Here is a 46,231-nt window from a genome sequence, read left to right as displayed (position 1 = left end):
TACATGATGTGCAACGATTTATATAGCGACCGACGTAATGAATAATAAAAAACTCATCTATACAATTAAGTATAAATGAGTAAATTAGAATAAATATTAATGAGTCCAAACTTTTGGGTTCACTTCATTGTGGCAATTCTCTTTTTTTGTGAAAGACACCATTAAAGCTTACAAAATGTAAGAGTTCTCTAATTCAATGTAATGCAAGAGTTTTATCCATGACCTTTATCGTAAAGTTTTTGAATCTCTTTTGGAAGATGATCAGGGAGCATAGCATTAATTTTATCTTCATTACCATCCGCTATTGCGGTTTCATAATACCAGCATTTAAATTCCAGCATGGCAAGAGTTTTTTCAAGCTGTTTGATTTCTTCTTTGACAGCAGCTTTTCGATGCTCAAATAATTCTTTTCGTTTTATATAGCTGGAGGATCCTTCTGTAACCCATTTAAAAAATTGTTTTATATCCTTAATTTCAAGACCGGATTGTTTTAAACACTCGATGATACGAATGGCTTCAAGTTCATTATCACTAAAATATCGAATATTTCCTTTACGTTCAAGATCAGGGAAAAGGCCTTCTTTATCATAATATCTCAAAGTAGAAACAGGAAGATGAAACATTTCAGATACTTCACCAATAGTGTACATAAAATACCTTCTTTCAAAATAAAAAAACACTTGACCTAAAGTCAGGTTTAGGTTCTATGATTCTATCATAAAGCAAAAAGGCTTTTATTTCAATAAACTAATTTATATGGAGGTATTTGATAGAATGAAAACAGAAGAACTTAAGTTGGTTACCGTGTGGGATAAAACTTTTCCTAAGAGTGAAATGGTAGATCACAAAAAGATTACATTTAGAAATCGATATGGAATCACCCTTGCAGCGGATATGTATATTCCTAAAAATGCAGAAGGTAAACTTCCAGCCATTGCGGTAAGTGGCCCATTCGGTGCCGTAAAGGAGCAGTGTTCTGGATTATATGCACAGACTATGGCAGAAAGAGGATTCCTGACGATTGCATTTGATCCTTCTTACACAGGAGAAAGTGGAGGCTTTCCTAGATATATGGCATCACCGGATATAAATACAGAGGATTTTATGGCTGCAGTTGACTTCCTTTCTGTACAGGATAATGTAGATGCCGATAAGATTGGTATTATAGGTATCTGTGGCTGGGGAGGCATGGCAATCAATGCGGCAGCTCTTGATACAAGAATTAAAGCAACGGTTGCCTCCACTATGTATGATATGACAAGAGTAAATGCGAATGGTTATTTTGATTCAGAAGACAGTGAAGAAGCACGTTTTGTAAAAAAGAAAGCTATGAATGCTCTTAGAACAGAAGAATATAGAAAAGGGGAGTATTCAAGGGCAGGTGGATGTGTATCGCTACCGGTTCCTGATGATGCACCATTCTTTGTAAAGGATTACAGCGAGTATTACAAGGGAAGATGTTATCATGAAAGAAGTCTGAATTCTAATGAAGGATGGAATAGTATAGGATGTCAGTCGTTTATGAATCAGCCTATTCTAAAATACAGCAATGAAATCAGAAGTGCGGTTCTTATCGTTCATGGAGAAAAAGCACATAGCTATTATTTTGGAAAAGATGCATATGAAGCTATGATCAAGAATAGTAAGTATGCTGCAAATAAGGAGCTTTATACGATATCGAATGCCGTTCATACCGATCTTTATGATAATCTGGATGTCATTCCTTTTGATAAGATACAGAATTTTTTTGAACAAAACGGAGTGTGTTGATAATGTCAAAAAAAGTGTTGATTGTTTCAACCAGTTTACGTGCTGGAAGCAATTCAGATATTATGGCAAGGGAATGTGCAAAAGGGGCTAAGGAAGCTGGACATGAAGTAGAATACATTTCCTTAAAGGGAAAAAAGATTGAATACTGTATTGGATGTTTAACTTGCCAGATGAAAGGAAGTTGTGTTCTTAAAGATGATATGGCAGAAATTATGGCAAAAGTAAAGGATGCCCAAGTGATTGTTTATGCCACTCCAATTTACTATTATGAGATGTCTGGACAGATGAAGACTTTACTTGACCGATTGAACCCGCTTTTTACTTCTAATTATTCATTTCGTGATATTTATATGATTGCAACTGCAGCAGAGAATGAGGAAAGTGCATTTGAAAAAGCGTACAGTGGTTTAAAAGGATGGGTAGACTGTTTTGAAAAGGCAAGATTGAAAGGCATTGTTTTCGGTGGTGGAATCGCTGATGCGGATGATGCAGGCAATCATGAAGATATTATGAGAAAAGCCTATAAGCTTGGATTGTCTTTATAACAGGTACATAAAATGGATTAATATATAGAAACATTAAATATGAATAAGAAAAGAGGTCTATATTATGGATAAAATAGTGCAGACAGCAGGTAAGAATCAGTTGGGTGAATTTGCACCAGAGTTTGCTCATTATAATGACGATATTCTCTTTGGTGAAAACTGGAATAATCAGGATATTGATACCAAGACAAGAAGCATTATTACAGTAGTTGCACTCATGTCTTCAGGCATCCTGGATTCCTCTATTAAGTATCATCTTCAAAACGCAAAGGATCATGGTGTTACACGAAGAGAAATAGCTGCCATTATTACACATGTTGCCTTTTATGCCGGCTGGCCAAAGGGATGGGCGGTATTTAATCTGGCAAAAGAAGTCTGGAATGTAAAGGAAGAAGATCTTTTATATGAAGATGAAGCAATGAGAGCACATGCTAAGGAAATGATATTTCCGATTGGTGAACCAAATGATGGATTTGCACAGTACTTTAGTGGAAAAAGTTATCTTGCACCTATATCAAAGTCTCAGGTTGGAATATTTAATGTAACCTTTGAACCAGGTTGTAGAAACAACTGGCATATTCATCATGCATCAAAAGGTGGTGGACAGATTTTAATTTGCGTTGCAGGAAAAGGCTATTATCAGGAATGGGGTAAAAAGGCAATAGAGATGAAACCGGGAGATTGTATCAATATTCCTGTGGGAGTTAAACACTGGCATGGGGCTGCACCGGATTGCTGGTTCAGTCATCTTGCTATAGAGGTACCAGGTGAAAATAGTTCAAATGAATGGCTGGAACCAGTAAAGGATGAACAATAGGATCAATTTAAATAAAGAAGACAACGTTTAGTTTATAGCACAGGATGTAAATCAATTATGATTTACATCCTTTTTTCACAGCTTTTTTACACGTTCTGGAAAATATCACAGGTTTTTTATATTCATTTAAATAATCCACAGAATTCTTATAGATATCTTACAGTGTTACTACAAGAAAAAATATATACTTCAAATACAAAAGAAAGAAGGAAATGGAATGAAAAATCTGGAAGAGGAATGCAAAAAACTGATTGCATGTCATGAATATAGAAAATGTGAAAATAAAATTAAAGAAGCCATGTTTCAAGATCCTCATTCTGCAATTCCTCATAATTTGATGGGAATTTTAATGGAAAAAGAAAAGAATCATGTGCAGGCAATGAAACATTTTCGTGCCTCTTATGCCTTAGATCCCACTTATATTCCAGCTCGCTACAACATGGAACAATATGGATCTATGAATTTTGTAGTTGAATGTGCCTATTCGGAAAAGGATTGTCAGATTCAAAAAGATTCACAGTTTAAAGAAGTGTATGATGCGCATAATGTAAGACATCTTATAAGAAAATAGGAGGAATGACTATGGAAGAAAATGGTTGTGTTGTGATTGTGGGTTGTGGACGATTGGGAGCCAGTATAGCAGGGAAGCTATCGGAAAAGAAAAAAGACGTTGTGATTCTGGATTGCGATAAAAGTGCTTTTCGTAAACTTCCTTATTCATATGGGGGTCTGACATTAACAGCAAGTGCAACGGATATTGAAAAATTTAAAACGATGGAACTAGACAAGGCAACGGTATTTATTGCGGTAACCAATCACGATTGTGTGAATATTTGTGCTGCGCAAATCGCAAAGAAGCTGTTTCATATTCCAAAAGTGGTCGCAAGAATTTATGATGAACAGAAATTGGATCTTGTAGAAAAAATGAATATTGATGCGATTTGCCCAAGTGAACTATCGGAAAAAGAAATCAACAATTATATAGAAATTGGAAGTGAAGCCCATGTGGAATAAAAGAAGAGAACATAAAAATATATTGATCGTAGGAGGGTTTCATAAAGCAAGATCTCTTGCGAATTCATTATTAGATAAAGGGTATCATGTAACGGTTATTAATAAAGATTATGAAGCTTGTGAAAAATTAGCTGAAGTGAATCGATTGAATGTGATTTATGGAGATGGAAGCAAAAAATATATTTTAGAAGATGCTTCAGCCAATCAGTGTCAGGTTGCCATAGCTTTAACCGATGTGGATGAAGACAATCTTGTGATTTGTGAAATGTGTAAACAGTTTTTTCATGTAAAGAAAACGGTAGCTTTATTAAAAGATCCATCAAAAACTGATTTTTTTTATCAGATGGGAATTGATCGTGTCGTATGTGCATTGAATATGATTACCAATATTATGGAAGAACAGGCTCTAATGGATGAAATGACAAAAATGAATCCATTTGATCAAGGAAGAATACAAATATTTGAACTGCCTATTTCTAAACATTCAAAAGCAGCTGGAAAAAAATTATGGGAATTAAATTTTCCAAAAGAAATTATTATTGGCTGCATTCTTAGAGGGGAACAAAGTCTGATTCCTAGAGGAGATACTCGTCTTATGGAGGGAGATATTCTTTTAATTATAACTTCAGATAAGACTAAAATGAATCAGGTTAAGGAGATGACAGAATATGAAGTATCTTAAAGGAATCTCGATTATGGGAAAGATGATGGTATTGGAAGGTTGTATCTTGTTGATTCCATTGCTGGTTATCCCGTTTTATCCAAAAGAAATTGTCTATAGTTTTAAATTTCTGATTCCATCTTTAAGTTCTATTTTACTTGGATTATTGGTTTTTCAGAAAAAGAAAGGAGAATTGAACAGTTATCGACTGGTTGTCTTTGCCTGGGGGTATGGTTTTTTACTGGCATCGATTCCATTCTATTGTCTGGGAAATATGAGTTTTATACAGTCCCTTTTTGAATCCGTCAGCGGATTTACCACAACCGGTTTATCTGTACTGGATGTAGAAAGCCTTCCTCATATCTATTTGTTCTATCGAGGATTTCTTCAGTATGTAGGAGGCTTAGGGTTTGTAATGATGATGCTTCTGTTTATACAGGAAAAAGAATCGGTTACTTTGTACCAGGCAGAAGGTCATCCGGATAAATTAATGCCTACGATTGGAAAAACGGTAAAAGTCATTGTGATGATGTATGGTTTTTTCCTTCTTGTGGGAACAATATTATATACCGTCTTTGGAATGCCTGTATTTGATAGTCTGGTTCACAGTATGTGTGCCTTATCTACTGGAGGTTTTTCAAATCGATTGGAAAGCATTGGATATTATCATTCACTACCTATTGAATGGATTACTGTTTTTCTTATGTTGATTGGAACGACCAACTTTTCTTTATTACTGCTTTTATTTCGTAAACGATTTAAAGATTTTTTTAGATCCAGTGAAATTCGCTTTTTAATTGGAGTGATTTTAATTTCCATTCCATTGATGACTATATTTCTTGCAGGAAATGGAGAATCCTTGTCAAATAGCAGTGAATTGGCTTTCTTTAATGCGTTTTCCGCTTTATCCACGACAGGATATTCGACATGCAGCTATAGCCAATGGCCTGAAACGGCATTAACAATTATGATCCTTCTTATGATTGTAGGTGGAGGTATAGGATCTACAGCTGGGGGAATTAAATTAGGCAGAGTCTGCATACTGATAAAGAATATGGTATGGAATATTAAAAAGAAAATGATACCGGATCGTAGAGTGACTCTAACTTATTACTGTAAAGGAAGTGAAAAAGAATTGCTGGAGTTTTCACAGGTAGAAGAAGCTTTAACATATGCACAGACGTATCTTTTAATCTTTATGGCTGGAACGATTGCTTTAACTTTTTTTTCAGGATGTACCGTATTAGAAGGAGCGTTTGAATTTGCATCTTCACTGGGAACAGTCGGACTTTCCATTGGAGTAACTAGTGCAAGTACTACTTCTATTTGTCTTTTAATTGAAATTATTGGAATGATTTTAGGAAGACTGGAAATTTTTGTGCTGATTCAGGCTTTATTTAAAAAATAAATCTTTTTATCTTCTTAATACCTTAATGAATCCTCTTTATACATATTTAAGAAAGAGAATGATAGTATCACTTTAGATTCTATAAGGAGGAAAAATCATGATTAATTCGAATATATTAGTAGTAGAAGATGATACAGCAATCCGTAATCTGATCACAACCGCTCTTGAAACGGAAAATTATAAGTATCGTATCGCAAAAAATGGGAATCAGACGATTATTGAAGCAACAACCCAGACGCCTAAACTCATTTTATTGGATTTAGGGCTTCCAGATATGGACGGAATCGAAGTAATCAGAAAAATACGTTCCTGGTCAATGGTTCCTATTACTGTCATCAGTGCTCGAAGCGAAGATAAAGATAAAATTGATGCTTTGGATGCAGGTGCTGATGATTATATCACCAAACCTTTTTCAACCGCTGAACTTCTGGCGCGAATTCGAGGGAATTTTAGAAGGATACAGTATATCCAAAACAATCAGAATGATGGAACTCCGTATTTTCACAATGGAAGTTTGACCATAGATTATCAGATGCAAACGGTACTGGTTAAAAATCAGGAAATTCATGTAACACCCCTAGAATATAAAATTATATGTCTATTGGCAAAAAATTTAGGTCGTGTTTTAACGCATACATTTATCACAAAAGAAATATGGGGAAGTTCTTTAGAAGGGAATGTCGCAAGTCTTCGTGTACATGTCGCAACACTTAGAAAAAAGATTGAAAAAAAAGATAATTCAAATATGTTCATTCAAACTCATGTAGGAATTGGATATTGTATGATAAAACAATGAAATATAAATTAGTTTACCCATACTCATAGGTATGGGTATTTTTTGTATTTGGATAAAGAATAGATTATAATCTTAAAAAGAAGATTTGAGTGGAGATAAAATGAATAAAAAGAATGAATGGTTACTTGATGTACTAAAATTAATAGGAATTGTATTCTTAATTACGGTATTAGGACAAATTTTTAAACAATATGAATTTCCAGAAACCAATATTGTTGTGATCTATCTATTGGCTGTTTTATTGGTTGCTCGTTTTACAAATGGATATACATATGGAATATTGTCTGCCATTTTATCTATCGTTTGTTTCAACTATTTTTTTACAGCGCCTTATCATACATTATTTGTGAACGATCCGTCTTATTTGATTACTTTTTTTATTATGCTGATCACTTCTATCTTAACAAGCGCGTTAACCACAAAAGAAAAGTTAATGACAAAAGAAGCAAATGATAAAGGAGAAGAAACACAGATTCTATACAATCTATCCAGTAAATTATCCGATGCAGCGGATTTAGAAGCGGTTTTGAAAGTTACTGTTGAAAGCATAAGTCAGCTTTTACAGACCAGTGTAGGTTGTATCTATGTTGGAGAACAGAAAAATCCTGTATATGTTCAACAAATTGAAGACAGACAAATTCATAGAACGGTGACGAATGTGGATGAAATTGTGAAAACATATACAAATCTTAGAGAAGAGTATTTAGAAGATTTGGATAGTTTTGGTTTTCCGGTATATGGGAAAGAACATTTACTGGCAATTATAAAAATTGATTTAAAAGTAGAAATAGACTGTCTGAAACAAAAGAAAAAATTGCTTCATTCGATAATTGAAAATGTATCCATGGCGATGGATCGTATTGAAATTACCATTGAAAGAGTAAAGGACAAAGAAAAAATGGAAAGAGAAAGTCAGCGTGCCAATCTATTGCGTTCGATCTCTCATGATTTGCGTACACCTTTATCTGGAATCATGGGAACTTCTGAAATGCTGATGGATATGATGGATAAAAAGGATCCATCTCAAAGCTTGCTTCAGGGTATTTATCAGGATGCGGACTGGTTAAAATCTTTAGTTGAAAATATTTTGAGTCTGACCAGGATCCAGGATGGAAAGGTTGTGATCCGAAAAGAAATGGAAGCAATCGAAGAAGTCATTGGAAGTGCGGTTTCTCATATTGAAAGAGTGCATCCATATAGAGAAATTCAAGTTGAGATTCCTGATGAATTTTGTCTGGTGCCGATGGATGCTCGTTTAATTGAACAAGTTATCATTAATCTTTTGGATAATGCGATCAAACATACAAAGCCAGAAGAAAACATTACTATAAGTACATATTATACAGAAAAAGAAGTGGTGGTACGTGTATTTGATGAGGGAGAAGGAATTGCAGAAGAAGATTTATCGAACTTGTTTAAAATCTTTTATACATCAAATACCCATCTTTCGGATGCGAAAAAGGGAATTGGATTGGGACTTACAATTTGTGAAACGGTCATAAAAGCACATGGTGGTACCATTACGGGAAAGAATCGTACAGATTCAAAAGGAGCTGAATTCACTTTTACATTGCCACTTAAAGAAGGAGCGAATCATGTTTAAGGAAAAAATACTTGTGATAGAAGATGATGTTCAAATTCAGAATTTTATGGTCTATACTTTAGAAAATGAAGGTTTTGAAGTAAAAGGAACTTTAAATGGAAAAGATGGAATTTCCTGTATGATCAAAGAAAATGCAGATTTAATTTTGTTGGATTTAGGTCTTCCTGATATGGATGGAATGCAGGTTCTTCATAAAATACGTGAATGGTCGGATGTGCCAATCATTGTTGTATCCGCAAGAGATTTAGATAAAGAAAAAGCCAATGCATTGGATGATGGAGCGGATGATTATTTAACAAAACCATTTTCCGCTACCGAATTAATGGCGAGAATCCGTGTTGCCTTACGCCATTATTATCGTATGAAACCATCAGAAACAGGCAAAGAAGATACGACTGTCTATGTAAATGGAAGTCTTAAATTGGATAATGGAGCTCATTTAGCTTATAAAGATGGACAGAAAATACATCTTACTCCACTTGAATATAAATTATTGTTGCTGTTTATGAAAAATCCTGGAAAACTGTTAACTTATCATACGATATTGAAGAAAATATGGGGAGATGGATATGGACAGGATACACAGGTACTTCGTTCTACAATGGCTTCCACACGTCGAAAAATTGAAAAGAATCCGGCTAAACCGGAGTATATAGAAACAGAAATCGGTGTCGGATATCGTATGAAAGAATATGAATCAAAGGATTTTGATTAAGAAAAAACAGAATATGTGTTGCCTATTTAAAAGGTAGGTAATATAATAAATGTCATGAAAAAAGAAATTCTAAAAACTGCTTTTATTAAATCCATTCCTATTTTATGCAGCTATATTTTTGTTGGGATGGCTTATGGTTTGATGATGAATGAAGCTGGTTTTTACTGGTGGCATACCTTATTGATCAGTCTTGTGATCTATACAGGAGCTTTTCAATTTTTACTGATTTCTTTTCTTCAGACAGGGACACCTTTACTTACAATCTGTTTAAGTGCCTTGTTGATCAACAGTCGACAATTGTTTTACAGTTTAACATTTATCGATGATTTTAATCGTATGGGAAAAAAGAAATGGTATATGATCCATACATTGACGGATGAAACCTATGCGGTAAATTGCACTTTACCTTCTCAAAATAAGAAGGATATTATGCCCTGGATTGCCTTTTTTTCCAGATGTTACTGGATGATAGGTGGACTACTTGGAAGTTTTATTGGAAATCTGGTTCCATGGAATTTAGAAGGTATTGATTTTTGTATGACCGCTTTATTTATTATTATCCTTATGGATCAGTGTAAAAAGATTGAAAATCAAAAAATCGCATGTATTGGATTTATTGTTGGTATTCTCTGTCTCCTTCTTTTTGGAACCCGTCAATTTATGTTACCAAGTTTAATTCTGACTTCCTTTTTTCTGTTATATAGAAGCTGGAGGGAAATATGATGTATATTACGATACTGGTTTGTGCAGGGATTACTTTTTCTTTGCGTGCCTTTCCCTTTCTTTGTTTTCGAAAAAGAGAGATGCCAGCCTGGCTTCATCAATTGGGACAACAGCTTCCATCCGCTATTATGGCAATACTGGTAGTGTACTGTTTAAAAGACATTGTGAATTTCTCTTCTTCTGGAAAAGCACAAGTACTGGCGAGTATTGTTGTGATCATTACATATAAATGGAAACACAATACATTTTTTAGTATTCTTTCTGGAACAATTTGTAATATGATATTCCTTCATTTGCTATAATAGAGATGGAGGATTTTTTTATGTTTTATGACCAGATTTTAGAAGCAGTAACGTATATACAATCAAAAATAAATCGAAAACCATCTTATGCCATTGTTTTAGGATCAGGTTTAGATGCTTTTGTAGACAATTTATTGGATAAAGAAGTAATTTCTTATTCATCTATCCCTTATTTTCCCTCTTCAAATGTAAAAGGACATAAAGATCAACTGGTATTTGGAAAGATTAAAGACAAAGAAATCGTTTGTATGCAGGGACGTTTTCATTATTATGAAGGATTTACTATGTCTCAGGTTACCTTTCCTATTTATGTACTGCATCAGTTAGGAGTAAAAAATTTAATTGTAACCAATGCCTGTGGAGGAATTAATGAATCATTTCATCCCGGTGATTTAATGATTATTGAAGACTATATTAATTTTTTAGGAGTTAATCCATTAATTGGAGAAAACGATGAACGCTTGGGACCTCGATTTCCCGATATGAGCGAACCTTATAATTTAAAGTGGATCCAATTCGCAAAAGATTGTGCCAGCCAATGTCAGATTCCATATAAAACAGGAGTGTATGCTTTATTTAATGGACCATGTTTTGAAACGGCTGCAGAAATCAGAGCTTTTAAAGTGTTAGGAGCCGATGCAGTAGGTATGTCAACGGTTCCAGAAACCATTGTGGCTAACTATCTGAAAATGAGAGTACTGGGAATTTCCTGTATCACAAATATGGCTACTGGAATTTCACAGACAAAACATTCTCATGAAGAGGTATTAAAAGTGGCCAATCGCGCCAGTGATGATTTATGCAGATGGTTACAGCATATGTTGTCACAGGAAGAATAAAATGAAAATATTTCTTATACTGATGACGGAATTGACACCTGCTTTGATTTTAGGAATCGGGTATTTGTTTAAAAAACATTATCCAAAGGATATAAATGGTCTAATTGGTTACAGGACCAGAAGATCCATGATGAATATGGATACCTGGTCATTTGCGAATCGATGTATGGCTTTTTTATGTATACGCTGGGGATGGTTATTACTTTTTTTAACATTGGCTCTGGATTTAATCTTTTATAAACAAATGGAAACTGTAAGTACAATCATTGTTTTACTGCAGCTGATTCCATTGTTTATCTGTATATTTCAGGTCGAAAAGAAATTGAAAGAAACATTTGATGAAAATGGAAAACGAAAAGGAGGGTATTATGAATCCAAAACTTGAAAATCAGATTATTTATTCTATTTATGTCAGAAATCATACGAAAGAAGGAACGTTTCAGTCCATTGAGAAAGATTTGGATCGAATTCGTTCTTTAGGTGTTGATATTTTATGGTTTTTACCAATTCATCTGATTGGAAACAAAGGAAAAAAGGGAAGTTTAGGATGTCCTTATTCCATTCAGGATTATCGTAAAGTGAATCCGGATTATGGAACATTGGAAGATTTTAAACATCTGGTGAATGAAATTCATAAGCGTAACATGAAATGCATTATTGATGTTGTCTATAATCATACATCTAGAGATTCAAAACTATTGAAAGAACATCCAGATTATTTTTATAAAAATGAAAAGAATGAGTTTGGGAATAAAATAGATGACTGGAGCGATGTCTATGATTTAGATTATAACAATCGTTCTTTATGGGATTATCAGATTGAGACACTGAAACAATGGGCTGGTATTGTGGATGGATTCCGTTGTGATGTAGCCTCTTTTGTTCCTTTGGCTTTCTGGAAAGAAGCGGTTAAACAGGTAAAAACAATCAATCCAGATTGTATATGGTTAGCTGAAAGCGTTCATGCAGGATTTGGACAGGAAGCTAGAAAAAAGGGTATCTATTCTGAATACGATGTGAATTTATTTGAAGCATTTGATATAGAATACGAATATGATATTCGTGAAACATTTGAAATGGTTTTAGAAGGAAAATGGGATTGTACAAATTATGCAAATGCTTTAAATTTCCAGGAAAATTTTTATCCTTATCCTTATAATAAAATGAGATTTTTAGAAAATCATGACACAAAACGAATCATTGAATATGTAAAAGAAGAAGGACCATTGATCAATCATACGGCGTTACTGTATTTTTTAAAAGGAAGTACATTATTGAATGCGGGTCAGGAATTTGTAGCGGATCATACACCAAGTTTATTTGAAAAAGATGTTATAGAAAGAAATACGAATAAAGATATCAGTGGATTACTGGCTAGATTGAGTGAAATAAAACATAATGTTTTATCTTATGATGATTTCTTTGAAGCAAAAGTATATGATTCTGATATTATGGTATGTACACGAGAAAATAAGCAGGCTAAGAAAGTAGGAATTTTTAGTTTAAAAGGAAATGCCAAAGATGTTTTTGTAGATCTGGAAAATGGTGTTTATATCAATGAAATTGATCAGCAGCCAGTATTTGTGGTTTCAAATACTCTTCATTGTGATGGTTGGCCAATGATTCTTTCTAAAAGAAAGGAATAAAAGAATGGAGTTGACAAAAATTGTATGTCCAAAGTGTCAGCATAAAAATACAAATAAAATATTTAAACAGGTGACAGTGGATCATTTAGAAAAGATATTGAATCAGTCATTGTTCAAATTTAAATGCAGACAATGTGGATATGAGGCATTACTGGATTATTCTTTACAGTACCAGGATGATGATAAAAAGATTGTGATTTATTATGTAACCAATCCAGAAGAATTAAATGAAGTTATGGATCTGTTAGAAGATGAAACTGTAATCTGTGAAACAAAAGGGTATATTTGCCGTGTTGTATGTTCACAGGAAGATCTGATTGAAAAGATAAATATTTTTAATTCAGGAAGAGATGATCGAATTATTGAAATTATTAAAGTATTCTTTTATAAACAGATTCAGAATGAATTTCAGGTAGATGCGATACGATATAAAGACAATGAAATTCAATTTTATTATCAGGGTTTTAAACAGGGAAGCATTCCTTTTGAGGATTCTTTATATGAACAGGTTTCTAAACAGTATCCAAATCTGAAACAGGATGTACGCATAGATTTTGATTGGGCCGTGGAAGCTATATTATGATTTATTTATTTCTGGCGATCGTATCCAGTGCCTTGATTTCTATCTTTATGAGATTGTCAAAGACTTATACAGAAAATGAAATGGCATTACTGGCTGTAAATTATTTTATTTGTATTCTGTGTTCCTTATTTTATATTCAGGACTTTACGATTTATACATCCGATTATTTAGGAATCGCCAATGGTTTTTTCTACTGGATCAGTTTTGTATTGTTTCAGAAGAATATTCAGAAAAATGGATTGATATTGAGTTCAACTTTTCAGAAGTTAGGAATTCTTATACCCACTTTATTCACAATATTTATATTGAAAGAATATACTTCTTATATACAATTGACTGGAGTGATGCTTTCTATCTTCTGTATTGGCTTATTGCAGAAATCCAATGAGAAACAGGAAATACAATCTCTTTTATTACTATGTTTTCTATTGATTTTTAATGGAAGTGCAGATGCCATGGCTAAGATCTTTGAAAGAGTGGGACAGAATGAAGATGTATATTTATGTATTACATTTGTGATTGCCTTTATTCTTTGTTCAGGTTCAATGATCATCCAGAAGACAAAAATCACAAAAAAAGAGATTGTTTTTGGAATTCTGATTGGAATTCCCAATTATTTCTCTGCTCGTTTCCTTTTGAAATCTTTATATTCATTACCTGCATTGATCGTATATCCATCCTATAGTGTTTTTACCATTCTGGTTGTTTCTTTCTTTGGAATCTTTCTTTTTAAAGAGAAGATTTCAAAAAAACACATATGGATATGGATCGGATTTTTACTTTCTCTGGTTTTATTAAATGTCAAGTAAAAAAGCTTGACACTTTATTTTTGCCATGGTATTCTATCAAAGCGAAAAGAAATGGAAGGTTATTTATATGGTTAAATTACGTTTAAAAAGAATGGGAAAAAAACACGCTCCTTACTATCGTATTGTAGCTGCAGATTCTCGTAGTCCTCGTGATGGACGTATTATTGAAGAAATTGGAACATACAATCCAATTAAAGAAGAAGGAAATGTAACTGTTAATAAAGAATTGGCTTTAAAATGGTTAAAGAATGGTGCAAAGCCAACAGATACAGTTCGTAACATTTTATCTAAAGAAGGAATCATGAAAGAATTTCATGAATCTAAGTAATCATGACAGGATTAGAAAAAACATTATTTGATTTATGCGAGCCATTAGTTGAAGATAAAGCATCTTTATCCGTTAAAACGATGACTTCAACAAATGAAAATGAAGTTCTGCTTTATGTTTATGCGAATAGTGATGATGTAGCTCGTTTAATTGGTCGTAAAGGAACAATGGCCAGCAGTATACGTCAGATGATGACGATTGCTTCAAAGGAAGCACATAAAAAAATTTCAGTTAAATTTGAAGCGTATTAGGATGTGAAATACATCCTTTTTTTGGAGTAAAAGATGATAAAAGTTGGAAAGATTATAAATACACATGCTTTAAAAGGAGAATGTAAAATTTATCTGGTTACAGATGAAGCCTTTGAAAGATTTGAAAAAGGAAAGAAATTGTATTTAAAAGATGGATCCAGTTTAACGGTAAAACAATTTAGAATTCAGAAAGGATTTGGATATTGTTTTTTTGAAGGCATTGATTCGATTGAAAAAGCAGAAAAACTGAAAAATGAAGATTTGTGGATTCATAAAAAAGACTTACCTGAATTGGATGAAGATACATTTTATTATCATGAATTAATGAATTGTATGGTTTTTAATCAGAAGAATGAAGAATTGGGTACAGTGGTGGATATATTAGAAACAGGTGCCAATCTTGTTTTACGTGTGAAAAAAGAGAATCATTCTTTTTTAGTTCCTTTTGTATCGGCTTTTATAGAAAATGTTGATATAGAAAATAAAAAAATTCAGATTATAGAAATGGAAGGATTAAGATGAAAATAAGTGTTTTATCTTTATTTCCTGAATATTTCGATCCATTACTAAATACAAGTATTATAAAAAGAGCAAAAGAAAAAAATCTGTTTGAATTTGAGGTGATTGATTTTCGTATGTTCACAAAAGAAAAACATGGACATGTGGATGATACCCCTTATGGAGGAGGCGCGGGAATGGTTTTGATGTGTCAGCCACTTCTGGATGCCTTAGCCTCTATTAAAACAGAAAACAGTACAGTCATCCTGCTTACCCCTCAAGGAAAGACATTCAATCAGAAAATCGCAATGGATCTGTCTTTAAAAGAGCACTTAATATTCATTTGTGGACATTATGAAGGATTTGATGAAAGAATTCGAGAGTATGTAGATATACAGATGTCTTTGGGTGATTTTGTACTAACGGGTGGAGAAAGTGCCTGTATGGTGATGTGTGACTGTATTTTGCGACTTCTTCCGGGTGTGATCAAACAGGATTCCAGTCAGGATGATTCCTTTTCCAATGGGTTACTGGAATATCCTCAATACACAAGACCTGAAATCTATGATGGAAAAAAAGTGCCGGATGTTTTATTGAGCGGGCATCATGCCAATATTAAAAAATGGCGTCATCAGAAATCATTGGAAAATACGTTTTATCATCGTCCAGATCTATTGGAAACTCTGGATTTATCAAAGGAAGATAAAATTTATTTAGATCGTTTAAAAAAGAATTGCGATTTAAAAGATTAAATGATAGAATATGTAAGCATTTATGCACGATTGTTCCGCTGGCATATTGTGAATGAACAATTTGTATAGAATAGATAGAGGAGGAAACAGAATGAATTTAAATTTAGTAAATGAAGTAACAAAATCACAATTAAAAACAGACATTCCTGAATTCCGTTCAGGAAGTACAGTACGAGTACATGTTAGAATCAAAGAAGGTGACAAAAGCCGTATTCAGGTATTTGAAGGTGTTGTCATTGAACGTGTAGGTGGAGGAATTTCTGAAACATTCACTGTACGTAAAATGTCAAGTGGTGTAGGAGTTGAACGTAAATTCCCATTGCATTCACCAATCATTGATAAAATTGAAGTCGTTCGTAACGGTAAAGTACGTCGTAATAAACTTCACTATTTACGTGGACGTTCTGGTAAAGCAGCTCGTTTAAAAGAAGTACGTTAATTCAATAAAGGCGAAGTTTTCGCCTTTTTGTTTTTATGGAAGGTAAGATTATGAAAAAAGATGAATTAAAATACAATGAAGAAGATGAAAGAAGTATATTTGAAGACATTCTTGATTTTATTAAGGTTTTTGCGATTACCGCTTTGGTTTTCTTGTTGTTTGTGAATTTTATTGCTCATCCAGTCAGCGTTAAAGGAAGAAGTATGCATCCGACTTTGAAAGATGGAGAATTTGGGTTTACGAATATTATTTCAACATATGCTGGTTCGATTCAAAGAGGTGATATAGTTGTCATTAAAATGCAGGAAGAAGGTTCTGAAAAAGAAACACACTGGGTAAAACGTGTGATTGGTTTGCCTGGTGAAACAGTTTCCTGTTCGAATGATGAAGTCTATATCAATGGGGAAAAACTGGATGAATCCACCTATATTGATGAAGAATATAAACAGGAAATGATCAATGAATTTGGCTATTTCAATCAGGTTATGAGGGATCATGTGAATGAAGATGGAATTACAGTTGTAGAATCTATGGATTTTGAAAGTGTTACTTTAGAGGAAGATGAATATTTTCTTATGGGAGACAATCGTCCATATTCAAAAGACAGTCGAGATCTGTCAGTAGGTCCGATTCATAAAAGTCAGATTTTTGGAAAAGGAGTTCTGGTATTGTTTCCGTTTAATGAGATTGGAATAAATTAATATGGAACAGAAAAAAATTATTCAATGGTATCCAGGTCATATGGCAAAAGCCAGACGCCAAATGGAAGAAAATTTAAAAAAAGTGGATTTTGTCATAGAAATTAGAGATGCTCGCATTCCACAAGCCAGTAAAAATCCTATGTTGTCCGAATTGATTGGACAAAAACCACGTCTGATCCTATTGTCTAAAAAAGATAAGGCAGATCCAGTTTATACAAAGAAATGGATTTCTTATTTAGAATCACAGGGAAATAAAGTGCTGGCTTTAGATTTAATTAAAGACAATTATAAAAATCAGCTAATCCAGGCCAGCAAAGAAATCTGTTCTTCATTTATTGAAAAACAGAAGCGCAGAGGAATCAAGCCTAGAGCTTTACGAGCTATGGTCTGTGGAATTCCTAATGTCGGGAAAAGTACGTTCATCAATTCTCTTGCCAAACGAAAAGCAGCACAGACTGCGGATCGACCAGGGGTGACAAAAAGTCTTCAATGGATCAAATTGGCTTCGGATCTGGAATTGCTGGATACTCCAGGGGTATTATGGCCAAAATTTGAAGATACAGATACAGGATATAAGCTGGCTTTGCTGGGGTCTATTAAAGATGAAATTGTGACGATGGATGAATTGGCTTTATATGCCTGTCAATGGCTGATGGAACATAAAAAAGAAGCCATTGAAAATACATATGGAATTTCAATTTTATCGACACCTTATGAGACTTTATGTGAGATTGCGAATAAAAGAGGATATATATCAAAAGGAACAATTGATGAAAATCGATTGATGCACAGCTTTGTTCGAGAGATCCGTGACAATAAACTGGGGGCTATTACATGGGAAATCATATAGAACATCCTTTGGAATGGGATTATGATGGTTTGTGTGTAGGCTTAGATGAAGCAGGAAGAGGACCGATTGCTGGACCGGTTGTGATTGCAGGTGTGATTTTCGAAAAAGGCTTTGATCATATGGAAATCTATGATTCAAAAAAACTAACGGAAAAGAAAAGAGAAAAACTATATACTGAAATCATAGAAAAAGCTTTATGGTACAAAATTGTATTTGTGGATGAAAAAACAATTGATCAGAAAAACATTTACAGAGCCTGTCAGGATGCAATGTTTCAAATTGCCAGTGAAGCACCTTGTCAATATGCGTTAAGTGATGCGATGCCATTGCCAAATCTGAATAAAGAAATCCATGCGATTGTAAAAGGGGATCAGAAATCCATCTGTATTGCAGCGGCTTCCATTCTGGCAAAAGTATCCAGAGATCGTTATATGTATAAACTGGATGAATTATATCCTGAATATGGATTTAAATCTCATAAGGGATATCCTACCAGAAAACATCTGGAAGCATTGGAAAGATATGGAGTTCTGGATTGTCATCGTAAAAGCTATGGTCCAGTGCTAAAACAGTTGCAGATTCATTTATTTTAAAAGACATTTTTTGTCTTTTTTTTATTTTATACGAATATATATAATATGAACCATTTAAGAGAAGCTATTTTATATTATTCCATTCAATCTATGGGAGACTGGTCTAAAATCGCAAAAGCCATTCATAATAAAGAAACTTTTAAAACAATTGAGTATCCATTTCCCTATATCACCATTATAGATAAAGAATATCCTGAAGCATTCAAAAAATTAAGATATCCACCCTGGATTTTATTTTATCAGGGAAATCTGTCTTTACTCAATCAGGAAAGCATAGGCATTGTAGGCTCCAGACAATGTTCAAATCAGGCTTTGATCAATACAAAAAGAGTTGTGAATCATATTAAATCAAATTACTGTGTTGTTTCCGGTCTGGCAAAAGGTGTAGATGCGATGGCACATCAGTGTGCATTAGATTGTTATACGATTGGAATTATTGGATGTGGTATTGATCGTATTTATCCAAAATGTAATGAAAGTTTATTTGCTCAGATGAAAGAAAAACAGCTGATCGTAAGTGAATATCCAATGGGAGTTCCTCCTTATGCTAAAAACTTTCCATGGCGCAATCGATTGATTGCTGCCTGTTCAAAAGCTTTAGTTGTCATTGAGGCAAAAGAAAAAAGTGGAACGATGCTTACTGTAAATGAATGTCTGGAACTTTCTATACCGGTATATTGTTTGCCTACGGCATTTGAAAATCGTGAATATTTAGGATGTAATTCTTTAATTTATAATGGAGCTTATATTCTATTTGATGAAAAAATGTTAGATGACATTTGACAAATGGAAATTTTTATTGTTTTATAAAGAAACATGGGGGAATAACATGAAAAAGAATTTGATTATTGTGGAGTCTCCTTCTAAATCGAAAACAATTGAGAAATATTTGGGATCGGATTATAAAGTTGTTTCAAGTAAAGGACATGTGTGTGATCTTGCGACAACCGGGAAGGAAAGACTTGGTATAGATGTAGAAAATGATTTTAAGCCAACTTATAAAATAAGCAAAGATAAAAAAGAAACGGTAGAAGAATTACAGGCTTTGGTTAAAAAGTCTGGATCGGTGTATCTGGCAAGTGACCCGGATCGTGAAGGGGAGGCCATTGCCTGGCATTTGGCTCGTGTACTGGATCTGGATATGGAAAATACACAGCGTATTGTGTTTCACGAAGTCACAAAACCAGCCGTTTTAGATGCTTTAGAACATCCTCGTAAAATTGATATGAGACTGGTTAAGTCACAGGAAACACGACGCTTTTTAGATCGTATTATCGGATTTAAACTTAGTAAATTATTACAGAACAAGATTCATTCCAAATCTGCAGGAAGAGTGCAGTCGGTTGCTTTACATCTGATTGTATTGCGTGAAAAAGAGATTCAGAAGTTTGTTTCGGAAGAATACTGGGATATAAATGCGACAATAAAAGAAGGTAGAAAGTCTTTTGATGTGGCATTGACTAAAATTGATGGTAAAAAACCACAATTAAAGAATCAGGAAGAAGCAAATGAAATCGTAGAACGATGCAAAAATGATTTTGTATTAGTGGATGTTACCAAGAAGGCTAAGAAAAAACAGCCTAAGTTACCTTATATCACATCTACTTTACAGCAGGATGCCAGTACAAAGTTAGGATTTGGGGCAAAAAAGACAATGAGCATTGCGCAAAAATTGTACGAAGGAGTTAAACTGGAAGATCATATGGAAGGTTTAATTACCTATATGCGTTCGGATTCTACCAGATTGTCAGATTTGTTTGTGAAAGATGCGAAAGATTATATTGAACAGACGTATGGAAAAAAATATATTGGAAAAGTACATGAAAAAAACAATAAAAATGCACAGGATGCACATGAAGCCATTCGTCCAACCAATATCCTTCATACGCCAGAATCGGTAAAACCATATTTGACAAATGATGAAAATCGATTATATGAAATGATTTATTATCGTACCTTGGCTTCTTTGATGGCGCCCAGTCATTTTGATGTAACGACTTTAACATTTGATTGTGATCATATGGAATTTAAAGCCAGTGGTCAGGTAATGACTTTTGATGGATATCATAAAGTATTTGGAAAATATGAAAAGACATCCGAAGAATTGTTGCCAGAACTGGAAGCTGGAAAAGTATATTCCAATGTGCCAGTGAAAGCCAGTCAGCATTTTACGGAACCACCGGCTCGCTATACGGAAGCCAGACTGATCAAAGAGCTGGAAGAAAGAAGCATTGGACGACCAAGCACGTATGCTTTGATTATTGATACATTACAGAAACGTGGATATGTCACGATGGAAAAGAGTTCACAGTCTTCGAAAAATAAAGTCTTTGTGCCAAGTGATCAGGGATTTTTGACCGATGAAAAACTGCAGGAATATTTCTCTTCTATTATTAATGTGAAATATACAGCAGATATGGAAAAGTCTCTGGACCTGATTGCGGATGGGGAAATTGATAATATTCAGTATTTACATAATTTCTATGATGGTTTTGTGCCTCTGGTGCAGAAAGCCTATGGCAGTATGCAGGAAGTAGAACTGGAAAAAGTAGGAAGAAAATGTCCGCAGTGCCAGGGAGAACTTGTATATCGAAATGGGCGTTTTGGGAAATTTGTATCGTGTGAAAATTTTCCTAAATGTAAATACACAGAATCTAAAGAACAGGAAGAAATCAAAGTGGATGCCAATGGGCAGGAGAAAGTCTGTCCAGTGTGCGGGTCTTATATGGTAATCAAAAAAGGACGATATGGACCTTTCTGGGCATGTTCGAAATATCCGGAATGTAAGACCATTGTATCTTTAAAAGAAAAGGCAAAACCAGAACCAACTGGAGAATTCTGTCCAGAGTGTGGCAAAGAACTTGTGAAAAGAAAATCACGTTTTGGTACAACTTTTATTGGATGTTCGAATTACCCAAAATGTAAATATATAAAAAAAGAACCAAAAAAGGAAAAACAGAAATGAAACAGGTAACAATCATAGGGGCAGGACTTGCTGGTTGTGAGGCAGCATGGCAATGCGCAAAAAGAGGAATTAAGGTACATCTGATTGAAATGCGTCCTAAAAAATATCCACCTGCTTTTCATACAGATTTATTTGGAGAACTGGTGTGCTCGAATTCTTTACGATCTAACAGTTTGAACAATGCGGTGGGGATATTAAAAGAAGAATTACGAATAATGGATTCTCTGATTATAAAAGCAGCAGATTTAAATGCTGTTCCTGCCGGAAGTGCACTGGCTGTGGACAGGATGGGATTTTCAAAGATGATTACGGATACGATAAAGAATCATCCAAATATTGAAATTGAATACAAAGAAGTAAAAGAAATACCAGAAGGACCTTGTATTATTGCCACAGGACCTTTGACAAGTGATGACTTTGCGAAAAATATTGTTTCTTTTTTAGAACAGGAAACGTTTCATTTTTATGATGCTGCAGCACCAATCATTGAAAAAGATTCCATAGATTTTTCCAGAGCGTATTATAAATCGCGCTATGATAAAGGAGAGGCCAGCTATATCAATTGTCCAATGAGCAAGGAAGAATTTGAAGCTTTCTATCAGGAACTGATTCATGCACAATGTGCTATTATGCATGAAGGAGTAGAAGATATAAATGTATTTGAAGGCTGTATGCCTATTGAAGAAATGGCAAAACGAGGACCGAAAACGATGTTGTTTGGACCTTTAAAACCAGTAGGACTGGAATTAGAAGGTCAGCATCCTTATGCGGTCGTACAGTTAAGACAGGATAATGTTGCAGCTTCTCTATATAATATAGTAGGATTTCAGACGCATCTGACATGGCCAGAACAGAAACGTGTTTTTTCAATGATTCCAGGACTGGAAAATTGTAAGATCGTACGTTATGGTGTCATGCATCGAAATTCTTACATTTCTTCTCCTGTGGTATTAAAAGAAACCTATCAGTCAAGAAAAAGAGAAGATCTGTTTTTTGCCGGTCAGTTAACAGGTGTGGAAGGATATGTAGAATCCTGTGCCAGCGGGCTGATTGCTGGAATCAATATGGCTTTGTATCTGCAGGGAAAAGAACCTGTCTGTTTTGGAAATACCTGTGTGATGGGTTCACAGGCTTATTACATTACACATTGTGATCCAAAACATTTTCAGCCAATGAATGCGAATTTTGGAATTATGCATTTAAAAGAAAAGTGCAAAAAGAAAGAACGTAAAGAAAAAATGGCTGTGCAGGCTTTAAATCGTATTCGTGAAATTGAGGAAATGTATGGATGAATATATTGAGCGATTTTTAAATTATATTTATCGCAAGAATTCACAATCCGAAAAAACAATAGAAGCTTATAGAAGAGATTTATATCAGTTCAAAGATTATCTTCAAAGTCAGTCCATCGATTCTTTTGAACAGGTGGACAGGCTTCTTATGCTGAACTATGTGGTTTCCATTCGCATATTAAAAGATGGTACACAGGCAAAGGATTCCACCATTGCTCGTAAATTGTCTTCCATTCGTTCTTTTTTTCGTTATCTTAACGAATATGTTGGAATGAATGTATCTCCTTTACAGACCCTTCCTTCTATGAATAAAAAGAAAAATATTCCGGAATTTCTGTTTGTCTCAGAAATTAAAGAATTTTTAAATACATATGATGTACAGGATTTAACCCAGTTAAGAGATAAAACGATGTTTACTCTATTATATGCCTGCGGACTTCGTGTAAGTGAACTTACTCAGCTGACATGGAAGAATATTTCTTTGAATCAAAGATATATAAGAGTCATCGGAAAAGGAAATAAAGAAAGAATCGTTCCTTTTTTTAAAGGGTTTGAAAAACAGTTAAAACAGTATAAAGAAAGTTACTGGCAAAAAAAATCAAAATGTGATTCGGTTTTTATTTCAAATCATGGAAATACGCTTACCAGTCGTGGTGTCCAATATTTAATGCAGAAACATGCGGATGATATCGGTATGAATATGAAAATTCATCCTCATATGTTTCGTCATAGCTTTGCGACACATTTACTGGATAATGGAGCAGATATTCGAGTTGTGCAGGAATTATTAGGGCATTCGTCTTTGTCGACCACACAAATCTATACTCATGTTTCAATGAATCGATTAAAAGAAGCTTATTCACAGGCTCATCCGCTTGAACAGATACGAAAATCAGATTGATTTTCGTTTTTTAAAAGGAAAAAATTATGGAAAAAGTATTACTGGCTGGAGTTCATTTGCCTGAACAAATGGATTTTGAAGAAGAATTAGAAGAAATGAAACAACTGATTTATGCATGTGAAATGGAAGTGGAAGAAGTATGGATCCAAAACTTGCGTTCCATCAATAAAAAAACGTGTATAAACAGTGGAAAAATTGAAGAAATCCGTCAAAGACTGATCATTAAAGATCTTTCGACGGTTGTGTTTAACTGTGATTTATCTCCCTCAATGCAGCAGACACTGGAATCGATATGGAATTGTGAAGTTCTGGATCGTACCTATCTGATTTTACAGATTTTTCAAAAACGAGCAAAGACAAAAGAAGCCTTCTTACAGGTTGAAGTGGCAACTTTACAGTATTTCTTACCTCGTTTGAAAGGAAGCTATACGCATATGGATCGTCAGAAAGGTGGAAATCGCAATAAGGGACTAGGAGAGAAAAAAATTGAAATTGATTCCAGAACGATTTCAAAACAGATTCAAAGAGCAAAAAAAGAACTGAAAAATCTGGAGGGACAAAGAAGTCTTCAAAGAAGGAAGAGAAATAAAAATGAAATAAAGAAAGTATGTCTGGTTGGATATACAAATACGGGAAAGTCATCCATTTTAAATGCGATGTCACAAAAACAGGTGTTTGAAAAAGATATGCTGTTTGCGACCTTAAATACAAGTACTCGAAAAATTGAATACAATCGTCATGAATTTTTATGTTCGGATACGGTAGGATTTGTATCCAGTTTACCACATACTTTAATTGAAGCGTTTCATTCCACTCTGGAAGAAGTAAAAGAAGCCGATTTGCTGGTACATGTGATGGACATGAGCTCCAATTCTTTAGAGAATCAGAAGAAGGTAACTTTGGAAACCTTACAACAGATACATGCTGATTCGATTCCAGTATTAAATGTATATAATAAATGCGATAAAACTGATCATCCATATCCACTTTTAAATTCGAATCAGGTTTATATCAGTGCCAAAGAAGACATTTCTTTATTATTAAAAACAATCGATGAATTATTATTTTCCAATCAGATTTTAAAAATAAAGATACCTTATGGAAATCTAGTAAATGAAATCAATCAGAAATGTAAAGTATTAAAGCAGGAATATAAAGAAGATGGAATCTGTATGGAAGTGGAAATGAACGAAAAAATGATTTCAAAATATATAAAATATCTTGAATGATGATATTTGACTTGGTATAATACATAGGCGCGAGTGCGCTTATTACACACATCATGGATTCGATTGCCCGTGCACAAAGTGTTGCTTTCGTTTGAAATGATGGAGGAGAAACGGAAAGGTAGGACTATTATGTCAATTGTATCAATGAAAAAACTTTTAGAGAATGGTGTACATTTTGGACATCAGACTCGTCGCTGGAACCCTAAGATGAAACCATACATCTATACCAGCCGTAATGGAGTCTATATTGTAGACTTAGCACAAACACAACAGCAGATTGAAGATGCATATTTAGAATTAAAAGCAATCTCAGAACGTGGTGGAAAAGTATTATTTGTAGGAACAAAGAAACAGGCTGCTGATGTTGTAGAAGAACAGGCTTTACGTTCAGGTTCATTCTATGTAAACAAACGCTGGTTAGGTGGTTTATTAACAAACTTCCGTACAATTCAGAAACGTATTAAACGTTTAATTGAAATTGAAGAAATGGAAGCCAGTGGAAAAATTGAAGTTTATACAAAGAAAGAACAGGCAAGCTTACGTAAAGAAAAAGAAAAACTGGAAACTTCATTAGGTGGAATCAAAGAAATGAAGAAACTTCCAGATGCGATCGTTATTATCGATCCAAAAGAAGAACACAATGCTGTTGCAGAAGCTAAAAAATTAGGAATCCCTGTATTTGCGATGTTAGATACAAACTGTGATCCTGATGATGCAGATTATCCAATCGCTTCTAATGACGATGCAAATCGTTCTGTTCGTTTAGTATTAACAATTTTAGCAGATGCAATCGTAGATGCTAAAGGTGGATTGTTAGAAATTGCTTATTTAGATGAAACAGAAGACGATGTAACAATGGAAGATGTTATCAAAAATGTAGAGGCTCAAATTGCTGAAAATGAAAGACGTCGTCGTCAGCGTAATGAAGAACGTAGAAAACGTAACTTTGAACGTAAAAATAACACAAATCGTCGTTTCAACAGAGCTCCTAAAGCGGAAGAAGAAAAACCAGCTGAAAAAGTAGAAGAAAAAGCAGAATAAACAGGAGGAAACAAGTATGGCAATCACTGCAAAACAAGTAAAAGAATTACGTGAAAAAACAGGTGCCGGAATGATGGATTGCAAAAAAGCGTTAACTGCCAATGATGGAGATATCGCTAAAGCCATTGACTGGTTACGTGAAAAAGGAATTGCAAAAGCAGCTAAAAAAGAAGGTCGTATTGCTGCAGAAGGTTTGACTCGTGTTGCTGTTTCTGGAAATACAGCTGTATTATTTGAAGTAAACTCAGAAACAGACTTTGTCAGCAAAAATGAACAATTCTTATCTTTATTAGATAAAATTCAGGCAGCGGTTCTGGCAAACAAACCAGCTGATGAAAAAGCAGCTTTAGAATTATCAACAGAAGAAGGAACAATTTCTGATCTGATCACAAATGCTACAGCTACAATCGGAGAAAAAATTTCTTTACGTCGTGTACAGGTTGTAACTAAAGAAGACAATCAGTTCTTTGGAAGCTATATGCATATGGGTGGAAAAATTTCTGCATTGGTTGTATTAAGTGGAAAAGAAGATGCTACAGTTGCGAAAAACTTAGCTATGCAGGTGGCTTCTATGTCTCCATCTTATGTGTCTCAAAAAGATATTCCAGCTGAAATTGTTGAACATGAACGTCAGCTTCAATTATCTATGATGCAGCAAGATCCTAAAATGGCAAATAAACCTGAAAAAGTATTAGAAGGAATCTTAAAAGGAAAAGTTGACAAACACTTTAAAGATCAGTGCTTAGTTGAACAGGAATACATTTTTGGAGAAAAACAAAAAGTATCTCAATTCCTGAAAGAAAGCCAGGCAGACGTTGTTTCATTTGTACGTTATGCAGCCGGTGAAGGAATCGAAAAACGCGAAGAAAACTTTGCTGAAGAAGTAATGGCACAAATTAAAGGGTAATTAAAGAGAATGAAATCCAATGGATTTCATTCTTTTTCTATCTGCGATTATAGTGTATAATTGTCATGGAATAAAAAGGAGAGCAAAAGATTTATGTATAAGCGTGTATTATTGAAGTTAAGTGGAGAAGCTCTATCTGGTGAAGGAAAATTATTAAATCAGGATGTATTGGCCCGGTTAGCCAAAGAATTAAAACAGATTCAGGAACAGGGAGTTCAGCTGGCAATTGTTGTTGGTGGAGGAAATATCATCCGTGGAAAAGAAATGGCAGAACTGGGTGTAAAAAGAACACAGGGAGACTATATGGGAATGCTGGGGACAGTTATTAACGCATTGGCTGTTCAAAATGCATTGGAACAGATTGGTGTTCAGACAAGAGTTCAAACAGCTGTAGAAATGCAGAAAGTGGCGGAGCCTTTTATTTTAAGAAGAGCTGTACGTCATTTGGAAAAAGGCAGAATTGTTATTTTTGGAGCTGGTACAGGATCTCCTTATTTTTCAACTGATACAACAGCCGCTCTTCGTGCTTCTGAAATTGATGCGGATGTAATTTTAATGGCAAAAAATGGGGTAGATGGAGTATATGACAGTGATCCGAAAAAGAATCCAGATGCGAAAAAATACGATAAATTAAATTACATGGATGTATTGAATGAAGGATTACAGGTTATGGATTCTACCGCAATTTCAATGTGTATGGATAATGATATTGATCTGGTCGTATTTAATATGAATGAACCAGGAAATATTGTCAAAGCGGTTAATCAGCAGGTAAATGGTACATTAATTACTAAGAAAGGATAATAATTATGGCAGAATATTTAGAAATCGCAGAAGAAAAAATGATGGATACAGTGGATAATTTAGAAAGCAACTTGCGTGTACTTCGAACAGGACGTGCAAGTGCTTCTTTGTTAGAAAGAGTTCAGGTAGAATATTATGGATCTATGATGCCAATCAATCAGCTGGCAAGAATTCAGGTTTTAGAAGGAACACAACTGGTTGTTAAACCATACGATCGTTCCATTACAAAGGCCATTGGACATGCGATTGCTGCTGCTAATTTAGGATTGAATCCTTTAACAGAAGCAGATTTGGTTCGTATTAACGTTCCACAATTAACACAGGAACGTCGTGAACAATTGGCCAAAGAAGCACAAAAATATGGAGAAGAAGCCAAAGTGGCAATCCGTAATATTCGTCGTAACTGTAATGAATCCATCAAAAAAGATAAAACAATTACAGAAGACGATCGTGATGGTTTACTGGAAGATTCACAGGAATTAACAGATTCTTATATTAAAACGGTTGAAGATACCGTAAATAAGAAAAAGAAAGAAATCTTAAATGTATAAGCCCTAAGTGGGCTTTTATTTTTATATGTGATATAATTTCTTATATTTTAGAAAGGTCTATATTATGAAAATACCTGAAACAGTTGCGATTATTATGGATGGAAATGGTCGATGGGCCAAAAAAAGAGGATTGCCTAGAAGTGCCGGTCATAAAAAGGGAGCGGATATGATTCGTGAAATTGGATTGGCTGCCAATGAACTGGGAATAAAAAAATGTATACTTTATGCTTTTTCAACAGAAAACTGGAAGCGTCCAGAAGATGAAGTGGGATATTTATGTAAATTACCTGGTATGTTCTTTGATCGTTATATGAAAGAATTAATGGCTAATAATATACGTGTGACTTTTATTGGAGAACTGGAAAGATTTCCTTCAGATACCCAGAAAGTAATTCAGAAAGCGGTTCAATTAAGCCAGAACAATACGGGATTGAATTTGTGTTTGGCTATTAATTATGGTGCTCGAAGAGAAATGGTACTGGGAATACAGAAATATGCCCAACAGGTTAAAGAACAGAAAAGAGAAAACGATCTGACGATTGAAGAATTTTCGGATTATCTTTTTGTGAAAGAAGAAGTGGATCTGATGATACGAACAAGTGGAGAAGTACGTCTGTCAAATTTCTTATTGTGGCAGGTGGCTTATTCGGAATTTATTTTTACACCTGTTCCATGGCCTGAATTTGATCGGCAGTGTCTGATTGACTGTATCAAAGAATTTAATGAAAGAGATCGTAGATATGGAGGATTGAATTCGTGAAACAAAGAATCATTACAGCAGTTGTCATAATAGCAATTGTCTTTATACCTGTTTATTTTGGAGGAATTCCTTTAGAGATTCTGGCTCTTTTTATTGTAGGCGCAGGAGCTTATGAATGGATGAGTGTACATAAGAATGTAAAAGAATGGCCGGTATGGTATATTCCTTTATGTGCATTGACGGTACTTATATCACGGTTTATTCCGTCTGCATTCATGTATGCGTATTATGGATTTGTAGTGGCTTTATTGTGGTCATTGCCTATTTTTTTTAAATCCATATCCTCTCAGGATTCTTTTATGACAATTGCTTATTTTATGATTTTTTCCCTGATCTATCAGGCAATTGGATATATTGAAATTCAGCATCGTTATTTATGGACAATCTGTTTTGCGACTTATGGTTCAGATACGTTTGCTTATTTTGTAGGAAGAAAAATAGGGAAACATAAAATGGCTCCCAGAGTGTCTCCTAAAAAAAGCTGGGAAGGTTTTTTTGGTGGAGTCATTGGAGGATTCCTTTTAAGCTTACTGATTTCTTTACTTTATATAAAACAGTTGGATCTTTTATTGACCATCAGTTTATGTATTATGTGTCCGATTGTTGCCGAAATAGGAGATCTGGCTTTTTCAGTGATTAAAAGAAGTACAGGAAAGAAAGATTACTCTAATCTTTTGCCTGGACATGGTGGAATCTTGGATCGTGTGGATTCTTTATTGATGAATGTATTGTTGTTTGGTATTTTAGTTACATTAATTGGATAAGGGGTGAAAAAATGATAGGATTGCTGGCATTTCTTTTTATGCTTAGCTTTATTGTTATCATTCATGAGCTGGGACATTTTCTGGTAGCTCGTCATTTTGGGATACATTGTCATGAATTTTCAATTGGAATGGGTCCTTGTATTTATCAAAGACAGGGGAAGCAAACCATTTTTTCCATTCGAGCCATTCCTTTTGGAGGCTATGTAATGATGGCTGGTGAACAGGATGGATCGCAGGATGAAGAAGAGGATGACTGGCTGAAAAATGTAAAAGAAGAAGAAAAATTAAATCATAAACCTGTCTGGCAGCAGATTTGTGTGATGGCAGCAGGAGTTATCATGAATCTATTGCTGGCATGGATAATGATGGTTTCCATTACTATGGTGCAGGGAAAAGTCGTGGTTTCACAGCAGCCAGTTATATACGAAGTACAGGAAGGCTCCGACGCGGCCAAAGCGGGTCTGCAAGAAGGGGATCGAATTGTAAAAGCGTATGCATCCGGTAAAGAGATGGATATTGATTCTCAATCGGATCTGTCGGAATTCATTCAGTATTATCATGAGAATTTCCAGCTGGAAGTGATTCGAGATAATAAAAAAGTACGTATCGATCTTCAGGCAAGCTATAATGAAGAAATGAAAGGATATACAATTGGAATCGTATCCAGTGTGCAGACGCGCAAAATTCACTGGATTGAAGCATTTAAATATGGAACAGATCAGTGTATAGATCTTACAGCTTCTATTTATCGTTCTTTGGGTATGTTATTACAGGGTAAAGGTCTGGAAAATTTATCAGGACCAGTGGGTATTTATAGCGTAACGGCTCAAAGTACAAGCTATGGATTACTGTCTTATTTAACATTATTTGCGATGATTTCTTTAAATATTGGTATTTTTAATCTGATACCAATACCGGCATTGGATGGGGGAAGAATTTTAATTCTTCTGATTGAAAAATTCATTCACAGAAAGATCAGTCCAAAAATAATCGAAGGTATTATTTTAGGAAGTTTTGTATTGTTGTTTGGACTTTTGATTTTTGCGACATATAATGATGTGATTCGATTGTTGATGTAAAAAGTTTTAAAAAGTTTCAAAAAGTTTCAAAAAAAACTTGAAAAATATTTTCATAGGGTTATAATCTTTGCATAAAGGTTATGAAAAGAAGAAGTACAGAAAGATTTCTTTTTTAGAGAGATAACAGCTGGTGAAAGTTATTAAAGAAATATTCTGGAACGTGTCTTGGAACCGCATTGTCGAAACTAGGTGAGGCAATGATCGTTATTTCGCGTTAAGAAAAAGGTGTCATTCATAATAGATGAATGGAAATTAGGTGGTACCGCGTATAATTACGTCCTTTTATTAAAAAAGGACGTTTTTTTTAACCGAAATTTTATTTCATATAAGGGAGGAAAAAGTATATGAAAAAACAGTATAAAAAAATTGTATTGGCTTATTCTGGAGGATTGGATACATCGGTATTGATTCCTTGGCTGAAAGAAAATTATGGAGCCGAAATTATCGCTGTATCTGGAAATGTAGGACAGGCAAGTGAACTGGAAGGACTGGAAGAAAAAGCTTTAAAAACAGGGGCTTCTAAATTGTATATTGAAGACCTGCAGGAAGAATTTGTGAATGATTATGTCATTCCAACTGTTAAAGCAGGAGCAGCTTATGAAAAATATTTATTGGGTACTTCTTTTGCCAGACCAATTATTGCCAAACGTATTGTTGAAATTGCGAAAAAAGAAGGAGCGGATGCGATTTGTCATGGTTGTACCGGAAAAGGAAACGATCAGGTTCGTTTTGAACTGGCTATTAAAGCATTTGCACCAGAAATGGACATCATTGCTCCATGGCGTTTCTGGGAATTGAACTCAAGAGAAAAAGAAATTGAATATGCTGAAAAACATAATATACCTCTAAAAATCAATAAAGAAACAAATTATTCAAAAGACAAAAACTTATGGCATTTGTCTCATGAAGGATTGGATCTGGAAGATCCAGCCAATGAGGCACCAATTCAAAAACCAGGTTTCTTAGAACTAGGTGTTTCTCCTTATGATGCTCCAGATACACCTACAAAAATTTCTTTACATTTTGAAAAAGGAATTCCTGTTTCCTTAAATGGAGAAGAAATGAAACCATTGGATATCATTTTAAAATTAAATGAATTAGGAGGAGCCAATGGAATCGGTTTACTGGATGTAGTGGAAAATCGTCTGGTAGGTATGAAATCACGTGGAGTATATGAAACACCAGGGGGTACGATTTTATATGCGGCTCATGAGAAACTGGAAGAAATTACACTGGATAAAGAAACAGCGCATTATAAACAGCAGGTCGCATTAAAATTTGCCGATCTTGTATACAATGGACAATGGTATACACCACTAAGAAAAGCTTTATCTGCTTTTGTGGATTCTACACAGGAAACAGTAACAGGAGATGTTACTTTGAAATTGTATAAAGGAAATATTATTCCATGTTCGGTAACAAGTCCATTCAGTTTATATTCAAGTGGAATGGCAACTTTTGATGAAGATGACTGTTACAACCAATCCGATAGTGAAGGTTTCATCAATTTATTTGGTTTACCATTAAAAGTAAGAGCATTAAACGATAAAGAATTATTTGAAAAAGAAGGAATTCATTTTCCAAGTGTAGAATAAGGAGAACGATATGGCGAAAATGTGGGCAGGGCGTTTTTCAAAAGAAGCCGATGCGAAATTAGATAGTTTTAATACTTCCCTTCCATTTGATTGTCGAATGTATGCACAAGACATTCAGGGATCCCTGGCTCATAGTGAAATGCTTGAAAAACAGGGAATTATTTCAAAAGAAGATAAAGAAGCGATTCATAAAGGTTTGAAGGAAATATTAACCGATATAGAATCGAATGAATTAACCTTTTCATCTTCGTATGAAGATATTCATATGTTTATTGAAGAAACATTGACCAATCGAATAGGAGATGCGGGGAAAAGGCTTCATACAGCAAGATCCAGAAACGATCAGGTTGCTGTGGATATGCGTCTTTATGTAAAAAAAGAAATAAAAGAAATTGAAAAATTGCTTTTAAAATTTATGAATACATTATGCATTCATGCAAAAGAAAATCTGGATACATTCATGCCAGGTTATACACATCTCCAAAGAGCTCAGCCTATTACTTTAGGGCATTGGATGATGGCTTATGCGAATATGTTTAAAAGAGATATAAGACGACTGGAAAATACCTATGATCTAATGGATGAATGTCCTTTAGGATGTGGAGCTTTGGCTACAACCACCTATCCAATCGATCGAAACATGACAGCTGAATTATTAGGTTTTAAAAACCCAGTTGACAATTCACTGGATGGAGTCAGCGATCGGGATTATTGTGTGGAACTGTGCAGTGATTTAAGTATATTAATGATGCATCTTTCAAGATTAAGTGAAGAAATCATATCATGGTGCTCTTTAGAATTTCATTATTTTGAATTGGATGATGCATATTCAACTGGATCTTCCATTATGCCACAGAAAAAGAATCCGGATATCTGTGAATTGATACGGGGGAAAAGCGGACGTGTATTTGGTTCTTTACTGTCTTTATTAAGTATGCTGAAAGGACTTCCTCTTGCCTATAATAAAGATATGCAGGAAGATAAAGAAGCTTTATTTGATGCTATTGATACTGTAAAACAGTGTCTGGATATTATTGATCCAATGTTTGATACATTGACAGTCTGTAAAGAAAGAATGGCAAATGCAGCTTTACATGGATATATCAATGCGACAGATTGTGCAGATTATCTTGTAAAACAGGGACTTCCATTTAGAGATGCGTATCATGTGATTGGAAAACTGGTAGGGTATTGTTCAAAAGAAAACAAAGCAATCAATGATTGTACATTAGAAGAACTGAAATCTTTCCATCCTTATTTCAAAGAAGATGTATATCAGGCTTTAGATCTTAAGACTTGTGTACTTCAAAGAAATGTTTTGGGAGGACCATCACCTGAAGAAGTGCAGCGCCAGATTGAAGTCATTCAGGATTTTATTAAAGGATGTGAATCAGATGAAACCTAAAATTTATATAGATGGACAGGCGGGAACTACTGGTCTGGAAATTTATCAGAGACTGTCTTTAAGAGAAGATATTGAAATATTAGAAATTGATCCAGGAAAAAGAAAAGATGAACAGGAAAGAAAAAAGCTAATGAATGAAGCCGATCTTGTTTTTCTTTGTTTACCTGATGATGCAGCCATAAAAGCCGTTTCTTTGATTGAAAATGAACATACTAAAGTCATAGATGCATCTACGGCTCATCGTACACTGGATAGCTGGGTTTATGGAATGCCAGAATTAAATGAAGAACAAAGGCAGAAAATTAAAACACAAAGATGGATTGCTAATCCTGGCTGTCATGCTACAGGATTCATATTGGGTGTATATCCTCTGGTTCAAAATGGAGCAATCAAAGCGAATCAAAGCATTGTATGCTTTTCATTAACTGGATATTCCGGTGGTGGAAAAAAGATGATTGAGCAGTATGAAAAGAACAAAACATCGGATTTAATGGCTCCACGAATATATGGTTTAAACCAGATGCATAAACATTTGCCAGAAATGAAAAAAATTTGTGGTTTAGAGGGAACCCCAGTATTTTATCCTGTTGTCAGTGATTATTATCGAGGAATGGCAACAACAATTTCTATTGAAAATCACAGAAAACAGGAAATTTATGATATATTAAATAATTGGTATAAGGATTCTTCCTTAATACACGTATCACAAAGAAATGAAGGAATGATTTCCGGTAATGAAATGGCAAAAAAAGATAGTGTAGAACTTATTGTATATGGAAATGATACAAGAGTGGGAGTAACAGTATTATTTGATAATCTGGGAAAAGGTGCCTGTGGAGCAGCTATCCAGAATATGAATTTAATGCTGGGTTTTAATGAATGGGAAGGATTGAATCTTTAGGAAGGAAACAACATGAAAGTAATCGATCAAGGAGTGTGTGCAGCCAAAGGATTTTTAGCTGGAGCTTGTCATTGTGGTATACGAAAAAATCAGAGCAAAGATGATCTGGCTTTGATTTATTCGCAGTCTCTTTGTCAATGCGCAGCTGTATATACAAGTAATAAAGTAAAGGCAGCTCCATTGAAAGTGACAAAAAAACATTTGGAAAATGGCATGGCTCAGGCGATTATTGTAAATTCTGGGAATGCGAACGCATGTAATGAAACAGAAATGGAAAGTGCCAATCGTGAAGCACAGTGTGCTGCTGATTTTCTGAAATGTGAAAAGGAAAATGTAATTGTTGCATCTACTGGTGTAATTGGTCAGCCTTTACCCATTTCATGTATAGAAGAAAATATTCAACAGATCAAATTGGGAAATGACCAGTCTTTTAAGGCATCTCAGGCGATTCTTACAACGGATACCATTGAAAAAAGCATTGCCGTCGAATTTGAAATCAATGGGGTTGTTTGTCATATGGGAGGAATCTGTAAAGGATCGGGTATGATTCATCCCAATATGGGAACAATGTTAGCTTTTATCACAACAGACTGTAACATCAGTTCTAATCTGTTAGAAGAATGTTTAAAAGAAAATGTGAAGAAGACATTTAATCGTATCAGTGTAGATGGAGATACATCTACAAATGATATGTGTGTTGTTATGGCCAATGGAATGGCCTTAAATGCACCGGTTACCAAAAAAACGGATTCGTTTACAGTATTTAAACAGGCTCTTCGTTTTGTGATGGAAGAACTTGCGAAAAAAATTGCAGCGGATGGTGAAGGAGCTGGAAAATTTCTGACTTGTACCGTTAAGGGAGCAAAGACGGAACAGGATGCCCAGACATTGGCAATGTCTGTCTGTTCATCTTCTTTATTAAAAGCCGCTATGTTTGGGTCTGATGCCAATTGGGGACGTGTCATGTGTGCGTTAGGATATGCTGGTGTTGATTTTGATCCAGAAATGGTTGATATATATTTTAAATATAAAGACCAGGTAATTCAGTGCTGTAAAGATGGAAAAGCATTAGATTTTGATGAAGAAAAGGCAAAAGATATTTTATCTCAGAATGAAATTGAAATCATATCAGATTTAAAACAGGGAGATCAGCAAGTTTCCTGCTGGGGTTGTGATCTGACCTACGATTATGTAAAAATCAATGGAGATTATCGAACATGACAAATATTTCTCCCAATATAAAAGCAAAAATTCTTGTTGAAGCGCTTCCTTATATACAGGAATTTACTGGTAAAATTGTAGTTATCAAATATGGCGGGAATGCCATGATAAATGAAGAATTAAAAGCAGCAGTCATACAGGATGTTGTGTTATTGAATCTGATTGGAATTAAAGTGGTTCTTGTCCATGGAGGTGGACCTGAAATTAAAGAAATGCTTGAAAAAATTCATAAAGAATCTACTTTTGTGAATGGACTTCGTGTTACAGATGATGAAACAATGGATGTCGTTCAGCAGGTTTTATGCGGAAAAGTCAATAAGAATCTGGTTTCACTGCTGATCAAACAAGGAGGAAAAGGCGTGGGCCTGGCTGGAATGGATGGCAATTTATTCCAGTCTGTTCGATATGATGATATCCATCAGAATGTGGGTACAATTGTAGAAGTGGATCCTTCTATTGTTCTGGATGTACTGGAAAAAGGATACATTCCTGTAGTATCTTCGGTAGCAGCTGGATTGGATCAATTGACAAACTATAACATCAATGCGGATACAGCTGCCGAAAAATTAGCAGTGGCTTTAAAAGCGAAAAAGCTGATTTTATTAACGGATGTAATGGGACTGATGAAAGATCCACAGGATGAGTCCACATTGATTTCAAAATTAAAAGTGTCCCAGGCTTCTGTTTATGAAAGAGAAGGTATTATTAAAGGTGGGATGATTCCTAAAGTTCAATGTGCCGTAGAAGCTGTTCGAAGAGGAGTAGAAACGGTAAATATTCAGGATGGTCGAATTCCTCATTCGATTTTAATTGAATTATTGAGCGATGAAGGAATTGGAACTATGTTTTATTAGGAGAATCTATGAATTTTGATGAAATTGTAGCAGAAGAGAATCAATATCTGATGTCAACCTATGGACGTTTTCCAGTTGTTTTAGAAAGTGGACAAGGATGTACTTTAACAGATATTCAAAATAAAAAATATTTAGATCTGACTTCTGGAATCGGAGTCAATAGTTTAGGACATAATCATCCTGAAATTGTAAAGACAATTGAAAGCCAGGCAAAGAAATGTTTACATGTCAGCAATTTATACTATACACAGCCTATGATCGAAGTGGCAAAATTTCTAGTAGAAAAAGGAAATATGAAAAAAGTATTTTTTGCTAATTCAGGGGCTGAAGCCAATGAAGGAATGATCAAGGTTGCTCGTAAATATTCATTTGATAAATATGGAAAGAATCGTAATAAAATTCTGACTTTAAAACAATCCTTTCATGGACGTACTATGGCAACATTAACGGCTACAGGACAAGATAAATTTCATAACTATTTTTATCCATTTATGGATGGTTTTGATTATATAAAGGCAAATGATATTGGTGATCTTTATGATCATTTGGATGATAGTGTCTGTGGAATTATGATGGAACTGGTACAGGGGGAAAGTGGAGTTATTCCACTTGATTATGACTATGTATCGAAAGTGGCTTGTTTATGTAAAGAAAAGGACATTTTACTGATGGTCGATGAAGTTCAGACAGGAATAGGTCGTTGCGGGACTTTATTTGTGTATGAACAATATGATATACAGCCGGATCTGGTCTCATTGGCAAAAGGCTTGGGATCTGGAATTCCTGTTGGAGCTTTTATGGCATCTGAGAAGTGTAAAGATGTATTATCAAAAGGAGACCATGGAACAACTTTTGGAGGAAATCCATTATCCTGTGCAGTGGCTAAAACCGTTTTATCCATTGTTTCAGATCCTTCTTTTTTACAGGATGTGAAAAAGAAGGGTGAATATTTTATGGAACAGATTCAAAAAATAGATTCTAAAATCATTAAAGAAGTAAGAGGAAAAGGATTAATGATTGGAATTGTGGTGGATGAGAATCAGAGAATGTCATTGATCAATCAGTTATTAAAAGATGGACTTCTGGTATTAAGTGCAGGAAAAGACGTGATTCGTCTATTGCCTCCTTTGATTATCACATATGAACAGATCAATGAAGCCGTTGAAAAGATGAAAGGAGTTTTCCTATGAAGAATATATTGAAAATGATGGATCTGAACAGAAAAGAAATTTTTCAGATATTAGATCTGGCAGATCAGCTGAAATATGAAAAACAGCATCATATAGAACATAGAATTTTACAGGGGAAATCCATTGGTATGATTTTTGATAAAACTTCCACACGAACCAGAGTTTCTTTTGAAACAGGTGTTTATCAGTTGGGTGGGCAGCCTCTGTTCCTTTCCGGTAAAGAACTGCAGCTGAAAAGAGGAGAACCAATCCAGGATACAGCACGTGTGTTATCAAGATACTTAGATTGTCTGATTGTGCGAACAGCAAAGCAGCAGGATGTAGAAGATTATGTGAAATATGGTTCAATTCCAGTTATCAATGGATTGACTCAATTTTCGCATCCGTGTCAGATTTTATCGGATCTATTAACAATGAAAGAAAAATATGGCTCTTTGGAAAACCTGAATCTGTGTTTTATTGGAGATGGGTCCAATGTAGCCAATTCTTTAATTGTGGGTGGATTAACAATGAATATGAATGTATCCGTTGCCACTCCAGAAGGATATGAGCCAGATAAAGAAGTTCTGGAATTTGCCAGCCAATATCCTTCCCATTTTCATATTTATAATGATCCTGTACAGGCAATCACAAATGCGGATATAGTTGTGACAGATACATGGGCTTCAATGGGTTCAGAAGATGAAATTGCGATGCGTATGCAAGATTTTAAAGGATTTACGATCGATAAAACATTGCTTTCAAAAGCTTCAAAAGATGTGATGGTTCTTCATCCTTTACCTGCATTCAGAGGGCAGGAAATCAGTGAAGAAGTTTTTGAAGCACATGCTCAGGAAATCTTTGATGATGCGGAAAATCGTCTCCATATTCAAAAGGCGATCCTGGTATTGCTCCTGAAAGATGCATAGCATCTTTTTTTATTTGTGAATTTTTTTTTAATATGGACAATAAAATTCTTCTGTTCTATACTAAATTGGAAAAGAGGTAATTTATAATGATTATTGAACAATTGGAAGAAAAAATTAAAGGAAAAGGGATACGAATCGTCTTGACAGAAGGATGGGATCCTCGTGTTCAAAAAGCGGCCATAGAATTAAAAAAGAATGATATAGTTGAACCTGTTTTATTAGGAGAAAAAGAACAGATTGAAGAATGTGCAAAGAATGAAAATAATGATTTAAATGGAATTGAACAGCTGGCTCCTAGTCAATTCGATAAAAAAGAAGAAATGATTACTCGGATGATCGAATTGCGTCGTGGTAAATTGGATGAAGAAAAATGTCGTAAACTGATTCATAGTACAAACTATTTTGGAACTATGTTAGTTGAAATGGGATATGCCGATGGATTGCTGGGTGGTGCAACCTATTCAACAGCCGATACAATTCGTCCAGCTCTTCAACTGGTGAAAACAGCTCCAGGAAATGCTCTTGTTTCTTCTTGTTTCTTGTTGTTGAAAGAAGATAGCCAGTATATAATGGCTGACTGTGCTGTTAATATCAATCCAAATCCAGATGACTTAGTTGAAATTACATTGCAAACCGCAAAATCAGCCCGTCAATTTGGAATTGAACCAAAAATTGCTTTGTTGTCTTATTCTTCTTTTGGAAGTGCTAAAGGAGATTGCGTTGCAAAAATGACAGAAGCTACGATTCGTTTGAAACGTATGCCTTTAGATTTTGATGTAGATGGAGAAATGCAGTTTGACTGTGCAGTAAATGAAGATGTTGCTGCATTAAAAGCACCAGACTCAAAAGTAGCAGGACATGCGAATACGTTTATTTTCCCAAACCTTTCCAGTGGAAATATTGGATATAAGATTGCAGCCCGTTTAGGTGGATATGAAGCTGTTGGACCATTATTACAAGGTTTAAATGCTCCGATTAATGATTTGTCGCGTGGATGTACATGGCAGGAAATCTATAAAATGGCCATTTTAACCGCTGCACAAAAATTTATGTAAGCAAAAAGTCATTCAGTCTTTGGATTGAATGACTTTTTATGTTATATTGATTGCATGAAAAAAGAAATTTTTCCTTATGAAGTAGAAATGGGAACCATCATGGATTATGTGGATGGTCGTTTTATGCTGGTAATCAAAGATGAATATTGGACAGATGAGGAGTTGAGATTATTAAATAGTCCACTTGAATTGAATTTCTGTTATACACAAAATACAGCTATTTTTGTTGTAGAAGGAGGGGATATCGATTCAAGCGATTTTTATTTTAATATTCAGGATTGTGACTGGAAAGAACAGTTACTGAATTCATCATTGATTGACATTGAACTTTATTTGATTAATACGAAAAATGAAGTTTGTTTTAAACGAAGAAAAACATTGAACAGTAAAGATAGTTCCATAATTTTAAATTGTTTGAAATTACAGAATGAAGTGCAGTTTATGCCAGATGAATATGAAGTGAATGTCATGGGAATTCAAAGTTCATATGACCCATATGAATTGAACAGGTATTCAAAACTTACGATTAAATTTTAGGAGGATAACATGAAAGCAATTATTACCGTAATTGGAAAAGATAAAGTAGGTATATTAGCTATAATAGCGAATGAATGTATGAAAGGAAATATTAATATCCTGGATGTTTCTCAAACCATTGTAGATGGTTTCTTTACAATGACGATGAGTACAGATTTTACGAATGCGAGCGAAACAATTTCACAATTTGCGACACATATGGAGGAATTTGGTAAAGAAAAAGAATTGGTTATTCGTGTTATGCACCAGGATATATTTGATTCTATGCATAAAATTTAGGAGGTTTTCATGCAGACAAAAGAAATATTAGAAACCATAAAGATGATTGATGAAGAGTGTCTGGATATACGTACCATTACAATGGGAATTTCATTGATGGATTGTATGGATCCAGATATTCATAAATCATGTGAAAAAATTGAAAAGAAAATCTGTACGTTGGCAAAAGATTTAGTTAAAGTTGGAAATGATATTTCTAAAACGTATGGAATCCCAGTCGTGAATAAAAGAATCAGTGTGACTCCTATTTCTATGCTGGTAGCCTGTTCGAAGGGAAATCCGGTTGAATATGCGCTGACTTTAGAAAGATGCGCTCAGAAATTAGGTGTGGATTTTATTGGTGGGTATTCGGCACTGGTTCAAAAAGGATATGCTCATGGGGATTTAGAATTAATAGAATCTATACCAGAAGCTTTAGCAAAAACTTCTCATGTCTGTGCAAGTGTAAATGTGGGATCCACTAAAGCTGGAATCAATATGGATGCAGTTAAGAAAATGGGAAGCATCGTAAAGAAATGTTCCGAATTAACGATTGACAACAACTGTCTGGGAGCTGCTAAACTGGTTGTTTTCTGTAATGCACCTGAAGATAATCCATTTATGGCGGGAGCTTTTCATGGAGTTGGGGAAGCCGATTGTATAATTAATGTAGGTGTCTCAGGGCCAGGAGTGGTTCGTGCTACTTTAGCAAAAGCGGATAAGAATTTACGAATGGATGAAATTGCGGATCTGATCAAACGAACAGCTTTCAAAATCACCAGAATGGGACAGCTGGTAGGAAATGAAGCATCAAAACGATTAAATGTTCCATTTGGAATTGTAGATTTGTCTTTGGCACCAACTCCAGCTATTGGAGACAGTGTGGCTTATATACTAGAAGAAATGGGACTGGAAACTTGTGGCGCTTATGGAACCACAGCTTGTCTGGCAATGTTAAACGATGCTGTTAAAAAAGGTGGTGTAATGGCAACCAGTCATGTAGGAGGTCTGTCTGGAGCGTTTATTCCTGTCAGCGAAGATGCGGGGATGATTCATGCGACAGAAACTGGAGTGCTGACACTGGAAAAACTGGAAGCTATGACGGCTGTATGTTCGGTTGGTCTGGATATGATCATTATTCCAGGTGAAACAAGTGAAAGTGTGATTTCTGGAATCATTGCGGATGAAGCTGCCATTGGAATGGTAAATTCAAAAACAACGGCGGTCCGTGTCATTCCAGCAATAGGGAAACAGGTTGGAGATATATTAGACTTTGGTGGTTTACTGGGATATGGACCTGTTATGGAAATCAACCAGACACCAAACGATGTCATGATCAATAGAGGAGGTAGAATTCCTTCTCCATTACAGGCATTGAAAAACTAATGTTTACAAAGAGAAGATTCATTTCTTCTCTTTTTTTTACACAAACTAGTTTTTTATTGAAATTAGAAACGGAATTGTGTACAATTTTTCTATGAAAAAAGTTATGACATTATTGCTTATTCTGGTTTTGTCTGGATGTACTCGACTTTCTATTGGAAATGAAACTGTAGAAACAAAGAAAGAAGAAAAAGAATCCATTGTGAAATGTGATGGTGAAGATAATAAAACAATTACTTTTTTTTCAAAAGGAGATGAATTGTATGCCATGCAATTTGTTTTCTTTCAGGAACTTGAAGAATTCATTCAATCGTTAAATATAAGTGGAACTCTTTCAAATGAGGAAATATCAAAATATATAAATTCCTCTTTATCTGAGAAATATAAAGATATAAAAGGTGTTTCAGCTATAGGAGAAATTTTAGAAGATAAAATACAATATACAATCATGATTGATTTTGATGAGGCAGATTTTGATCAGCTTGTTGAAAATGGATTATTAAATTCCGGTGAAGTGGAATCGCAATATATTTCATTAAAGAAAACAAAAGAGGCTTATCAGAACAATGGCTATGCCTGTGAAAATCAATAGGAGATCAGATATGAGATATTATATTGCCGATAATCATTTTTTTCATCGAGCTTTAAATACCAAAATGGATAAAAGAGGCTTTAAAAGCGTTGAAGAGATGAATGATTATATGATTCAACAATGGAATCTGAAAGTAAAAAAAAATGATGAAGTCATTCTTCTGGGTGATTTCTCATGGGGATCCTGGAAAGATACCAAGTCTGTACTGGATCAGTTAAAAGGGAAAAAATATTTAATTAAAGGGAATCATGATCGGTTTATTGAAGATAAAGAATTCGATGCGTCTTATTTTAAATGGATCAGGGATTATGAAGAATTAAACGATAATCATAGAAAAGTAATTCTTTGTCATTATCCGATTGCCTGCTACAATGGGCAATATCGAAGAAATGAAGAAGGAATTCCAAAAACATTTATGCTGCATGGTCATATTCATAAAACTCAAGATCAGATTTATCTTGATGATTATCAGAATTATGTACAGAATCAGAAACATATTTCTATATCTGGAAACGAAGAAAATGTCCCGTGCCAGTTCTTGAATTGTTTTTGTATGTATTCAGATTATATTCCAATGACATTGGATGAATGGATTAAAATTGATCAAAAAAGGAGAATGAAATTATAAGAGGTGGAAGATGAAACAGTTACAAACAGGAAAAGGCTCAAAATCAATGTATCTTCAAATAAAGGAAATATATAAAAACCGGATTGTTAATGGGGAAATCAAGAGAGGTCAGAAAATTCCCAGCGAAATGGAAATACAGAAAGAATTTGGTGTATCTCGAATCACTGCAAGACAAGCCATTCTGGAACTTGAACAGGAAGGTATGGTCAAAAGAGGGAGAGGAAAAGGGACTTTTGTGATCTGGCAGCCAGGAATTGAAGAAGAACTGACACATATAAAGAGTTTTACAGAAGAAATGAAGTCCATGAATCGTGTGCCAGGAACTGCTTCTTTGCGTGTGAAAAAGTTGATTCCCGATAAAGTGGTATCAAATATTTTTGGTCTGAAAGAAAATGAAGAGGTATATTGTGTCAAGCGTGTGCGCACGGCAGATGAAGTAAAAATGGTATTTTTTGTTTCCTATTTTCCACTTTCAACAAATTTGCCTTTGGATTCGAACCAGTACAGTCAGTCAATTTATACTATGTTAGATTATTCTGGAACAGGAATTCCTAAAAAAATAGAAGAGAAAATTTCTGCCATTCTTCCAGATAAAGAAGTAAGCAATGCATTAAAAATTTCAATGCATATGCCTGTATTATTAAGAGAAAGAGTTTCTTATAATGAAAAAGGAGATATTATAGAATTATCGTATTGTTATTATCGTGGAGATTTATATAAATATACAATTTCTACAACAAATTAAACTTTTTAAAGAAATGCTTGCAAGCGAATCTTGAGTATGATAATATATGTGAGCACTTGTCAAAGACAAGTTTCACATACATGGCGCGTTGGAGAAACGGTTAACTCATATGCCTTTCACGCATACATTCACGGGTTCGAATCCCGTACGCGTCACCATATTGAGTAGAAAGAGATAAAAATCTCTTTTTTTTATAATTTATACTTGCATTCATATTATTCATATGATAATATACTTAAGCACTTGCAAGAGCAAGTTAAAATATATGGCGCGTTGGAGAAACGGTTAACTCATATGCCTTTCACGCATACATTCACGGGTTCGAATCCCGTACGCGTCACCATTTTAAAGTAAAGAGGCAATTGCCTCTTTTTTCTTTATGATATAATAAAAGGGGGTGTTAATTTGAAAACAATCGTATTAGGAACTTCCAATATAAAATGTGATCAGAATGCATTTGGCGCCCTTGAAATTCAAAGACTTTTAATGCAGGACGCAATTGATTTGATTCAGCAGGCGTATAATAATGGATTCTGCTTTTTTAACACAGCTAGATTTTATACAGACAGTGAAGAAAAAATAGGAATTGCTTTGAAAAACATTAAAAGAAAAAGTTTTTATATCGCAACTAAAACGAAAGCAGAAACTCCAGCTGCTTTCTGGAAAGATTTAAATACATCCTTAAATTATCTTAAGACAGATTATGTGGATCTATACCAGTTTCAGTGTACAAATAAAATATACAAGCCTAATGATGGAACGGGCATGTATGAATGTATGATGAAAGCAAAAGATGATGGTTTTATCCATCATATTGGACTTAGCACACATAATTTAAAAATCGCAAAGAATGCAATAATTTCTGGTTTGTATGAAACCATACAGTATCCGCTAAGCTATCTATCAGGAAAAGAAGAATTAGAACTTATATCATTATGCAAAAATTATAATGTAGGTTTTATCGCAACAAAGATTCGGAATGATGGTCTGCTTCCTCAAATGGATCTATCAATCGCATATATGTCTCAATTTGACAATGTATTGTGTGTATGGGATATTCAAAGAGAGAGTGAACTGAATACGTTACTTGATCTTACGAAAAAAATCCCGGTATTAGATGATGATAAAAAAGATAGAATTCATAAAGAGGTCATAAAATTTACCAATCATTTTTGTCATGGATGTAAAGAGTGTTTGCCATGCCCAAAAAATATAAAAATTGATACGTGTTTAAGATCTATGCTAAGTTATAAAAGAGCGAATGAAATTGAACCAGATATAAAAAATGAGATGATGAAAATAAAAGAATGTGTACATTGTAATCTTTGTAGAATTCGATGTCCGTATGATTTAGATGTACCAGAAATGTTAAAACAGAATCTGAAAGAATATTTAAATGCATCAGGAGGTAATGAAGATAAAAATGAATTATAATAGCCCACCGGAAAATCCAAACAGAAAAAAGAATAAAGACAATAGAATATTAATTTCAATCATTTTAAGCATTTTATCTTTTATTGGGATTTTAATTGGACAGTTTATTGTTTTTGTAAATGTAATCGCATGTGTATTAGCAATTATAAGTTTTGTGGTTGCCTATCAGAATTGCCAGGAAGAGAAAAAAACCCTGGTTGCACTTATTTTATCGATTTGTTTAGTTGTGACAGGCGGTGTGTCTTTAGCTAATGGGATAAAAATAAAAATTGATAAAACAATAACATATCATAATTATTATGAATTTTATAATAATGCTTATCCACATGAATTTGATTGGGAATTTGAAGTTTACGATTGATTTTTAAGGGAACTTTCTTATTTTTAAAGAAAAGTTCCTTTTTTTTCAAAAAAAGAGTTGACTGAAGGGGAAGGATTTGGTAGTATAAGTGGGCGCTCGAAAGAGAGCAGCGAAACGATCTTTGAAAACTGAACAAGAAAACCTGAAAGAAGTACGAAAGTACAAGGAAAAGAACAGCAACGTCAATTTAAAAGAAGGAAGAAAGATGTGTCAGAACATCTAGAGAGC

At 34.5% G+C, this 46,231-nt stretch carries 54 protein-coding genes, 2 tRNA genes and 1 other annotated feature; of the genes, 55 read left to right on the top strand and 1 reads right to left on the bottom strand.

The window, feature by feature from the left end:
- Positions 1-212 precede the first annotated feature (212 nt).
- Positions 213-650 (bottom strand): MerR family transcriptional regulator, encoded by a 438-nt coding sequence (locus FYJ50_RS07140; protein WP_154460538.1) that lies wholly within the window; start codon positions 648-650, stop codon positions 213-215.
- A 124-nt stretch (positions 651-774) separates the two neighbouring features.
- Here FYJ50_RS07140 and FYJ50_RS07135 point away from each other — a divergent pair, with 124 nt between their 5' ends.
- The 55 genes from FYJ50_RS07135 (at position 775) to FYJ50_RS06865 (ending at position 46,003) form a co-directional block, all read left to right on the top strand.
- The gene (locus tag FYJ50_RS07135) at positions 775-1,770 is read left to right on the top strand and encodes an alpha/beta hydrolase (RefSeq protein WP_154460536.1); all 996 of its coding nucleotides are present in this window, start codon (positions 775-777) and stop codon (positions 1,768-1,770) included.
- Between the two features lie 2 nt (positions 1,771-1,772).
- On the top strand, positions 1,773-2,315 hold the full coding sequence (locus FYJ50_RS07130) for a flavodoxin family protein (RefSeq protein ID WP_154460534.1): 543 nt from the start codon (positions 1,773-1,775) through the stop codon (positions 2,313-2,315).
- 64 nt (positions 2,316-2,379) lie between these two features.
- The gene (locus tag FYJ50_RS07125; protein ID WP_154460532.1) at positions 2,380-3,132 is read left to right on the top strand and encodes a carboxymuconolactone decarboxylase family protein; all 753 of its coding nucleotides are present in this window, start codon (positions 2,380-2,382) and stop codon (positions 3,130-3,132) included.
- A 217-nt stretch (positions 3,133-3,349) separates the two neighbouring features.
- On the top strand, positions 3,350-3,703 hold the full coding sequence (locus FYJ50_RS07120) for a hypothetical protein (RefSeq protein WP_154460530.1): 354 nt from the start codon (positions 3,350-3,352) through the stop codon (positions 3,701-3,703).
- 11 nt (positions 3,704-3,714) lie between these two features.
- Positions 3,715-4,146 carry an NAD-binding protein gene (locus FYJ50_RS07115; protein WP_205946467.1) on the top strand — a complete coding sequence of 144 codons (432 nt, stop codon included), beginning with the start codon at positions 3,715-3,717 and terminating at the stop codon, positions 4,144-4,146.
- On the top strand, positions 4,136-4,828 hold the full coding sequence (locus FYJ50_RS07110; RefSeq protein WP_154460526.1) for a potassium channel family protein: 693 nt from the start codon (positions 4,136-4,138) through the stop codon (positions 4,826-4,828). Before FYJ50_RS07115 ends, FYJ50_RS07110 begins: the two co-directional genes overlap by 11 nt.
- Positions 4,815-6,215: a TrkH family potassium uptake protein gene (locus FYJ50_RS07105; protein ID WP_154460524.1), complete on the top strand. Its 1,401-nt coding sequence runs from the start codon at positions 4,815-4,817 to the stop codon at positions 6,213-6,215. Before FYJ50_RS07110 ends, FYJ50_RS07105 begins: the two co-directional genes overlap by 14 nt.
- 97 nt (positions 6,216-6,312) lie before the next feature.
- Positions 6,313-7,011, top strand: coding sequence for a response regulator transcription factor (locus FYJ50_RS07100; protein ID WP_154460522.1), 699 nt, complete (start codon positions 6,313-6,315; stop codon positions 7,009-7,011).
- Positions 7,012-7,111: 100 nt separating this feature from the next.
- A complete protein-coding gene (locus FYJ50_RS07095) occupies positions 7,112-8,614 on the top strand; it encodes a DUF4118 domain-containing protein (RefSeq protein WP_154460520.1) in 1,503 nt (500 codons plus the stop codon).
- Complete coding sequence (locus tag FYJ50_RS07090; protein ID WP_154460518.1) at positions 8,607-9,329, top strand: response regulator transcription factor; 723 nt, start codon at positions 8,607-8,609, stop codon at positions 9,327-9,329. Before FYJ50_RS07095 ends, FYJ50_RS07090 begins: the two co-directional genes overlap by 8 nt.
- Before the next feature lie 54 nt (positions 9,330-9,383).
- Positions 9,384-10,052 (top strand): AzlC family ABC transporter permease, encoded by a 669-nt coding sequence (locus FYJ50_RS07085; RefSeq protein ID WP_154460516.1) that lies wholly within the window; start codon positions 9,384-9,386, stop codon positions 10,050-10,052.
- Positions 10,049-10,354 carry a branched-chain amino acid transporter permease gene (locus FYJ50_RS07080; protein ID WP_154460514.1) on the top strand — a complete coding sequence of 102 codons (306 nt, stop codon included), beginning with the start codon at positions 10,049-10,051 and terminating at the stop codon, positions 10,352-10,354. The genes FYJ50_RS07085 and FYJ50_RS07080 overlap by 4 nt, the downstream gene beginning before the upstream one ends.
- A 20-nt stretch (positions 10,355-10,374) precedes the next feature.
- The gene (locus FYJ50_RS07075) at positions 10,375-11,193 is read left to right on the top strand and encodes a purine-nucleoside phosphorylase (protein ID WP_154460512.1); all 819 of its coding nucleotides are present in this window, start codon (positions 10,375-10,377) and stop codon (positions 11,191-11,193) included.
- A gap of 1 nt (position 11,194) precedes the next feature.
- Entirely contained in the window at positions 11,195-11,578 is a 384-nt protein-coding gene (locus tag FYJ50_RS07070; protein ID WP_205946466.1) for an SdpI family protein, read from the top strand.
- Complete coding sequence (locus FYJ50_RS07065; RefSeq protein ID WP_154460508.1) at positions 11,562-12,839, top strand: alpha-amylase family glycosyl hydrolase; 1,278 nt, start codon at positions 11,562-11,564, stop codon at positions 12,837-12,839. Before FYJ50_RS07070 ends, FYJ50_RS07065 begins: the two co-directional genes overlap by 17 nt.
- A gap of 4 nt (positions 12,840-12,843) precedes the next feature.
- Positions 12,844-13,422 carry a CpXC domain-containing protein gene (locus FYJ50_RS07060; protein ID WP_154460506.1) on the top strand — a complete coding sequence of 193 codons (579 nt, stop codon included), beginning with the start codon at positions 12,844-12,846 and terminating at the stop codon, positions 13,420-13,422.
- Complete coding sequence (locus FYJ50_RS07055) at positions 13,419-14,231, top strand: hypothetical protein (RefSeq protein WP_154460504.1); 813 nt, start codon at positions 13,419-13,421, stop codon at positions 14,229-14,231. The genes FYJ50_RS07060 and FYJ50_RS07055 overlap by 4 nt, the downstream gene beginning before the upstream one ends.
- Before the next feature lie 67 nt (positions 14,232-14,298).
- Entirely contained in the window at positions 14,299-14,559 is a 261-nt protein-coding gene (rpsP, locus tag FYJ50_RS07050) for a 30S ribosomal protein S16 (RefSeq protein ID WP_154460502.1), read from the top strand.
- Between the two features lie 2 nt (positions 14,560-14,561).
- The gene (locus FYJ50_RS07045; protein ID WP_154460500.1) at positions 14,562-14,810 is read left to right on the top strand and encodes a KH domain-containing protein; all 249 of its coding nucleotides are present in this window, start codon (positions 14,562-14,564) and stop codon (positions 14,808-14,810) included.
- 33 nt (positions 14,811-14,843) lie between these two features.
- A complete protein-coding gene (gene rimM / locus FYJ50_RS07040; protein ID WP_154460498.1) occupies positions 14,844-15,332 on the top strand; it encodes a ribosome maturation factor RimM in 489 nt (162 codons plus the stop codon).
- Entirely contained in the window at positions 15,329-16,060 is a 732-nt protein-coding gene (gene trmD, locus FYJ50_RS07035) for a tRNA (guanosine(37)-N1)-methyltransferase TrmD (protein ID WP_154460496.1), read from the top strand. The genes rimM and trmD overlap by 4 nt, the downstream gene beginning before the upstream one ends.
- A gap of 91 nt (positions 16,061-16,151) precedes the next feature.
- Complete coding sequence (gene rplS, locus FYJ50_RS07030) at positions 16,152-16,499, top strand: 50S ribosomal protein L19 (RefSeq protein WP_154460494.1); 348 nt, start codon at positions 16,152-16,154, stop codon at positions 16,497-16,499.
- Positions 16,500-16,549: 50 nt separating this feature from the next.
- Positions 16,550-17,200 carry a signal peptidase I gene (gene lepB, locus FYJ50_RS07025; RefSeq protein ID WP_154460492.1) on the top strand — a complete coding sequence of 217 codons (651 nt, stop codon included), beginning with the start codon at positions 16,550-16,552 and terminating at the stop codon, positions 17,198-17,200.
- Between the two features lies 1 nt (position 17,201).
- Positions 17,202-18,050, top strand: coding sequence for a ribosome biogenesis GTPase YlqF (ylqF, locus tag FYJ50_RS07020; protein WP_154460490.1), 849 nt, complete (start codon positions 17,202-17,204; stop codon positions 18,048-18,050).
- On the top strand, positions 18,035-18,643 hold the full coding sequence (locus FYJ50_RS07015) for a ribonuclease HII (RefSeq protein ID WP_154460488.1): 609 nt from the start codon (positions 18,035-18,037) through the stop codon (positions 18,641-18,643). Before ylqF ends, FYJ50_RS07015 begins: the two co-directional genes overlap by 16 nt.
- 45 nt (positions 18,644-18,688) lie before the next feature.
- Positions 18,689-19,426: a DNA-processing protein DprA gene (gene dprA / locus FYJ50_RS07010; RefSeq protein WP_154460486.1), complete on the top strand. Its 738-nt coding sequence runs from the start codon at positions 18,689-18,691 to the stop codon at positions 19,424-19,426.
- 46 nt (positions 19,427-19,472) lie between these two features.
- On the top strand, positions 19,473-21,608 hold the full coding sequence (gene topA / locus FYJ50_RS07005) for a type I DNA topoisomerase (RefSeq protein ID WP_154460484.1): 2,136 nt from the start codon (positions 19,473-19,475) through the stop codon (positions 21,606-21,608).
- On the top strand, positions 21,605-22,900 hold the full coding sequence (gene trmFO, locus FYJ50_RS07000; RefSeq protein WP_154460482.1) for a methylenetetrahydrofolate--tRNA-(uracil(54)-C(5))-methyltransferase (FADH(2)-oxidizing) TrmFO: 1,296 nt from the start codon (positions 21,605-21,607) through the stop codon (positions 22,898-22,900). The genes topA and trmFO overlap by 4 nt, the downstream gene beginning before the upstream one ends.
- Positions 22,893-23,801 (top strand): site-specific tyrosine recombinase/integron integrase, encoded by a 909-nt coding sequence (gene xerA / locus FYJ50_RS06995; protein ID WP_154460480.1) that lies wholly within the window; start codon positions 22,893-22,895, stop codon positions 23,799-23,801. Before trmFO ends, xerA begins: the two co-directional genes overlap by 8 nt.
- A 26-nt stretch (positions 23,802-23,827) precedes the next feature.
- Entirely contained in the window at positions 23,828-25,030 is a 1,203-nt protein-coding gene (gene hflX / locus FYJ50_RS06990) for a GTPase HflX (RefSeq protein ID WP_154460478.1), read from the top strand.
- A gap of 129 nt (positions 25,031-25,159) precedes the next feature.
- Complete coding sequence (rpsB, locus tag FYJ50_RS06985) at positions 25,160-26,071, top strand: 30S ribosomal protein S2 (protein ID WP_154460476.1); 912 nt, start codon at positions 25,160-25,162, stop codon at positions 26,069-26,071.
- A 16-nt stretch (positions 26,072-26,087) separates the two neighbouring features.
- Complete coding sequence (tsf, locus tag FYJ50_RS06980) at positions 26,088-26,978, top strand: translation elongation factor Ts (RefSeq protein WP_154460474.1); 891 nt, start codon at positions 26,088-26,090, stop codon at positions 26,976-26,978.
- Between the two features lie 93 nt (positions 26,979-27,071).
- Positions 27,072-27,782 (top strand): UMP kinase, encoded by a 711-nt coding sequence (gene pyrH / locus FYJ50_RS06975; RefSeq protein ID WP_154460472.1) that lies wholly within the window; start codon positions 27,072-27,074, stop codon positions 27,780-27,782.
- A gap of 5 nt (positions 27,783-27,787) precedes the next feature.
- Positions 27,788-28,333 (top strand): ribosome recycling factor, encoded by a 546-nt coding sequence (gene frr, locus FYJ50_RS06970; protein ID WP_154460470.1) that lies wholly within the window; start codon positions 27,788-27,790, stop codon positions 28,331-28,333.
- 64 nt (positions 28,334-28,397) lie between these two features.
- The gene (locus tag FYJ50_RS06965; RefSeq protein ID WP_154460468.1) at positions 28,398-29,093 is read left to right on the top strand and encodes an isoprenyl transferase; all 696 of its coding nucleotides are present in this window, start codon (positions 28,398-28,400) and stop codon (positions 29,091-29,093) included.
- Entirely contained in the window at positions 29,090-29,857 is a 768-nt protein-coding gene (locus FYJ50_RS06960) for a phosphatidate cytidylyltransferase (protein WP_338083002.1), read from the top strand. Before FYJ50_RS06965 ends, FYJ50_RS06960 begins: the two co-directional genes overlap by 4 nt.
- Positions 29,858-29,868: 11 nt before the next feature.
- On the top strand, positions 29,869-30,936 hold the full coding sequence (gene rseP, locus FYJ50_RS06955; RefSeq protein ID WP_154460466.1) for an RIP metalloprotease RseP: 1,068 nt from the start codon (positions 29,869-29,871) through the stop codon (positions 30,934-30,936).
- 71 nt (positions 30,937-31,007) lie between these two features.
- Positions 31,008-31,221: a binding site (T-box leader), on the top strand.
- A gap of 59 nt (positions 31,222-31,280) precedes the next feature.
- Positions 31,281-32,531 carry an argininosuccinate synthase gene (locus FYJ50_RS06950; RefSeq protein WP_154460464.1) on the top strand — a complete coding sequence of 417 codons (1,251 nt, stop codon included), beginning with the start codon at positions 31,281-31,283 and terminating at the stop codon, positions 32,529-32,531.
- A gap of 10 nt (positions 32,532-32,541) precedes the next feature.
- A complete protein-coding gene (gene argH, locus FYJ50_RS06945; protein WP_154460462.1) occupies positions 32,542-33,936 on the top strand; it encodes an argininosuccinate lyase in 1,395 nt (464 codons plus the stop codon).
- A complete protein-coding gene (gene argC, locus FYJ50_RS06940) occupies positions 33,926-34,837 on the top strand; it encodes an N-acetyl-gamma-glutamyl-phosphate reductase (RefSeq protein ID WP_154460460.1) in 912 nt (303 codons plus the stop codon). Before argH ends, argC begins: the two co-directional genes overlap by 11 nt.
- Before the next feature lie 12 nt (positions 34,838-34,849).
- Positions 34,850-36,058 carry a bifunctional glutamate N-acetyltransferase/amino-acid acetyltransferase ArgJ gene (gene argJ / locus FYJ50_RS06935; protein ID WP_154460458.1) on the top strand — a complete coding sequence of 403 codons (1,209 nt, stop codon included), beginning with the start codon at positions 34,850-34,852 and terminating at the stop codon, positions 36,056-36,058.
- Positions 36,055-36,912 carry an acetylglutamate kinase gene (gene argB, locus FYJ50_RS06930; RefSeq protein ID WP_154460456.1) on the top strand — a complete coding sequence of 286 codons (858 nt, stop codon included), beginning with the start codon at positions 36,055-36,057 and terminating at the stop codon, positions 36,910-36,912. The genes argJ and argB overlap by 4 nt, the downstream gene beginning before the upstream one ends.
- Positions 36,913-36,920: 8 nt before the next feature.
- A complete protein-coding gene (locus FYJ50_RS06925) occupies positions 36,921-38,102 on the top strand; it encodes an aspartate aminotransferase family protein (RefSeq protein ID WP_154460454.1) in 1,182 nt (393 codons plus the stop codon).
- The gene (gene argF, locus FYJ50_RS06920; RefSeq protein WP_154460452.1) at positions 38,099-39,010 is read left to right on the top strand and encodes an ornithine carbamoyltransferase; all 912 of its coding nucleotides are present in this window, start codon (positions 38,099-38,101) and stop codon (positions 39,008-39,010) included. Before FYJ50_RS06925 ends, argF begins: the two co-directional genes overlap by 4 nt.
- An 86-nt stretch (positions 39,011-39,096) precedes the next feature.
- Positions 39,097-40,065 (top strand): phosphate acetyltransferase, encoded by a 969-nt coding sequence (gene pta / locus FYJ50_RS06915; protein ID WP_154460450.1) that lies wholly within the window; start codon positions 39,097-39,099, stop codon positions 40,063-40,065.
- Positions 40,066-40,119: 54 nt separating this feature from the next.
- The gene (locus FYJ50_RS06910) at positions 40,120-40,602 is read left to right on the top strand and encodes a hypothetical protein (protein ID WP_154460448.1); all 483 of its coding nucleotides are present in this window, start codon (positions 40,120-40,122) and stop codon (positions 40,600-40,602) included.
- 9 nt (positions 40,603-40,611) lie between these two features.
- Positions 40,612-40,881, top strand: a complete 270-nt coding sequence (locus FYJ50_RS06905; protein WP_154460446.1) for an ACT domain-containing protein — start codon at positions 40,612-40,614, stop codon at positions 40,879-40,881.
- A gap of 9 nt (positions 40,882-40,890) precedes the next feature.
- Entirely contained in the window at positions 40,891-42,246 is a 1,356-nt protein-coding gene (locus tag FYJ50_RS06900; protein ID WP_154460444.1) for a PFL family protein, read from the top strand.
- 91 nt (positions 42,247-42,337) lie between these two features.
- Complete coding sequence (locus FYJ50_RS06895) at positions 42,338-42,835, top strand: DUF1307 domain-containing protein (RefSeq protein ID WP_154460442.1); 498 nt, start codon at positions 42,338-42,340, stop codon at positions 42,833-42,835.
- Between the two features lie 10 nt (positions 42,836-42,845).
- Positions 42,846-43,463 (top strand): metallophosphoesterase, encoded by a 618-nt coding sequence (locus FYJ50_RS06890; RefSeq protein WP_154460440.1) that lies wholly within the window; start codon positions 42,846-42,848, stop codon positions 43,461-43,463.
- Positions 43,464-43,473: 10 nt separating this feature from the next.
- The gene (locus tag FYJ50_RS06885; RefSeq protein ID WP_154460438.1) at positions 43,474-44,208 is read left to right on the top strand and encodes a GntR family transcriptional regulator; all 735 of its coding nucleotides are present in this window, start codon (positions 43,474-43,476) and stop codon (positions 44,206-44,208) included.
- An 82-nt stretch (positions 44,209-44,290) separates the two neighbouring features.
- Positions 44,291-44,366, top strand: a tRNA-Glu gene (locus FYJ50_RS06880).
- Between the two features lie 109 nt (positions 44,367-44,475).
- Positions 44,476-44,551: transfer RNA gene (locus FYJ50_RS06875), tRNA-Glu, on the top strand.
- Positions 44,552-44,613: 62 nt separating this feature from the next.
- Positions 44,614-45,642, top strand: a complete 1,029-nt coding sequence (locus FYJ50_RS06870) for an aldo/keto reductase (protein ID WP_154460436.1) — start codon at positions 44,614-44,616, stop codon at positions 45,640-45,642.
- Positions 45,632-46,003, top strand: a complete 372-nt coding sequence (locus FYJ50_RS06865; RefSeq protein WP_154460434.1) for a hypothetical protein — start codon at positions 45,632-45,634, stop codon at positions 46,001-46,003. The genes FYJ50_RS06870 and FYJ50_RS06865 overlap by 11 nt, the downstream gene beginning before the upstream one ends.
- Positions 46,004-46,231: the final 228 nt, after the last annotated feature.

Source organism: Floccifex porci (assembly GCF_009696175.1).
In the GTDB taxonomy this organism is placed as follows: domain Bacteria; phylum Bacillota_I; class Bacilli_A; order Erysipelotrichales; family Erysipelotrichaceae; genus Floccifex; species Floccifex porci.
The sequence above is the reverse complement of the archived record's forward strand: the minus strand, read 5'-3'. Positions and strand labels throughout refer to the sequence as shown.

Bases quoted from the DNA above. Each gene is read 5' to 3' on its own strand.
- FYJ50_RS07140 (WP_154460538.1), bottom strand. From the start codon at position 650: ATGTACACTATTGGTGAAGTATCTGAAATGTTTCATCTTCCTGTTTCT.
- FYJ50_RS07135 (WP_154460536.1), top strand. From the start codon at position 775: ATGAAAACAGAAGAACTTAAGTTGGTTACCGTGTGGGATAAAACTTTT.
- FYJ50_RS07130 (WP_154460534.1), top strand. From the start codon at position 1,773: ATGTCAAAAAAAGTGTTGATTGTTTCAACCAGTTTACGTGCTGGAAGC.
- FYJ50_RS07125 (WP_154460532.1), top strand. From the start codon at position 2,380: ATGGATAAAATAGTGCAGACAGCAGGTAAGAATCAGTTGGGTGAATTT.
- FYJ50_RS07120 (WP_154460530.1), top strand. From the start codon at position 3,350: ATGAAAAATCTGGAAGAGGAATGCAAAAAACTGATTGCATGTCATGAA.
- FYJ50_RS07115 (WP_205946467.1), top strand. From the start codon at position 3,715: ATGGAAGAAAATGGTTGTGTTGTGATTGTGGGTTGTGGACGATTGGGA.
- FYJ50_RS07110 (WP_154460526.1), top strand. From the start codon at position 4,136: ATGTGGAATAAAAGAAGAGAACATAAAAATATATTGATCGTAGGAGGG.
- FYJ50_RS07105 (WP_154460524.1), top strand. From the start codon at position 4,815: ATGAAGTATCTTAAAGGAATCTCGATTATGGGAAAGATGATGGTATTG.
- FYJ50_RS07100 (WP_154460522.1), top strand. From the start codon at position 6,313: ATGATTAATTCGAATATATTAGTAGTAGAAGATGATACAGCAATCCGT.
- FYJ50_RS07095 (WP_154460520.1), top strand. From the start codon at position 7,112: ATGAATAAAAAGAATGAATGGTTACTTGATGTACTAAAATTAATAGGA.
- FYJ50_RS07090 (WP_154460518.1), top strand. From the start codon at position 8,607: ATGTTTAAGGAAAAAATACTTGTGATAGAAGATGATGTTCAAATTCAG.
- FYJ50_RS07085 (WP_154460516.1), top strand. From the start codon at position 9,384: ATGAAAAAAGAAATTCTAAAAACTGCTTTTATTAAATCCATTCCTATT.
- FYJ50_RS07080 (WP_154460514.1), top strand. From the start codon at position 10,049: ATGATGTATATTACGATACTGGTTTGTGCAGGGATTACTTTTTCTTTG.
- FYJ50_RS07075 (WP_154460512.1), top strand. From the start codon at position 10,375: ATGTTTTATGACCAGATTTTAGAAGCAGTAACGTATATACAATCAAAA.
- FYJ50_RS07070 (WP_205946466.1), top strand. From the start codon at position 11,195: ATGAAAATATTTCTTATACTGATGACGGAATTGACACCTGCTTTGATT.
- FYJ50_RS07065 (WP_154460508.1), top strand. From the start codon at position 11,562: ATGAATCCAAAACTTGAAAATCAGATTATTTATTCTATTTATGTCAGA.
- FYJ50_RS07060 (WP_154460506.1), top strand. From the start codon at position 12,844: ATGGAGTTGACAAAAATTGTATGTCCAAAGTGTCAGCATAAAAATACA.
- FYJ50_RS07055 (WP_154460504.1), top strand. From the start codon at position 13,419: ATGATTTATTTATTTCTGGCGATCGTATCCAGTGCCTTGATTTCTATC.
- rpsP (WP_154460502.1), top strand. From the start codon at position 14,299: ATGGTTAAATTACGTTTAAAAAGAATGGGAAAAAAACACGCTCCTTAC.
- FYJ50_RS07045 (WP_154460500.1), top strand. From the start codon at position 14,562: ATGACAGGATTAGAAAAAACATTATTTGATTTATGCGAGCCATTAGTT.
- rimM (WP_154460498.1), top strand. From the start codon at position 14,844: ATGATAAAAGTTGGAAAGATTATAAATACACATGCTTTAAAAGGAGAA.
- trmD (WP_154460496.1), top strand. From the start codon at position 15,329: ATGAAAATAAGTGTTTTATCTTTATTTCCTGAATATTTCGATCCATTA.
- rplS (WP_154460494.1), top strand. From the start codon at position 16,152: ATGAATTTAAATTTAGTAAATGAAGTAACAAAATCACAATTAAAAACA.
- lepB (WP_154460492.1), top strand. From the start codon at position 16,550: ATGAAAAAAGATGAATTAAAATACAATGAAGAAGATGAAAGAAGTATA.
- ylqF (WP_154460490.1), top strand. From the start codon at position 17,202: ATGGAACAGAAAAAAATTATTCAATGGTATCCAGGTCATATGGCAAAA.
- FYJ50_RS07015 (WP_154460488.1), top strand. From the start codon at position 18,035: ATGGGAAATCATATAGAACATCCTTTGGAATGGGATTATGATGGTTTG.
- dprA (WP_154460486.1), top strand. From the start codon at position 18,689: ATGAACCATTTAAGAGAAGCTATTTTATATTATTCCATTCAATCTATG.
- topA (WP_154460484.1), top strand. From the start codon at position 19,473: ATGAAAAAGAATTTGATTATTGTGGAGTCTCCTTCTAAATCGAAAACA.
- trmFO (WP_154460482.1), top strand. From the start codon at position 21,605: ATGAAACAGGTAACAATCATAGGGGCAGGACTTGCTGGTTGTGAGGCA.
- xerA (WP_154460480.1), top strand. From the start codon at position 22,893: ATGGATGAATATATTGAGCGATTTTTAAATTATATTTATCGCAAGAAT.
- hflX (WP_154460478.1), top strand. From the start codon at position 23,828: ATGGAAAAAGTATTACTGGCTGGAGTTCATTTGCCTGAACAAATGGAT.
- rpsB (WP_154460476.1), top strand. From the start codon at position 25,160: ATGTCAATTGTATCAATGAAAAAACTTTTAGAGAATGGTGTACATTTT.
- tsf (WP_154460474.1), top strand. From the start codon at position 26,088: ATGGCAATCACTGCAAAACAAGTAAAAGAATTACGTGAAAAAACAGGT.
- pyrH (WP_154460472.1), top strand. From the start codon at position 27,072: ATGTATAAGCGTGTATTATTGAAGTTAAGTGGAGAAGCTCTATCTGGT.
- frr (WP_154460470.1), top strand. From the start codon at position 27,788: ATGGCAGAATATTTAGAAATCGCAGAAGAAAAAATGATGGATACAGTG.
- FYJ50_RS06965 (WP_154460468.1), top strand. From the start codon at position 28,398: ATGAAAATACCTGAAACAGTTGCGATTATTATGGATGGAAATGGTCGA.
- rseP (WP_154460466.1), top strand. From the start codon at position 29,869: ATGATAGGATTGCTGGCATTTCTTTTTATGCTTAGCTTTATTGTTATC.
- FYJ50_RS06950 (WP_154460464.1), top strand. From the start codon at position 31,281: ATGAAAAAACAGTATAAAAAAATTGTATTGGCTTATTCTGGAGGATTG.
- argH (WP_154460462.1), top strand. From the start codon at position 32,542: ATGGCGAAAATGTGGGCAGGGCGTTTTTCAAAAGAAGCCGATGCGAAA.
- argC (WP_154460460.1), top strand. From the start codon at position 33,926: ATGAAACCTAAAATTTATATAGATGGACAGGCGGGAACTACTGGTCTG.
- argJ (WP_154460458.1), top strand. From the start codon at position 34,850: ATGAAAGTAATCGATCAAGGAGTGTGTGCAGCCAAAGGATTTTTAGCT.
- argB (WP_154460456.1), top strand. From the start codon at position 36,055: ATGACAAATATTTCTCCCAATATAAAAGCAAAAATTCTTGTTGAAGCG.
- FYJ50_RS06925 (WP_154460454.1), top strand. From the start codon at position 36,921: ATGAATTTTGATGAAATTGTAGCAGAAGAGAATCAATATCTGATGTCA.
- argF (WP_154460452.1), top strand. From the start codon at position 38,099: ATGAAGAATATATTGAAAATGATGGATCTGAACAGAAAAGAAATTTTT.
- pta (WP_154460450.1), top strand. From the start codon at position 39,097: ATGATTATTGAACAATTGGAAGAAAAAATTAAAGGAAAAGGGATACGA.
- FYJ50_RS06910 (WP_154460448.1), top strand. From the start codon at position 40,120: ATGAAAAAAGAAATTTTTCCTTATGAAGTAGAAATGGGAACCATCATG.
- FYJ50_RS06905 (WP_154460446.1), top strand. From the start codon at position 40,612: ATGAAAGCAATTATTACCGTAATTGGAAAAGATAAAGTAGGTATATTA.
- FYJ50_RS06900 (WP_154460444.1), top strand. From the start codon at position 40,891: ATGCAGACAAAAGAAATATTAGAAACCATAAAGATGATTGATGAAGAG.
- FYJ50_RS06895 (WP_154460442.1), top strand. From the start codon at position 42,338: ATGAAAAAAGTTATGACATTATTGCTTATTCTGGTTTTGTCTGGATGT.
- FYJ50_RS06890 (WP_154460440.1), top strand. From the start codon at position 42,846: ATGAGATATTATATTGCCGATAATCATTTTTTTCATCGAGCTTTAAAT.
- FYJ50_RS06885 (WP_154460438.1), top strand. From the start codon at position 43,474: ATGAAACAGTTACAAACAGGAAAAGGCTCAAAATCAATGTATCTTCAA.
- FYJ50_RS06865 (WP_154460434.1), top strand. From the start codon at position 45,632: ATGAATTATAATAGCCCACCGGAAAATCCAAACAGAAAAAAGAATAAA.